The sequence below is a fragment of the Shinella sp. Sh6 genome (assembly GCF_055392685.1).
In genome coordinates this window covers 1,763,893-1,820,489 of the sequence record NZ_AP044005.1, presented here as the reverse complement: position 1 = coordinate 1,820,489, position 56,597 = coordinate 1,763,893, and the positions used below count along the sequence as shown (strand labels likewise).

Sequence of the window (56,597 nt, the reverse complement as noted above, 5' to 3'; positions counted from 1 at the left end):
ATTTTCGGGCTCGGCGCGATCCAGGTCGGCGGGCCATGGCGGCGCTGACGGGCATCGGCCTCGCCTTCGGCTTTCCGCTCGTTCCCTCCTTCGTCGCCGGCACCGGCTTCGTGCTGACCTCCACCGCCATCGTCATGCAGATGCTGCAGGAAAAGGGCACGCTTTCCACGCTCAAGGGCCAGCGCATCGTGGCGATCCTGCTCTTCGAGGACCTCGCCATCGTGCCGCTGCTCGCCGTCGTCACGCTGCTCGGCACGGGCGCGGCGGCGACGGATGCCTCCGGCCGCTGGCTTTCCATCGGCATTGCAGTCGGTGCCGTCGTGGCGCTGGTGCTGGCGGGGCGTTACCTCCTCAATCCGCTCTTCCGCATTCTCGCGGCCTCCGGCGCGCGCGAGGTGATGACGGCGGCGGCGCTTCTCGTGGTGCTCGGCTCGGCGCTCGCCATGCAGGTCTCGGGCCTTTCCATGGCGATGGGCGCCTTCCTTGCCGGCGTGCTCCTTTCCGAATCGGCCTTCCGCCACCAGCTCGAGGCCGATATCGAGCCGTTCCGCGGCATCCTGCTCGGTCTCTTCTTCCTCGGCGTCGGCATGGCGATCGACCTTTCGGTGATCGCCGCGGACTGGAAGCTCGTCGTGGCGGGCGTCATCGGCTACATGCTGGCGAAATCGCTCCTCATCTACATCGTCGCGCGCCTCGTCAGCACCTGCCACAGCGAGAGCCTGGAGCGCGCGGTGCTGATGGCGCAGGGCGGCGAATTCGCCTTCGTGCTCTACGCCGCCGCCGTTTCCGCCGGCATCCTCGACGGGCGGGAGAATGCCATCCTCACGGCGACGATCATCATCTCCATGGTGCTGACGCCGCTCTTCGTCATCCTGCACGACCGGCTCGTGCCGAAGCAGCCGCCGTCCACCGAGGGGCTGACGCTGCCGGAGAACGTCGAGGGCACGGTGCTGATGATCGGCTTCGGGCGCTTCGGCCAGATCGTCAGCCAGCCGCTCCTGGCGCGGGGCTACACGCTCTCGCTGATCGACAAGGACGCCGAGTTCGTGCGCGATGCCGCCGATTTCGGCTTCAAGGTCTATTACGGCGACGGCTCGCGCATCGACATCCTGCATGCCGCGGGCGCGGCGACCGCAAGGGCGATCCTCATCTGCCTCGACGACAGGCAGGCCGCGGTGAAGACCGCCGAGGTGGTGCGCGAGGAGTTCCCGCTCGTGCCGCTGCTGGCGCGCGCCTACGACCGCGGCCACGCCCTCGACCTCATCCATGCCGGCGTCGACTTCCAGATCCGCGAGACCTTCGAATCGGCGCTGGTCTTCAGCCGCGAGACGCTGAAGGCGCTCGGCGAGGACGAGGACCTTGCGGCCGACGTGGTGGAGGAGTTCCGCGATGTCGACCGGCGGCGGCTGGAGCTGGAAACGGTCGGCGGCATCTATGCCGGCCGGCAGCTCGTGCGCGGCAATGCCCAGCCCGCCGACATCGTCGCCGCCCGCACCGGCCGCCAGCGCGCGGCGGCCGAGGAGGAGCGCCAGCGCCAGGCGCATGAACAGGCGAATTGACGATCGGCAAGCGCCTGTGGCACCTCTGTCGATAGAGGCTATCGGGCAAGGGCGGGGCGCGCATGAACAAGGGACGGCTGGAAGCCTTCAGCGATGGCGTGATCGCCATCATCATCACCATCATGGTGCTGCAACTGACCGTGCCGAAGGAGCCCACCTTCGCGGCCCTTGTGCCGCTGGCGCCCGTCCTTCTCGGCTATCTCCTCAGCTTCGTCTACGTCGCGATCTACTGGAACAACCACCATCACCTCCTGACGGTGTGCGACAATGCCAGCGGCGGGGTGATGTGGGCGAACATGCACCTCCTGTTCTGGATGTCGCTCATTCCCTTCGTCACCGCCTGGATGGGCAACAATCCGGGCACGGCGATCCCCGCCGCGCTCTACGGCGTGGTGCTGCTTCTCTCGGCCATCGCCTACAAGATCCTCCAGGTCCTCGTCGTCGCCGCGCATCCCGACGGCGCGCGGCTGCGCGCGGCATTCGGCAGCGACCTGAAGGGCCGGCTGTCGCCGGTCCTCTACCTTGCCGCCATCGGCCTTGCCTTCGTCTCGCCGACGATCTCCTATGTCGTCTATGCCGCCGTCGCGCTCGTCTGGATCGTTCCGGACCGGCGGCTCGAGCGCCTCTAAGCGAAAGGACCCGCCATGACGGCGACGGACGACGACCGTTTCTCCACTTCCGCCTATCTGAGGGCGCGCGGCACGGCCAGCGAAGACAAGGTGGGCTTTGCCGAGCTCTTCTTCGACCTCGTCTTCGTGCTGACGATCGTCCAGCTCTCCCATACGCTGGCGGCGCATTATTCGCTGCTCGGCCTCGTCGAGGCCGCGCTGCTGATGCTGGCCGTCTGGTGGGTGTGGATCTACACGACCTGGGTGACGAACTGGCTGGACCCGGAAAAGGCGCCGGTGCGGCTGCTGCTCTTCGTGCTGATGTTCCTCGGCCTGATGCTCTCCATCGCCATTCCCACGGCCTTCGGCGCCGGTGGCCTCCTCTTCGCGCTCGCCTATGCCGCCATGCAGGTCGGCCGCTCGGCCTTCACCGCCTTCGCCATGCGGCGCGACTGGCCAGACAACAGCCGCAACTTCGTGCGGATCACCGCTTGGACGCTGCTGTCCGCCGCCTTCTGGCTGGCCGGCGCGTTCACCGGGCACGAGGCGCGGCTGGCGCTGTGGCTCGTCGCGCTCGGCATCGAATACGTTTCGCCGGCGCTCGGCTTCGTCGTGCCGGGGCTCGGCCGCTCGACGGTCAGCGACTGGGAGGTGTCGGGCGAGCACATGGCGGAGCGCTGCGCGCTGTTCGTCATCATCTGCCTCGGCGAGACGATCCTCGTCACCGGCCGCACCGTCGCGGCGATGGAACTGCTCGACGGCTTCACCGTCGTTCTCCTCGCGGTCGCCTTCGCGTCGACGGCGACCATGTGGTGGATCTATTTCCGCTTCGGTCACGGAGAAGCGGCGCACCTCATCGAGCATACGGCGACGCCGGGCCGCGTCGCGCGGCTCGCCTTCACCTATGCCCATATCCCCATCGTCGCCGGCATCGTGCTTTCGGCGGTCGCGGAGGAATTCACGCTCGCCCATCCGCACGGCCATGTCGATTTCAGGACGGCGAGCGCCATCCTCGGCGGGCCGGCCGTCTTCCTCCTCGGCAATATCTGGTTCAAGGCGGCGATCCGCGGGCGCGCGCCGCTCTCGCACCTCGTCGGCATCGGCGCGCTTGTCGCCCTGTCGGCGCTCGCTCCCGCGGTCGAGCCCTACCAGCTCTTCATGGCGGCCTCGGCGGTGCTCTTCGCGGTGGCGGTCTGGGAATTCCTGTCGCTGCGGTCGACGCGGGCCGATGCCGTGGCGAAGGCCTAGCCTTCGTCGTCTTCCATCGTCTGGAGGATGCCGATGATGTCCTCCATCGCTTCGGCGACCTGAAGGCAGCGATCCGCGGGGGTCTTCGACAGGGTGCGCTCGATGAGGCCGGTCTGGATGGCCATGGCCTTGGCGGTGAGCTCGCGGCCTGCCTCGGTGAGCGAGAGGCGCAGCACGCGCTTGTCCTTCGCGTCCGGCCTGCGCGCGATGAGGCCGCGCTTTTCCAGTTGCGGCAGCAGCATGCTCATGTTGGAGCGGCCGACGAGCAGCTTGCGGGCCAGCTCCTGCTGCGAGATGCCGTCGAAGCGGTAGAGGTTGATCAGGATGTCGAGATGCGGGGTCTTGATATCGAGGTCGGCAATCGCCCGCGTCATCGCCTGCTGCATGAGCTGGCAGGCCCGCGCCACGCCGATCCAGCTACGAAAGCGCGGATGATCCCACGGGAAGGCTTGATTTTCGTTCATCGTTGTACTTTATTGTTCAGCATTGAACATTTTTCCGGATTCCCACTATGGCACCCTTTGGCTTGAAGGTCATCCGGCTCGCGCTTGCCGGCCTGTCGACGATTTCCCCCTATGCGGCCGGGCGCGCCGCCTTCCGCCTCTTCGCGACGACGCCGCGCCGCCGGCCGGCCAGTGTGAAGGAGAGGGAGCTGCTTGCCCGCTCCGAAGGCTGGATGCATCAGGCCGAGCGCGTGCCGCTTTCCTTTGACGGCGGCACGGCCGTGGCGCACCGTTTTGCCGCGCGGCCCTGCGCGCCCTTCGCCGGCCGTGTGCTGGTGGTGCACGGCTGGGGCTCGCGGGCAGCCTATCTTTCGGCATTGACGGAAGAGCTGGTCGCCGCCGGCCATGAGGTCGTCGCGCTCGACCTGCCGGGCCACGGTGCCTCGCGCGGGCGCACCCTGACGCTGCCGATGGCGGTGAGGGCGATCGACGCGGCCTGGCAGCGCTTCGGCGGCTTCGACCATTTCTGCGGCCATTCCTTCGGCGGGGCCTCGCTCGCCTGCGCGGCGCTCGGGCTGGTGCCGGGCGTGCCGGCGCACCGGCCGCGCCGGCTCGTCACCATCGGCTCGCCGAGCGAGATGACCTGGCTCTTCCGGGACCTCGGGCGCCTGCTGCGCCTCGGGCCGAAGGCGCAAGGGGCGCTGGAAAACCATGTGGAGCGGATCGCCGGCGCGCCGCTTTCGGCCTTCGACGCGGCGAACGGGGCGGGGCAGCTCGCCATCCCCATGCTCGTCGTCCATGCGGAGGACGACAAGGAGGTGCCGGCCCTGCACGCGCGCCGCTATGCCGCTGCCGGGCCGAACGTGACGCTCGAATGGGCGAACGGCTTCGGCCATCGCCGCATCGTCTCCGCCGAGCCGGTGATCGACCGCATCGTCGCCTTCCTCGCCGAGGACGGCCGGCGCATCGCCGCCTGAGGAAAGGCGGCCAGTCCCGGCAGGCGGATTTCCTGTTGGCGCGCTAGAAGGGCTGGATCCAGACGAGGCTGCTCAGCATCAGGGCGGTGATGATCGTGAGTTCGAAAAATCCGGTTTGCATGGCACGTACCTCCGTGCCGCAAGAACGCGCGAGCCCTGCCACGGTTCCGCCCGATTGCACACTTTGCCGCCCCAAACGTAAACGGCGCCTCGCGGCGCCGTTCGAGGGGGCGGAGAAAGCCGGCCTATTTCCGGTAGATCAGCCAGCTCTTGGCGAAGTCCTTCTTCATGCCGTCCTCGAAGGCCATGGTGCGGTTGCGCCCGGCGTTCTTGGCGCAGTAGAGCGCGATGTCGGCCTTGGAGTAGAGTTCGCCCGGCCCTTCCGCCCAGGAGGCCATGCACAGGCCGAGCGAGATGGTGATCGGGCCGTAGTTCACGCCGGTCTTGGAATTCTTGAAGGGCGTGTGCTCCAGCGCGGTGCGGATGCGCTCGGCGAGCGCCATCGCCTCTTCCTCGGTATTGCCCTCCACGATCATCGCGAATTCCTCCCCGCCGGTGCGGGCGACGAGGATGTCCTTGCGCACGCTGGTGCGGATGAGGCTGCCGAGCGAGGCGAGGATCTTGTCGCCGACGGGATGGCCGTAGGTGTCGTTGATCTTCTTGAAATGGTCGATGTCGGCGAGGATCAGCGCCGTGACGCTACGCGAGAGCGTGGAATTGTAGATCGCCGAGAGCTTGTCGTCGAAGGCCCGCCGGTTGGAGAGCTGCGTCAGCGAATCGGTGTTGGCGATGCGCTTGTATTCGTCGAGCTCCTTGCGGACATTCTCCATCTCGATCGATTTCTGCGCGACGTTCTCCACCATCTCCTTGCCCTGGCTGATGGTGTCGCCCGTCGCTTCCGTCAGCACGCCGATGGCGCTCTTGATGATGTCGACGCTGTTGGCGCTCTTGCCGCTGATGCGCACGAAGGTCTCGTCGAGCAGCCTGTTGTAGCTTTCGAGCGAGGTCTGCTCCTGCTTTAAGAGGCGCAGCAGGCCTTCCAGCTCGCCGGCGATCTTGGTGTGCGCGCCGTCGATGGCGTTCGCCCCGTGATGATGGCCGAAATAGCGTGCGCCGATCTCGTCCAGCTCCTCCTGCGAGGCCTTGCTGCCAAGGGCGGCGAGGTCCCGCGTCAGCTTCGGGTTCGAGCCGATATAGGCCTCGTAGAACAGCTCGTAGTTCCGCGGAATGGGGGAAACGCCCATTATGCGCATGGCATAGGTCACCTGTGCCGCGATGTCCGGCACCTGAACCTTTTGCGCAACTGCCGTGTTCATGTCGGCTGCTCCTGATCTCGCGTATTCGCTCCCGACCCGTAAAATACGATGTAAATGCTTTGGGAATGATTAACGATTGCGGATGACGCAGCGGCAAGGCGAGAACAAAAAAGGCCGCAGATTCAATGATCTGCGGCCTTTCATCAGGAATGTCTGAAGAAAATCCCTCAACCCGGCATAATCATTTTTTCCGGGCGTACAACCGCGTCGAATTCCTCGTTGGTGACGTAGCCGCCGCCGACGGCCTCCTCACGCAGCGTCGTGCCGTTCTTGTGGGCGGTCTTGGCGATCTTGGCGGCGTTGTCGTAGCCGATCTTCGGGGCGAGCGCCGTCACCAGCATCAGCGAACGGTCGAGCGCCGCCTTGATGTTGTCCTCGCGGGCCTCGATGCCGGTGACGCAATTGTCGGTGAAGGAGATCGCGGCGTCCGAGAGGAGCTGGACGGACTGCAGGAAGTTGTAGGCCATCAGCGGGTTGAAGACGTTGAGCTCGAAATGGCCCTGGCTGCCGGCGAAGGTCAGCGAGGCATGGTTGCCGAAGACCTGGGCGCAGACCTGGGTGAGGGCTTCGCACTGGGTGGGGTTGACCTTGCCCGGCATGATCGAGGAGCCCGGCTCGTTTTCCGGCAGGGCGAGCTCGCCGAGGCCCGAGCGCGGGCCGGAGCCCAGGAAGCGGATGTCGTTGGCGATCTTGAAGAGCGCGGCGGCGGCCGCATTGATCGCGCCGTGCGAGAAGACCATGGAATCGTGCGCGGCAAGCGCCTCGAACTTGTTCGGCGCGGACTTGAAGGCGATGCCGGTGATCTTGGCGATCTGGTCGGCGACCTTTTCGGCAAAGCCGACCGGGGCGTTGAGGCCCGTGCCGACGGCGGTGCCGCCCTGGGCGAGCTCGCAAAGGCCCGGCAGCGTCAGTTCGATGCGCTTGATGGAGGAGGCGACCTGCGCGGCGTAGCCGGAAAATTCCTGGCCGAGCGTGAGCGGGGTGGCGTCCTGCGTGTGCGTGCGGCCGATCTTGATGATGTGGTCGAAGGCCTTGACCTTGGCTTCCAGCGCGGCGTGCAGGTGCTTGAGGGCCGGCAGGAGGTCATGGACGATCCGCTCGGCGCAGGCGATGTGCATGGCCGTCGGATAGGTGTCGTTCGACGACTGGCTCATGTTGACGTGGTCGTTCGGATGCACCGGCTTCTTGGAGCCCATGACGCCGCCGAGCATCTCGATCGCCCGGTTGGAGATGACCTCGTTGGCGTTCATGTTGGACTGGGTGCCCGAGCCCGTCTGCCAGACGACGAGGGGGAAGTGGTCGTTCAGCTTGCCGTCGATGACTTCCTGCGCGGCGGCGACGATCGCCTCGCCGAGCTTCGGGTCGAGGCGGCCGAGTTCCATGTTGGCGCGGGCGGCGGCCTGCTTGACGATGCCGAGGGCGCGCACGACGGCGAGCGGCTGCTTTTCCCAGCCGATCTTGAAATTGCCGAGCGAACGCTGCGCCTGCGCGCCCCAATAGCGGCTGTTGTCCACCTCGATGGGGCCGAATGTATCCGTTTCCGTGCGCGTCGATGTCATTGTGCTTCCCGCTTAAAGCCCATGCGCTTCGTCCTGACGCCGGCGATGCCGCCGCATGGGGCGCGGCAGGCCGGGCGGACGCGAAGCCTTCGGCCGCGCCCGCGCGAAATCGCGCAATTCTCTGGCCCATCTGCGCCGCCGTTGCAAGGGGCGGATGGCGCCTCGGCAACGAGACTTTCGGTTAAAATCGATTAGCCGGCGGATGACGGAAAAGAGCGGGCCCGGCGCCGCGCGCAGGCTGTGCTTTTTCCAACACAACCGGCGGCTCATTTTTTCCACCTTGCAAGGAGGAGGGCGGCGGGAAAAGCCTGTCCAATGTCAAAAATCCGTGACGGTTCAAATTTTTATCCCCTCCCGCCCGTCCTTTCCGGCAAGGCCCGCAATGACGGTTTCGTGAGCGCTGGGAGGGGATGCGGGAAGGGGCGTTTCCTTTTCATTCACCATCCTTTCCTATAACTTACCGGCCTGCTGGTTCGGGCGTCGCCAGAAGCCGCTTAGGGCGGTTTATTCGGGGAATGGATTACTGATGAGACTTACCAAGACTGCCGTGCTGGCCGCCGCGCTGGCTCTTTCCTGCGCTACGATCACGCTTGATGCCGCACCCGCAAACGCCCTGACCCTGATGGACATCATCCGCGGCGGCAAGAAGAAGGAGCCGAAGCGCGAGGCGCTTCCCGGCGTGGAAACCGGCACCGCGCTGCCCGGCGCGGAAGCCCGCCAGGAGGCCAAGCCCCTGCCGCGCGTCACCGGCCCGCGCTACTACACCTACAAGGCCGACGCGCTGAAGCGCATCGCCACCGACAAGCTGGCCGACCCGGTCGTGACCAGCTCGATCTCCGCCGACGTCGCGCCGGCCGGCGATGCGGGCATCCGCGCCGCCTTCGGCAATGTCAGTGCGCGGGCCACCCCGGACGCCGCCAAGGCCGTCGAGGCGTTCTACAGCGCCAATCGGAAGTTCCTCTGGGTCGAGGGCACGGGCATCAGCGAGAAGGCGAAGGCGGCGATGGCCGTGCTCGCCGACGCAGCCGCCGTCGGCCTCGATCCCGCCGACTACGCCGTGGCGCCGCCGGCCGAGACGTTCGACAGCGCCGACATGGCGAAGCGCTATGGCGAGCTTGCAAGCTTCGAGATTTCGCTTTCGGCTGCCGTCGCGACCTATATCGAGGACGCCGTGCGCGGGCGCGTCGACCCCAACCGCATCTCCGGCTACCACGATTTCAAGCGCAAGGACGTCAACCTCCTTGCCGCGCTGAAGAACGTCGCGCTCAGCGGCAACGTGAAGGCCTATCTGGAAAGCCGCTCGCCGGCCAATGCCGATTTCGAAGCGCTGAAGGCCGAGCTTGCGAAACTGAGGGCCGAGACGGCGGCGGAAGACCGGGTGGTCATCGCCGAGGGCACGCTGCTAAAACCCGGCCAGAGCAATCCGGAACTGGCGAATGTCGTCAAGGGCATCGTCAAGCACGGCTCGGATGCGCTGAAGAGCGAGCATGCGGCAACGCTTGCCGCCTATCAGGGTACGCCCGAATATACGCCCGAGCTCGTCACCCTCGTCGAGGCGTTCCAGAAGGAGAAGGGGCTGAAGCCCGACGGCATCGTCGGCAATGCCTCGATCCGCAAGCTGACGGGCGGCGATTCGGTCGAGGACAGGATCGCCAAGCTCGACGTGGCGCTGGAGCAGGCGCGCTGGCTGCCGGCCGATCTCGGCCAGCGCCACGTCTTCATCAACCAGCCGGCCTTCATGGTCTATTACTACGAGGACGGCGCGGAAAAGTTCTCGATGCGCACGGTAGTCGGCTCCAAGGCGCACCAGACCTATTTCTTCGAGGACAAGATCCAGACCGTCGAGGTCAATCCCTATTGGGGCGTGCCGCAGTCGATCATCATCAACGAGATGCTGCCGAAGCTTAGGAGCGATCCGTCCTATCTCGACCGGATGGGCTATGAAGTGGCCGTCGGCGGCCGCGCCGTGCCCTCGTCCTCGGTCAACTGGTACGGCTCGACGGCGGGCGTTTCCGTACGCCAGCCGCCGAGCGGCGACAATGCGCTCGGCGAATTGAAGATCCTCTTCCCGAACAGCCATGCCATCTACATGCACGACACGCCCTCGAAGAGCTTCTTCAAGCGGGACATGCGCGCGCTCAGCCACGGCTGCGTGCGCCTTGCCGAGCCGCGCAAGATGGCGGCCGCCGTCCTTGGCGTCAGCGAGGCGGACGTCGGCAAGGAGATCGCCTCCGGCCGCAACAAGGCCATCGGCGTCAAGGCCGATATCCCGATCTACGTCACCTATTTCACGGCCTGGCCGGACAAGGACGGCAAGGTCCAGTATTTCGACGACGTCTATGGCCGCGACGACTACACGCGCAAGGCCTTCGCCGCGACCAGCGCGGCGCGTGGGGTCGAGGGCTGATCGGGCGCCGGCAGGCGGGTGAGGGGCTTTCGCCCCGCCGTCACCGGGCGAGCAATTCTTCCACCAGGGCCGGCGTCAACTCGTCGAAATGGGCGATGACGTGGCTCGGGTCGAGGTCGGCGACCGGGACGTCCGAATAGCCGAAGGGCACGCCGATGGAGGGCACGCCTGCGTTGCGGGCGACGAGCATGTCGTTGAGGCTGTCGCCGATCATCACGGTGCGCTTCGGGTCGGCTCCGGCAAGGCGCACCGTGCCGAGGAGGTGTTCGGCGTCGGGCTTGCGCACGGCGAAGGTGTCGCCGCCGGTGATCGCGGCAAAGCGCGGCGTAAGCGCGAGGCCTTCGAGGAGCCGCCGGGCGAGGCCTTCCGTCTTGTTGGTGCAGACGGCAAGCCGGTGACCGGCGCCGGCAAGCCGGTCCATGGCTTCGGCAAGGCCGGGGAAGGGCGTCGAGACGCCCGGCATCGCCTCGGCATAGTGGTCGACGAAGGCGGTGAGCATTTCTGCCAGTTCGCCGTCGGAAATCTCGCGTCCGCGCATCGCAAAGGCGCGCTTGATCATCACCTGGCCGCCATGGCCGACGAGATAGGTGAGGTCGCCGTAGGTCACCGGCTCGAGGCCGGCGAGGCCGATCGTGTGGTTGAGGCTCGCCACGAGATCGTGCGCCGTGTCGATGAGCGTACCGTCGAGATCGAAGACAACGAGGGGGGAATTCATGGGCAGTACCTTGCGGGAAGGAGGAGGGAGGCTTCCGGCCTAAGCGATGGCGCGGGCTTTTGCAATCGGCTTCGGCCCGCTGGGGACGCGCCGATTTTGGCTTTCGTTTGCCATTCAGGGCGTGTAAGTGTCTCACCGGAATTTCGGCGGCCCATGTGCGCCGGCTGGCACCGTTGGGGGAGTTTGGGCATGGACGCCCGGGAAATGAAGATCAAGGCGGCCGAAGCCGCGCTTGCCCATGTGGAAGACGGCATGCGCCTCGGCATCGGCACCGGCTCGACGGCGGAAGAGTTCGTGCGCCTGCTTGCCGAGAAGGTCGCCGGCGGCCTTCGGGTCGAAGGCGTGCCGACTTCCGAGCGCACGGCGCGGCTGTGCCTCGAACTCGGCGTGCCGCTGAAATCGCTCGACGAGCTGCCCGAGCTCGACCTTGCCATCGACGGCGCCGACGAGGTGGACGGCCGCCTCAACCTCATCAAGGGCGGTGGCGGCGCGCTCCTGCGCGAGAAGATCGTCGCGGCCGCCTCGCAGCGCATGATCGTGATTGCCGACGAGAGCAAGGTGGTGGAAACGCTCGGCGCCTTCAAGCTGCCGATCGAGGTCAATCCCTTCGGCCTTGTCTCCACCCGCATCGCCATCGAGAAGACGGCCGACCGGCTCGGCCTTTCGGGACCGATTTCGCTGCGCGCCTCCGGCGACGGTACCTTCACCACGGATGGCGGGCACTACATTCTCGACGCATCTTTTGGCCGCATTCCTGATGCAGATGCGCTCGCAAGCCGCCTCAATGACATACCGGGCGTCGTCGAACACGGCCTCTTCATCAACATGGCGTCGCTGGCCATCATCGCGGGACCCGCGGGTGCGCGCACGCTGACGGCAAAAGACTAGACAGGAGCACAGACCGACATGATCAAATTTGCTGGTTTCGGCCGGACCCTCGCGGCGACCCTCATCGTTTCGGCAAGCCTCGCCGGCGCCGTCAGGGCGCAGGACGTGACGGACGAGCAGATCAAGGCCGCGCGCACGGCCATCGACGCCATCGGCGCGACGAGCCGCTTCGACAATATCCTGCCCGGCCTTGCCGCCCGCGTGAAGTCGACGCTCATCCAGGCTTCGCCGAACCACGAATCGGAGATCAACGCTGTCGTCGACGAGCAGGCGCTCGCGCTTGCCTCGCGCCGCGCCGACCTCGAGAAGGAAGCCGCGACCATCTACGCCAAGACCTTCACGCAGGACGAGCTGAAGGCCATCGCCGACTTCTACAATTCGCCTGTCGGCAAGAAGCTCCTGTCGGACGGCCCGATCGCCACGCGCGAAGTCATGAAGGCCGCCGAGATCTGGGCGAACGGCGTCGACCGGGACCTTCGTGCCGAGAGCGGCAAGAAGCTCGATGCGATGATCGGCACGACGACCCCGGCCGAAGGCGGCGAAGCGCAGACGCAGCAGCAGTAATCACCGGAAAGGCGGCCTCAAGGCCGCCTTTTTCCTTTCGGGCCGTTCCTTTCGGGAGCGGCCTTTTCCTTTTCAGTCCGCACTCCCTATATTCGGCGGGCCCCAAGGCGGATTCGCCCGCGGGCGTTTCGTCCAGGCCCGCCCGCAGGAGATCATCACATGACGGCATTCGACTACGACCTCTTCGTCATCGGCGGGGGCTCGGGCGGCGTGCGCAGCGCGCGTCTTGCGGCCGGCATGGGCAAGAAGGTGGGTATTGCCGAGGAATTCCGCTTCGGCGGCACCTGCGTCATCCGCGGCTGCGTGCCGAAGAAGCTCTATGTCTACGCCTCCCAGTTCCACGAGCATTTCGAGGATGCGGCGGGCTTCGGCTGGACGGTCGGCGAGACGCGCTTCGACTGGAAGGCGCTGGTCGCCGCCAAGGAGGCCGAGATCACGCGGCTCGAGGGCCTTTACCGCAAGGGCCTCGACAATGCCGGCGCGACGATCCTCCAGACCCGCGCCGTGCTGGTCGGGCCGAACACGGTGCGCCTGACGGCGACCGACGAACTGGTGACGGCCGAGCGCATCGTGATCGCCGTCGGCGGCCATCCTACGCCGCATTTCGACCTGCCCGGCCACGATCTCTGCATCACCTCCAACGAGGCCTTCGACCTTGCCGAACTGCCGAAGTCCATCCTGATCTCCGGCGGCGGTTATATCGCCGTCGAATTCGCCAACATCTTCCACGGGCTCGGCGTCGAGACGACGCTGATCTACCGCGGCAAGCAGATCCTCTCGCGCTTCGACCAGGACATGCGCGCAGGCCTGCAGGCGGCGATGATCGCCAAGGGCATCCGCATCGTCTGCGAGGACATCATCACCCATGTCGCCGAAGGCGAGGGCGGCCGGCGCACCGTGACGACCAAGGCGGGTGAAATGCTCGTCGTCGACCAGGTGATGCTGGCGCTCGGCCGCGTACCGAACACGGGGTACCTCGGGCTGGAGACGGCGGGCGTCAGGACGAACGAGAAGGGCGCCATCGTCGTGGACGACTATTCGCGCACCAACGTTCCGGGCATCTTCGCGCTCGGCGACGTGACCGACCGCGTGCAGCTCACCCCCGTCGCGATCCACGAGGCCATGTGCTTCATCGAGACGGAGTTCCGCGGCAATCCCGTCTCGCCGGACCTCGACCTCATTGCCACCGCCGTCTTCTCCCAGCCGGAGATCGGCACGGTCGGGCTCAGCGAGGAGGAGGCCGCGAAGAAGTTCGACGACCTTGAGGTCTACCGCGCCGAATTCCGCCCGATGAAGGCGACGCTCTCCGGCCGGCAGGAGAAGACGATCATGAAGCTCATCGTCAATGCCGGCGACCGCAAGGTCGTCGGCGCGCATATCCTCGGCCACGAGGCGGGCGAGATGGCGCAGCTCCTCGGCATCTCGCTGAAGGCCGGCGTCACCAAGGACGATTTCGACCGCACCATGGCCGTGCACCCGACGGCGACGGAGGAACTGGTGACGATGTACCAGCCGAGCTATCGCGTGCGGAGCGGCCAGCGGGTCTGAGACGAAGGCGTATCGCGACGGCCACAGGACGCAAACGGAGCGATGCCGGCTGGAAAGCCGGCTATGCAAGAACCATCTAACGGTCTATAAGCCCGCATCTTCTAAATGAGTGGCGTCTTCCGGCTCCGGCAGGCGCTTAGGACAGGTGAGTATCATGGCACAGAATTGGACGCCGAGCAGCTGGCGGGACAAGCCCATCAGCCAAGTTCCGGAATATCCCGATCTCGCCGCATTGGCGGCGACCGAAGAGCGCCTCGCGAAGTTTCCGCCGCTCGTCTTCGCCGGCGAAGCGCGCCGCCTCAAGGCTTCGCTCGCCAACGTCGCCGAAGGCAAGGGCTTCCTGCTTCAGGGCGGCGACTGCGCCGAGAGCTTCGCCGAGCACGGCGCCGATACGATCCGCGACTTCTTCCGTGCCTTCCTGCAGATGGCCGTGGTGCTGACCTTCGGCGCCCAGCAGCCCGTCGTGAAGGTCGGCCGCATCGCCGGCCAGTTCGCCAAGCCGCGCTCCTCGGGCTTCGAGAAGCAGGGCGACGTGACGCTGCCCTCCTACCGCGGCGACATCATCAACGGCATCGAGTTCACGGAAGAGGCCCGCGTGCCGAATCCGGAGCGCCAGATCATGGCCTACCGCCAGTCGGCCGCGACGCTCAACTTGCTCCGCGCCTTCGCCATGGGCGGCTATGCCAACCTGGAAAACGTCAACCAGTGGATGCTCGGCTTCGTCAAGGATTCGCCGCAGGCCGAGCGCTACCGCAAGCTCGCCGACCGGATCTCCGAGACGATGGACTTCATGAAGGCTATCGGCATCACCTCGGAGAACCACGCGAACCTGCGCGAGACGGATTTCTTCACCAGCCATGAAGCGCTGCTGCTCGGCTACGAGCAGGCGCTGACGCGCGTGGATTCGACCTCGGGCGACTGGTATGCGACCTCCGGCCACATGATCTGGATCGGCGACCGCACGCGCCAGCTCGACCATGCCCATGTCGAATACTGCCGCGGTATCAAGAACCCGCTCGGCCTCAAATGCGGCCCGTCGCTCCAGCCCGACAACCTGATCGAGCTGATCGATGCACTGAACCCGGCCAACGAGGCCGGCCGCCTGACGCTGATCTGCCGCTTCGGCCACGACAAGGTCGCGGAAAACCTGCCGCGCCTCATCCGCGCCGTGGAGCGGGAAGGCAAGAAGGTCATCTGGTCGTGCGATCCGATGCATGGCAACACGATCACGCTCAATAACTACAAGACCCGCCCGTTCGAGCGGATCCTGTCGGAGGTCGAGAGCTTCTTCCAGATCCATCGGTCGGAAGGCACGCATCCGGGCGGCATCCATATCGAGATGACCGGCAACGACGTCACGGAATGCACGGGCGGCGCCCGCGCGCTTTCCGGCGACGACCTTGCCGACCGCTACCACACCCATTGCGACCCGCGCCTCAACGCCGACCAGGCGCTGGAACTCGCCTTCCTCCTTGCCGAGCGCATGAAGGGCGGCCGCGACGAAAAGCGCATGGTGGTGAACGGCTGATCGCGTTTCGTTCACGCTTCGGTTCCGTAAATTAGCGGAGCTGATGCAAGCATTCAGGAATGTGAAATTGACAGGACCGGGCCGGCTGGCAAAGCTGGCCCGGTTTTCGTTTGGGAGGAAGAATGAGCGAGGAACATACCGGCCATTGCCTGTGCGGGGCGGTGCGCTTTCGCACCGTCGGCCCGTTGCGCGACGTTATCGCCTGCCATTGCAGCCAGTGCCGGCGGCAGACCGGCCATCACTACGCCGCCACCAATGTCGGGGACGACCGGCTGACGGTGGAGGGCGGCGAGAACGTCACCTGGTACAGGGCGAGCGACACGGCCAGCCGCGGCTTCTGCCGCACCTGCGGCTCGGCGCTGTTCTGGAAGGGCGACGGCTCGGACTATACCTCGATCATGGCCGGCGCCTTCGACCGGCCGACGGGGTTGAAGATCGGCGTCCATATCTTCTGCGCGGACAAGGGCGACTATTACGAGATCGACGACGGCGTGCCGCAATTCCCGCAGGCCCGCTAGGCTCATTGCACGAGGGCGGGCCGCTGGCAGCGCACGCCCGTCACCGTGACGTCGGCCTCGCCGATCCTGACCCCGGCCACCAGCAGCAGGTTGTAGAGAAGCTCGTCGATGGCGGGCGTCACGGCCGTCAGCGTCGAGGCGAGCGCCTTGGTGACCAGCGAGGTGTTGAGCGCAAGGTTCAGGAGCTTGATGTCGACTTCCACGTCCATGTCGCCGATCAGGGTCTTGACGGCGGAGGTGAGCGTGTCGCGCGTCGATACGGTCTTCGTCGTCTTCGCGGCGATCTCGGTCGGTGAATAGGTGAGGCGGGTCTTGCCGAGGTTCTTCACCTCGCCATGCGCCAGCGCATTGATGGCAAGCAGCGCGGAATCGACGATGCGGGCCTTTTCGACGCGCGGCTCGTCGGAAAAATCCGAAAGGACGGAAGGATCGACCTTGCCGATCGCGATCTCCGCGACGCCCGGCACGGTATCCACCGCCACCTCGGCATTTTCCGGCGTACCGCCGAGGCAGCGGATGTCGGCGAGCTTCGCCTCCGACGCGGCGACCTCCACGTAGAGCGGCAGTTTCACGCGCAGGCCCGCAAGGGCGGCAAGGCCGTCGACGCTCACCTCGACGGCAAGCCGGGTCTGGGCGCTGCGCACGGCGCTGCCGGGTGCGCCGAGCCGGTGGGCGGGCGTTTCGACCGGCGGTTCGCCGATGGCGAGCTTCACGCTGACGCCGGCAAGGCCGGGAAGGGCGGCGCCGGCGTCGAGCGCCACCTGCTTGCCGCCATTGGCGAGCCCCGCGGCGGCGGATATCATCTGCAGCGCATTGACGGACATCGCCCAGTCGCCGCCGGTCGCGACGGCAAGGCCCTTCTTCGGATCGAGGTTGAGGATGCGCGAGAGCGGCAGCTTGACCTTGCTGCCGGCCGTCGCCTGCTCGATGAGGCGCAGCGCCGAACGCACGGGGCCGGAAAGCCCGTCCACGGCGCCCATCGCGGCGAGAAGCTCGGGCATGGTGAGGCCGGCATTCAGCACGTCCTCGTAGGTCGCCGCCGTCAGGTCGAGGCGGGTCGCGACGGCCTTGAGGAAGGGCTGGACGGAAATATCGGCATCGACGAGCGCCCGGTAATCCATCGCCTTCAGGGAGAGGGTCGTGCCGAGAAGCTGGCCGAGCAGGGCATTGAGGATGCCGTCGTTGAGGCTGGCAAGGCGTGTGCCGAGCGAGAAGGCCGCGATCTTCGAGCGCGAGGCCGTGCCCGTCGCGGAAAGGAGCGGCGGCTTTGGCAGGAACATCGCCGACACGAAGAGATCGGCGGGCCGGCTGAGGGTGACGCGCGCGGCGTCGGCATCCGCGCCGGCAGGCTTGAAGCGCGCCTCGGGTGCGATATCGGGATCGGCGACATAGCGGCCGCGCTCGACATGGGCGGCCGCAAGGGGCATGCCGTCCCTTGCGAGCGCGATTGCCGGGGGAATGGTGAGTCCGTCCCTGCCCGTGACGGTGACGGGCAGCTTGTTGAGCGCGAAATAGGCCGCGGCCGACTTCTCCGCCTCACCGACGCTCGAAGCGGCGGCGATGGCGGCAAGGTCCACTGAAGCCTGCAACTGGCGCCGCTGCACGGTGAAATAGCCGTAGTCGACGCCGAGGGCGAGCGAGAAGATCATCAGCGGCAGGCTGAGGGCGGCGAGCGTGCCGATATTGCCGGAGCGGTCGGCAAGGAGGCGGGACGGCTGCATCCTACAGCCCTCCCACGCGCACCGTGGCATAACGCTCGATCTTCTCCTGCGGCAGGGCGAAGGTGAAGAGCTTCCAGATCGGCAGGTCGCTGGAATCGTAGGTGATCGTCACGGTGAACTGGTCGGCATTGCCGGGATCGTCGCTGACCTCGACATGCATCTTCGCCCGGTTGATGAAGGAATAGTCGAGGCGCGAGGCGTCGAGATAGCGGTTGACCAGCGTGACGCGCTCGGCCGGGTTGAGGCCGGCCACCGCCGTGCGTGCCGCATCCGCCGCGATCTGCTGCACGGAATGGGTGACGGAAAGGTAGATGCCGTAGGCGATCAGCGTGAAGAGCGTGAGAAAGAAAAGCGGCGCGATGATCGCGAATTCCAGCGCCGAGGTGCCGGCGCGATCCTTCGACAGGCGGGTAAGGGCGTGCATGACATCTCCTCCTTGGGATTGTCTGGCGACGTGGCATTCCCGCATCCGGAAGGCGGATGCACGCATATCGTGCTCCGCGAATCTTAATTTCTCCTATAGATTGATTTTGTGAGATTTATGGGTATTTCAGGTTGTGGGGACGTGTCATTCCTGCTGCCGCAACGCCTCGCGCAGGCGCAGGATTTCCAGCTTGAGGGCGGCGATCTCGTCGAGAAGATAGGTGTCGATCTTGTGATGCAGCGCGATCAGCTCGATTTCGGCCTTCAGGTTGACCTCGTAGTCCTTGGAGGCCTCGAAGCGGTCGCGGGCGGCCTGCCGGTTCTGCGACATCATGATGATCGGCGCCTGCAGCGCCGCGAGCATGGAAAGCACGAGGTTGAGGAAGATGAAGGGATAGGGGTCGAAGGCATCCCGCGACAGCAGGACGGTGTTGGCGAGCGTCCAGACGACGAGGAAGAGGAGGAAGCCGATGATGAAGGTCCACGATCCGCCGACCCGGGCGATGGCGTCGGCCACCCGATCGCCGAGCGATTGCCGCGCCTCATAGGCGACGTTGCGGTCTTCCGAGAGGATGCGCCCCTCGCGGGAATGCAGCAATACCTCCCGCTCCGTCTCGTCGAGCTGGTCGGCGGACTTGCCGAAGAGGATTTGTGCGGCGTCGTCGAAAGGTCTCATAGCGAGGCTCCGGAGGGAATCAGAACCGTTAGCCTAGAGTTTGTCAGGGAAAAGTGGAAACCGGTTTTCCCGAAAAGACAAACGAAAACAAACAATCCCGGAGTCTGTCCGGTTCAGAATGAGTCGGACAGACTCTGGCGCCGTTCCGATGAAAATCAGTAGCCCGCCGACATCAGTTCCGCATGGGAATCGAAGAAGCGTTCAAGGCCGTACTGCTTGCCGAACATGATGTCGTGCTGGAGGAAGCGGTAGTCGCGCACCAGCGGGTCGACGGTCTTCTGGCGGGCCCAGTCGGGCGTCGCGTTGCCCTTGGCGTCGATCAGCATGTAGCGGTCGATGACGCGAAGCCTGTCGTGTACGGCGCCGAGGAAGCCGGTGTAGTAAGGATGCTCGAAGCCCGCCTCCTTGAGGAGGTAATAGGAGAGGAAGGCCGGGCTGACCGTGCCGATCTCCTTGTCGACGCCGGTCTTGTTCGACCAGATGACGAGCGGGGTCTCGTGCTCCTTCTTCATCTGCTCGGGCGTGCCCTTGCGCGAGGCGGTGATGCCCTGCATGTAGCCGGAGTTCTTGTAGACCGTGTTGAGCGGCGGCAGGTGGTCGCCGAAGATGACGATGATCGTCTCGCGGTCGCGTTCCTTCGCCCAGTCCATCAGCATCTTCAGGCTGCCGTCGGCCTCCTTCACGCCCTGCGCGTAGCTTGCGAGCATGCGCGTGTCGCGGGCGTCGAGCCGGCCGTCGACCTTGATGTCGGTCCTGGCGTAGCGGCCGTCGTCATAGGGGCCATGGCCCTGCAGCGTGACGGCGAAGAAGAAGAACGGATCCTCCTGGCTGTCCGCCTGGCGGATGATCTCCTTGGTCAGCGCCTCGTCCGAGGTGAAGTTGCCGCGCTTTGCCAGCGGCGGCATCTTGTCGACATCCTTGAAGGTCTCGAAGCCGAAGGCCTTGTAGACGCTCGTGCGGTTCCAGAACCAGCCGGAGAACGGGTGGATGGCGCGCGCCGTATAGCCTTCCGCGCGGAAGAACGTGGCGAGCGAGGGGATCGGCTTGCGCACATACTGCTGGTAGGGAATGCTGCCCGTCGGCAGGAACGCGTTGGAGAAGCCCGTCAGCGCCTCGAATTCGATATTGGCGGTGAGGCCGCCGAATTCCGGCGAGAAGACGGAGCCGCTGCGGTTCTTGCGGATCACCGGCATCGGGTCTTCCGAGAGCTTGACCGTGTCGAGACGCGTCGGATCCCACAGGGACTCGCTCATCAGCACGATGACGTCCGGCTTGGAGCGGTGCGTCGTGCCGGCGGGCATGGGCTTCGACGGGATCTTGTCGATGGCGTCGATCATGTAGCCGGCCGGCGCCTTGACGTTGGCCATCGGCAGGTTGATCGCGAACGCCATGACGAAGCCGTTATGGCGATAGTTCTCCGCCTGGTCCCACATGATCGGGAAGACCTTCAGCCGGTCGCGGACCCAGGAGAAGTCGTTGTAGTCCATGATCGAGACGAAGCCGGCGAGAAGCGGCAGCGCAAGCGCGAGGCGCGTCAGGCGCTCCTTGCCCGTCAGCGGCCGGAAGCGGCGCCAGGCGAAGACAAGAAGGCTGACGAGGCCGACGACGGCAACGACGAGCGCGACCGCAAGGCCGGCGGCCGTCCACGGCCGGTCCTTCACGAGGACCGGCATCAGTTCGAGGATCTGGCGGCCGAAGAGCAGGTCCGTCGGATAGAGCGGGTCGGTCAGGAAGACCTGCTTCTGCTGCGAGATGAAGCCCATCAGCACGGCGAGCGGGAAGACGATCAGCACGGCCTTGTGCTGGCGGCCGATCAGCGCGTCGACGGTGAGGAAGAGCAGGAAGAAGACGCCGACCGTCGTCCAGCCCGGCTGCTGCGGATTGGTCAGGAACGTCCAAGTCTGGGCGAGCGAGCCGCGCGTGATGAGCTCGATGGCGGCGACGGTGAGAAGGGCGAGAAGCGCGGAGACGGCAAGCGAGCGCAGCACGGCGAGCGCCCTGGCATGGCGCGTGAGGAAGCCTGCCTTGCCGGCACGCTCTTCGGTGGTTTCGATCGCCACGGCTGCGGATGTAAAGATAGCCAAGGCCGTCTCCAGATTTCATAAAAGTTTCGCGTATCTGTCATACGGATGTCATCTTGAACAGGGGATGAACGGTTTCTGCAACGTTCTCGCGGTGGATTGGTTCCCCCTGTTGCGGGGCCGCCATGAGCGCCGGAAGCATTGAAAAACGAGGACTTGCAGGCGAAGGATGCGTAATCGGCGCCGCGCTTCATTCCCAAAACGCCCCCGATGCTCTAAAGAGCTTGTCGACCGTTCGAGATGCGACAACCGCGTGCGGCCGCAGGATCGGACACCATGAGGAGACGGGTCCGCAGACATGACTTCCGAGACTGAAAAGACGACCCTGCGCATCGCCGTCGCGCAGCTCAACCCGACCGTCGGCGACGTCGCCGGCAACCTTGCCAGGGCGCGCGCCGCCCGCGAGGATGCCGCCCGGCAGGGCGCCGACCTCCTGCTCCTGACGGAACTCTTCATTTCCGGCTATCCGCCGGAGGACCTCGTGCTGAAGCCGGCCTTCCTGAAGGCCTGCCGCCGGGCGATCGACGATTTTGCCGCCGACACGGCGGATGGCGGGCCGGGCGTCGTCATCGGCTTTCCCCGGCAGGACGAGACGGGGCGCTACAACGCCGTCGCCGTGCTCGACGGCGGCAAGGTGATCGCCGTCCGCGACAAGGTGGACCTGCCGAACTACGGTGAGTTCGACGAGAAGCGCGTCTTCGACCAGGGCGCCATGCCCGGGCCGGTGAACTTCCGCGGCGTGCGCCTCGGCATCCCGATCTGCGAGGACATCTGGGGCGAGCTCGGCGTGTGCGAGACGCTGGCCGAGAGCGGCGCGGAAATCCTCCTGTCGCCGAACGGCTCGCCCTATTATCGCGGTAAGGTGGACGTGCGCCACCAGGTCGCCCTCAGGCAGGTCATCGAGACCGGCCTGCCGCTCGTCTATGCCAACCAGCTCGGCGGACAGGACGAACTGGTCTTCGACGGTGCGAGCTTCGCCTTCAACGCCGACAAGATGCTCGCCTTCCAGATGAGCGAGTTCGAGGAGGCGATCGCGCTCACCACCTGGAAGCGGCAGGGCGGCGGCTGGGTGTGCGACGCCGGCCCGATGTCGCGCATTCCCGAAAGCGAGGAGGCGGACTACCGCGCCTGCCTGCTGGGCTTCCGCGACTACGTCAACAAGAACGGCTTCAAGAATGTGGTGCTCGGCCTTTCGGGCGGCATCGACTCGGCCATCTGCGCGGCCATCGCCGTCGATGCGCTCGGCGAGGAGCGCGTGCGCTGCGTGATGCTGCCCTACCGCTACACCTCGAAGGATTCGCTGAAGGACGCGGCCGATTGCGCCAAGGCCCTCGGCTGCCGCTACGACATCGTGCCCATCGAGGCGCCGGTGACGGGCTTCCTCTCCTCGCTCGCCGAGCTCTTCGAGGGTACGGAAGAGGGGATCACGGAAGAAAACCTGCAGAGCCGCGCGCGCGGCACCATCCTCATGGCGATCTCCAACAAGTTCGGCTCGATGGTCGTCACCACCGGCAACAAGTCGGAAATGTCGGTCGGCTACGCCACGCTCTACGGCGACATGAACGGGGGCTTCAACCCGATCAAGGACCTCTACAAGATGCAGGTCTACGCCCTGTCGCGCTGGCGCAACGCCCATGTGCCGCCGGGCGCGCTCGGGCCTTCCGGCGAGGTCATCCCGGCCAACATCATCGACAAGGCGCCCTCGGCGGAGCTGCGCCCCAACCAGACCGACCAGGATTCGCTGCCGCCCTATCCGGTGCTCGACGATATCCTCGAATGCCTCGTCGAGAAGGAGATGGGCACCGACGAGATCGTCGCGCGCGGCCACGACGAGGCGACGGTTCACCGCATCGAGCACCTGCTCTACATCGCCGAATACAAGCGCCGCCAGTCCGCCCCCGGCGTCAAGATCACCAAGAAGAACTTCGGCCGCGACCGCCGCTATCCCATTACCAACCGCTTCCGCGACCGGGGGTAGGATGTATTAACCCTGGCTGAAGAAGGGCGGCACGGCAGGATTGTGGCCAAGCCGGCGTTTGTTACTCTCCCCGTCTGCCTGGGAGGATGATGGCCAATGTCTGAGCGGAATGTCGCGCTGTTCATCGACGCGGAGAATATGCCGCCATCGCTTGCGGATGCCATCCTCGTCGAGGCGGAACGGCATGGAACGTTGTCCCACCGCCGCGTGTACGGCGATTTTTCCCAAGGTCTGGCCTCGTGGCTGGACGTGGTGCCACGTCATGCATTGACGGCCTGCCAGACGGTTGCCGGCGCAGCGGGAAAGAATGGCGCCGACATCGCCCTTGTCATCGATGCCCTCGACCTGTTCCATACGACCGACGCGGATGTGTTCTGCCTTGCCACCTGCGACGGCGACTTTACGCAACTGGCGATGCGGATACGGCAAGGCGGGCAAACATTTGTCGGCATGGGGATGCCGCATGCCTCTGCTCGCTTTCGTGCGGCCTGCGATGTCTTCAAGATGTTCGATACTCCGAAAGCGCAGGCGATGTCGGCAACCGCGGTCGACAAGCAGGTAGGCGCTCCCGCTCCGTGCCGTGCATTGAAGGCGGATATTCTGAAAAGAGCCTTCCTTGCTGCACCACCGCTCGATGGCGGATGGATCGGGCTGCATGACGTCATGAAGGCACTTAAAACCTTTCAGCCGGATTTCGAGGTGAAGGCTTATGGACACAGCCAGCTCAGCAAGTTGCTGGCTTTCTCCGGTGTCGAACTGGCAGACAACAACAGGAAGGCGCGGTTGAAAGCACCGGTTTTGAAGAAGGTGGTCGATAACGGCTAGACGATCCTCATCGCCATGGGTGAAGACATAGATGCGAAGCTCCGTCGAAATCCACAATATCGTGACCGGCGAGACCCGTGTCGTCTGGCAGACGGAGCGGCTGGTGGAGGCGCCGAATTTTTCGCGCGACGGGTCGTTCCTCATCGTCAATGGCGACGGGCTGCTCTATCGCCTGCCGCTCGATGGCGGCAGGCCCGTGAAAATCGATACGGGCTTTGCCACCCGCTGCAACAACGACCACGGGATTTCGCCGGACGGTGCGCTGATCGCGATCAGCGACAAGGTGGAGTTCGGCAAGTCGGCGATCTACCTGCTGCCGTCGGAAGGCGGCACGCCGCGGCTTGCCACGCCCAACCTGCCGTCCTACTGGCACGGCTGGTCGCCGGACGGCGGGACGCTCGTCTATTGCGGCATTCGCGGCGACCTCTTCGACATCTACACGATCCCGGTCACGGGCGGCGAGGAGCGGCGGCTTACCTTCGGGGAAGGGCGCAACGACGGGCCGGATTATTCCGCCGACGGCGAATGGATCTACTTCAACTCCAGCCGCACCGGACGCATGCAGATCTGGCGGGTGCGGCCGGACGGCGGCGAGGTGACACGCATTACCGACAGCCCCTACGGCGACTGGTTCCCGCATCCTTCGCCGGACGGCCGGCACCTGCTGGTGCTTTCCTATGACGGCGACGTGTTCGACCATCCGCGCGACCTCACAGTCCGGCTGCGGCTGATGGATGTCGACGGCGGCAATGCGCGCGTGCTCTTCGAGCTTTTCGGCGGGCAGGGCACGATGAACGTGCCGAACTGGTCGCCGGACGGCACGGAATTCGCCTTCGTGCGCTATGCGCCGGCGCGTTAAGCTTTCGCTCACCAGCCCGCTTAAACGAATCTTGCCGTCTGCCGGCTAGTCTTGCCGCAACGATGTCCGGGAAATCCGGCGGGGGACAGGCAGGGAAAGATGGCGGGCAGCATGGGCGATGGGCGTGGGATACGCCGGCGCAGATTGGGGATGGCGATCCGGGCGGCGGCGGTGATGATCGTCGGCCTGTTCGTGGCCGCCAACTATTTCGTGCTGGAATATTCGATCGAACGGGCCGACAGCTTCGTCGCCGAGACCGAGCGCACGCTGGTGCGCAACGAGTTCAGCCACCAGATCGACCAGGTCGTCCAGTACCAGAGCCAGATTTCCTTCTGGGACAAGACCTTCCAGGAGCTGCAAGACGGCATGCCGGGCCACGCCTTCATCCGCGACCAGATCCGCGACTGGATGTGGGCCGACTTCGGCTTTTCCTGGATGATCTTCACCTCGCCGGACGGCGAGAAGATCCTCGGCGTGCACAATGGAAAGGCGGTTTCCGAGCGCAAGGCGCGCGAGAAGCTTTACTGGGTGAGCGACCTGACGCGCCGGGCCGAACAGGCCTACCGCGCCGCGCTTTCGCCCGACCGCGGCGGCTGGCAGGTCGCCCGCGCCAGGCGCGACCCCGATCTCCTGACACCGGCGCTGCCGAATATCCATGTCACCGGCATGCGCCTCATCGACCGCGTCATGAGCATCGTCGTGGTGCAGGCGGTCATTCCCAAGACCCTCTACATTCCCGCGAGCCGCCGCGAGCCGATCCTGCTCGTCACCGTCAAGCCGGTCTCCGGCAAGATGCTGGCGAACACGGCAAGCCGCCTCGGCGTGCACGATCTCGGCTTCACGCCCATCGTGACGGAGGAGCCGGGCCTGCTGATGACGCCGGTCGGCGGCGACGGCTACAATCCCATGGTCGCCTCCTGGCGCCCGAACATGCCGGGCTCCTTCGTCTGGCAGTCGGCGGTGCCGCAGATCGCGATCTTCGTTGTCGCCTTCGCGGCGGTCATGCTCTTCGTCGCCGTGCGCTTCTCCTCCCTCGTCAAGGCGCTCCAGCGCAGCGAGGCGAAGAACGCCTTCCTCGCGCGGCACGACCCGCTGACGGGCCTCAAGAACCGTAGCGGCTTCGACGAGGAGGTCTCGCGGGCCGTGCGCAAGGGAGAGGACAAGCCCTTCGCGATCCTCGCGCTCGACCTCGACAAGTTCAAGGCCGTCAACGACCGGCACGGCCATGCGGCCGGCGACACGGTGCTGCAGGCCGTCGCCCGGCGCTTTTCCGACAGGATCGGCCCGCGCGGCACGGTCGCCCGGCTCGGCGGCGACGAGTTCTGCGTGCTGCTTGCGGGCGAATACGCCCGCGCCGACCTTGTGGCGCTCGCGGAGGATCTGGTGCGCGACACGCAGGTGCCCGTCGCCTATGACGGCCAGTTGCTCCTCATCGGCGGCAGCGCCGGCATCGCCCAGTTCCCCGAGCACGGCGGCTCGGTCCACGACGTCATGGTGATGGCCGACGCCGCGCTCTACGCGGCCAAGAACGGCGGGCGCAACCGCGCCGTCCATGCCGGCGATATCGGCAGCGAGGCGGTCGCCGAGGCTGCCGCGGCGCGCGCCGCCTGACGCGGGGGCTTGATCGGGCGCGGGAGGCGTGCGCATATCCTTCCCGTCAGGTGCCCGCTTCGGCGGGAGAATCGGGAATCCGGTGCGGAAGCGCTCCAAGACCGGAACGTGCCCAACGCTGTGACGGGGATGGCTGGACCTTGAAAGCCTGAGTCGATTCAGGCTTTTGCCACTGGTTTTTCAACCGGGAAGGCAGGTGCGGCCAGGCGAACCGGAGTCAGAAGACCGGCCTGGCAAGATAGACCGCACCCGCGCGGACGGCGGAAGGTTGCACGCATTGTTGGGGAGATGACGATGCGAACCGAACCCCTGGATCCTCTGGTCCGGGCGGGCGCCTTTTCTTGCGAGGAGAGGCAGGCCGTCTACCGTGCCATCGAAACGCGCCGCGACGTGCGCGACCAGTTCCTGCCCGAGCCCCTGCCGGACGATCTCGTCGGCCGCCTGCTGCAGGCGGCCCACAGCGCGCCGTCGGTCGGCTTCATGCAGCCGTGGAACTTCCTTCTGGTGCGCAGCGAGGCGACGCGGCGGGCGGTGCATGCCGCCTTCCTGAAGGCCAATGCCGAGGCGGCCGAAATGTTTGCCGGCGAGCGGCAGGCCGCGTACCGCGCGCTGAAGCTCGAAGGCATCCTGAAGGCGCCGCTCTCCATCTGCGTGACCTGCGATCCGACGCGGGGCGGCACCGTGGTGCTCGGGCGCACGCACAATCCGCGCATGGACGTCTATTCCACCGTCTGCGCGGTGCAGAACCTGTGGCTCGCCGCGCGGGCGGAGGGCGTCGGTGTCGGCTGGGTCAGCATCTTCCACGACAGCGATATCCGGCAGGCGCTCGCCATTCCCGAGCATGTCGAGATTGTCGCCTGGCTCTGCGTCGGCTATATCGACCAGCTCTATGGCGAGCCGGAGCTTGCGGTGAAAGGCTGGCGCCAGCGCCTGCCGCTGGAAGATCTGGTGTTCGAGGAGCGGTGGCCGGAGGGGGCGGGCGTCAGTTGACGCCGGCATCGGCCGGGCGACCGAGGTCTATGGCGGATTCGCTCGACGGCAGGAAGACCGGCCCGACCGTGCGGACCTTGTGCTTTGCCGGATCGTAGTCGCGCTCCTCGACCGTCACGGGCTTTTTCGCCACGGTGGCCTTGGGCAGGGTGCGGATATCGGTGACGGAGCCTTCCGCCGGCTCGTCCGTCTCGCCCCTGGCGACCTTCTCGCGCTTGATCATGTCCTGGTAGTAGGCCGAGAGGTTGCAGCCGCAGCTTCCCGGCTTGGAGAGATCGCGCGTGCGGTAGGAGAAGGCGTTCTGCAGCTCGACATAGGGCCGGCCGGTGACGGTGGACGTCATCTGCTCCGTCTCCTGCCCCTCGGCCATCGACTGGTAGAAGAGCTCGGTTTCCGTCTGCGGGCACATCATCGCGCAGACCTGCTGGTCGCGGCGGAAATCCATCGGCGAGGCGTTGGAGGAGATCGGGAAGAAGCCGCCGTCGCAGGTGCGCACGCAGACCGTGCGCAGGTTGCCGTGGCCCGAGCCGCCGAGCCGGCGCAGTTGCAGCCGCTCGCTGCCCTCCGGCGCCGTGCCGAGCGGCAAGGTGCGCGTCTCGTCGAGCGTACGCAGCGTTTCCCTCGCGGCGATGGGCATGACCTCGGCATTGTCGTTGCAGCCGTTCTTCTCCAGCGCCGCGAGAAGGCGCCCGCGCTCGCCCCTCGATGAGGTGCCGCCGGCAAATTCGCGGCGCTTCTTGTCGAGGATATCGAGGTTGCGCTCCATCCTGTCGATGACGGTGGAGAGCGTCGCGCAGGCGTCGGCGTTCGCCCCGCCGATCACGATGATGCTGCCGCTGGAGCAGCCGAGGCGGCGCTGGTCGCTTTTCGCCTTGCGGAGCTGGATGTTCTGCCGGGTGATGGCGCCGGCATATTTGCGCACGCTGGCGGTATCGACGATCACCGTCGGCAGGTTGGCGATGTCCCTCTGGATGCGCTCGCACACGCCCGCTATCGCGCCGCCGGAAAGGAAAAGCGGCACGCCGGCGGCGATGACGGACAGGAGGCGGATGCAGCCCCTCATGTTCTCTACCCCTCGGCAAGCGTGGCAAGACAGGGCCTTATCATAGGCGAGAGCGGGGCTCATGCAACGCACTCCCGCATTTGTGATTAACGGCACGGCGCCCCTCAGCCTTGCAAGAGGGGCCTTCGGACCCTAGATTGGCGCCATCGCAGCACCGACCGGATGGTACGTCATGGATTTCAACCCGACCGCAAACCGACTTCGTTTTGTCATCGGGGAAAACCGTATCCATGCCGCACTCCATCACGCTTTCCAAAATCACCTGGTCGACGCCTGAGGGGCGCACGCTCCTTTCCGATCTCGACCTGACCTTCGGCGCCGAACGCGCCGGCCTTGTCGGCCGCAACGGCGTCGGCAAGACGACGCTGCTGAAGCTTGCCGCGGGCGAACTCTTGCCGCAGGCGGGCTCTGTCGCGGTGGACGGTACGCTCGGCGTCCTGCGCCAGAGCGTGCAGGTGGCCCCGCGGGAAACCATTGCCAGCCTCTTCGGCATTGCCGATGCGCTCTCCCTTCTCGCCCGCGCCGAGCGGGGCGAGGCGGATGCCGCCGCGCTTGCCGAAGCCGATTGGACGCTGGAGGCGCGCCTTGCCGCGGCGCTCGCCCGCGTCGGGCTGGAGGCCGAGCCCGAAACGCCGCTCGCCGCGCTTTCCGGCGGGCAGCGCACCCGGGCGGGGCTTGCCGCACTCCTCTTCGGCGAGCCGGATTTCCTGCTGCTCGACGAGCCCACCAACAATCTCGACCGGGAGGGGCGGCGCGCCGTCATCGACATGCTGGCCGGCTGGCGGGCCGGCGCCGTCGTCGTCAGCCACGACCGCGAGCTTCTGGAAACCATGGACGCCATCGTCGAGCTGACGAGCCTCGGCGCCACGCGCTACGGCGGCAACTGGAGCGCCTACCGGGCGCGCAAGGCGCTGGAGCTCGCCGCCGCCCACCGCGACCTCGCCGACGCGGAGAAGGAGGCCGCCGATATCGCCCACACCATGCAGGCGCTTGCCGAGCGCAAGGCGCGCAAGGACAGCGCCGGCCGGCGCAAGAAGGCGCGCGGCGACCTTCCGCGCATCGTGCTCGGCGGGATGAAGGAGCGTGCGGAGCTGACGGGCGGAGCCAATGCGCGCCTTGCCGAAAGCCGGCAGGGGCAGGCGGCGGAGGCCGTGGCCTCGGCGCGCGAGCGCATCGAAATCCTCCAGCCGCTGACCGTCACCGTGCCGTCGACGCAGCTTCCGGCCAGCAGGACGGTTCTGCGCATGGAGGGGGTGACGGCGGGCTATGCGCCGGAGCGGCCGGTGATCCGCGACCTCTCCTTCGCCATGACGGGGCCGGAGCGGGTGGCGGTGACGGGGCCGAACGGGGCGGGCAAGACGACGCTGCTTTCGCTGGTCACGGGCCGGCTCGCGCCCTTTGCCGGCAGCGTGCGGCTCTTCACCGAGGCCGCCATGCTCGACCAGCGCGTCAGCCTGCTCGATCCGGCGCTGTCGATCCGCGACAATTTCCTGAGGATCAACCCGGATGCGGACGAGAATGCCTGCCGGGCGGCGCTGGCGCGCTTCATGTTCCGGGCGGATGCCGCCCTGCAGGTCGCCGGCAGCCTCAGCGGCGGCCAGCTCCTGCGCGCCGGCCTTGCCGCGGTGCTCGGCGGCGGACGGCCGCCGGCGCTGCTCATCCTCGACGAGCCGACGAACCATCTCGACATCGAGGCCATCGAGGCGGTGGAAGCGGGCCTGCGGGCCTATGACGGCGCACTCCTCGTCGTCAGCCACGACGAGGCGTTCCTGGAGGCGATCGGCATCACGCGGCGGCTGGAGCTTGCGGGGGCGTGAGTGGACAAGCGTCTTCCACCCTGCTTTCCGTCATGCTCGGGCTTGTCCCGGGCATCCATGCCACAAGCGGCGGCGTGCCGTGGGACGTGGATCCTCGGGTCAAGCCCGAGGATGACGGAGGGGAGGAGAAGACCCACAAGTTGCTCGGCGGCCGTCGGGCTACCGGGCGGTGATTCCCCCGCTCGTCACGACGACGGGTTGGAGGCTTCCACCACGGCAAGGGCGGCCATGTTGACGACGCCGCGGGAGGTGACCGACGGCGAGAGGATGTGGGCGGGCATGGCGGCGCCGAGGAGGATGGGGCCGACATGCAGGCTGTCCGTCGTCATCTTCACCACGCCGAGCGTGATGTGGGCGGCGTCGAGGTTCGGGAAGACGAGGAGGTTGGCTTCGCCCGTCAGCGCCGAATCCGGCATGACGCGCTGGCGCAGCGCCTCGGAGATGGCGGCATCGCCATGCATTTCGCCGTCCGCCTCCAGCGTCGGGTCCATCTTGCGCACGAGCTCCATGGCCCGGCGCATCTTGAAGGCGCTCTCCGAATCGCGCGAGCCGAAGTTGGAGTGCGAGACGAGGGCGGCGCGCGGCGTGATGCCGAAGCGGCGGATTTCGTGCGCGGCCATCACCGTCATCTGCGCGACGGCCTCGGCCGTCGGCTCGCAGGTCACGTAGGTGTCGGTGAGGAACATGGCGCCGCGCTGGGAGATCAGCAGGCTGAGCGCCGAGAAATCGAGCGCGCCGTCCTTCTTGCCGATGATCTGGCTGACGTCGCGCAGGTGCCGGGCATAGCGGCCCTCGACGCCGCAGATCAGCGCATCGGCCTCGCCGCGCTTGACGGCGAGCGCGCCGATGACCGTCTGGTTCGTGCGCACGATGGTGCGCGCGGCTTCCGGGGTGATGCCCTTGCGGCCGACGATGCGGAAATAGTCGTCGACATAATCGCGGTAGCGCGGATCGTCCTCGGGGTTCACCACCTCGAAGTCGGTGTGCGGGCGGATGCGCAGGCCGTAGCGCTTGAGGCGCGTCTCGATGATATGCGGGCGGCCGATGAGGATGGGCCGGGCGATCTCCTCCTCCAGCAGCACCTGGGCGGCGCGCAGCACGCGCTCGTCCTCGCCCTCGGCGAAGATCACGCGCTTCTTCTCGGCCTTCTTCGCCGCGGCGAAGATCGGTTTCATGATGAAGCCGGAGCGCCAGACGAAGCGGTTGAGCTGGTCGAGATAGGCGTCGAAATCGCTGATCGGGCGGGAGGCGACGCCGGTCTCGGCGGCCGCGCGCGCCACGGCCGGCGCGATGCGCAGGATGAGCCGCGGGTCGAAGGGCGAGGGGATGAGGTAGTTCGGGCCGAAGCTCGGCGTATCGCCGGAATAGGCGCGGGCGGCGACGTCCGACACTTCCTCGCGGGCGAGCGCGGCGATGGCGCGCACCGCCGCCATCTTCATCTCCTCGTTGATCGTGCGCGCGCCGCAATCGAGCGCGCCGCGGAAGATGTAGGGGAAGCAGATGACGTTGTTGACCTGGTTGGGGAAGTCCGAGCGGCCGGTGCAGATCATCGCGTCGGGGCGGGCGGCGCGCGCCTCTTCCGGCATGATTTCCGGCGTTGGATTGGCGAGCGCCATGATGAGCGGCTTTTCGGCCATGCGCTGGAGGAGTTCCTGCTTCAGCACGCCGGCGGCCGAAAGGCCGAGGAAGACGTCCGCCCCGTCGATGCTCTCGGAAAGGGCGCGCTTGTCGGTCTCCTGCGCGTAGACGGCCTTCCACTGGTCCATCAGCGCCTCGCGGCCCTTGTAGACGAGGCCCTCGATGTCGTGGACCCAGATGTTCTCCACCTTCGCGCCGAGGGCGACGAGCTGGTTGAGGCAGGCGAGCGCCGCCGCGCCGGCGCCGGAGGCGACGATCTTGGCCTCGTGCAGCGACTTTCCGGCGAGCTCCAGCCCGTTCAGCACCGCGGCGGCGACGATGATGGCGGTGCCGTGCTGGTCGTCGTGGAAGACGGGAATGTCCATCTTCTCGCGAAGCTGGCGCTCCACCTCGAAGCATTCCGGCGCCTTGATATCCTCGAGGTTGATACCGCCGAAGGTCGGCTCCAGCGCGGAGATGACCTCGACCATCTTGTCGACGGTCGGCGCGTCGATCTCGATGTCGAAGACGTCGACGCCGGCGAATTTCTTGAAGAGGACGGCCTTGCCCTCCATCACGGGCTTGGAGGCGAGCGGGCCGATATTGCCGAGGCCGAGCACGGCCGTGCCGTTGGAGACGACGGCGACGAGGTTGGAGCGGGCCGTGTAGTCGGCGGCGGTATCCGGATCGTCGCGGATGGCAAGGCAGGGCGCAGCGACGCCCGGCGAATAGGCGAGCGCCAGGTCCCGCTGGTTGCCGAGCGGCTTGGTGGGCGTGATCTCCAGCTTGCCCGGGCGGGGGTGACGGTGGAAGAAGAGGGCCTGCTGGTCGATGTCGCCGCTCGCTGGGCCGTTCTGCGTCCTCGATTTGTCACCCGTGCTCATGTCGTCCTGCCCTGTATCGTTTTTCCTGCGACCTTTCCGGACATGGAAACGCCGCGACGTGAAGTTTTACGAGTCTTCCATAAAGCCGCAATCGGCGCCCCGTGCAATGGCTATTTGTCGATCGAAATTGCATAGGTGTGTCATCAATCTGAAACAGGAGTCTGGTTTTCAACGGGATGAAAGCCGCCCCCTCGGACGACGATCGCGGCGGCCGGCCACCCGGAGACACAAGCATGACCGTGACCCCCGCCAATCCCGACGTCCGCCACTTCCGCACGCTCTTCATCTCGGACGTGCATCTCGGCTCAAAAGCGGCCAAGGCGGATTTCCTGATCGATTTCCTGCGCCACCACGAGGCCGAGACCATCGTGCTCGTCGGCGATATCGTCGACGGCTGGCGGCTGAAGCGCAACTGGTACTGGCCGCAGGCCTTCAACGACGTGACGCAGAAGTTCCTGCGCAAGGCCCGCAAGGGCACCCGCATCATCTACATTCCCGGCAACCACGACGAGTTCCTGCGCGAATTCCCCGGCACGCATTTCGGCGGGGTGGAGGTTGCCGACCGCATCATCCACGAGGCGGCCGACGGGCGGCGCTATCTCGTGCTGCACGGCGACGAGTTCGACGTGGTGGTGCGCCATGCCCGCGTCGTCGCCTATCTCGGCGACTGGGCCTATGACGCGGCGATCGCGATCAACGTCGTCTTCGCCGCCGTCCGCCGCCGGCTCGGCCTGCCGTACTGGTCCTTCTCCTCCTGGGCCAAGCAGCAGGTGAAGACGGCGGTGAACTTCATCGGCGAGTTCCAGAAGGTGGTGGTCGAGGAGGCGCGGCGCGCCGATGCCGACGGCGTCATCTGCGGCCATATCCACCATGCCGTCATCACCGAGATCGACGGCATCCGCTACATCAACAGCGGCGACTGGGTGGAAAGCTGCACGGCCATCGCCGAGCACCATGACGGCGGGATGGAGCTGATCACCTGGCAGAAGGTGGCAAGCCGTCCCGCCGAGGTGGTGCCGGTCTCGCGCGACATGCCGGCGCTGGCCGCGCCCGAGGCCGCCTAGCGCCGGGCGGGCTTGGTAGAAATAGCGGATTGGCGGGCATGGGCCGGCGTGCTAGAGCCGGCAGCGTTCCAACGCAGGTTCCCCGCCAATGACGTCCCCTTCCGGGTTTTCCCCGACCGCCGGCGCGCCGCCGTTCTTCGCCGTGCGCATCGCGCTCGTCTTCTGCGCGCCGATGATGGTCAACGGCATCGCGCTGCCGTATTTTCCGGTCTGGCTCGAAACGCTCTCGATGAACGATTTCGAGATCGGCATCGTGCTGGCGGTGCCGCTCTTCATCCGTGTCTTCACCGCGCCGGTCGCCGGCGTCATCGCCGACCGGCTGGGCGAGCGCTCCATCGTGCTGTTGTGGTCGGGCGTGCTGTCGCTCTCCACCGCGCTTGCGCTGTTTGCGGCGGGCGGCTTCTGGCCGGTCCTTCTCCTCTACACCCTGCAGGGCGCGGTCTATTCGCCCTATGTGCCGATCACCGACGCCATCGCGCTTTCCGGCGTCAGACGCTGGAATTTCGACTATGCGCGGATGCGGCTGTGGGGCTCGCTCGCCTTCATCTTCGCCACCATGGCCGGCGGCTGGCTCGCCGGGCTCTACGGCGGGGGAATGGTGCTTCCGGCCATGGCCGCCGCGTTCGTGCTGACGGTCTTCGGCGCGCTGATCGTGCCGAAGATCGGCAAGCCGCGCCGGCCGTCGCCGATTGCCGCCATCGCCTCGGTGCCGGCGGGCGGCACGCTCCGCCAGCGCGACGTGCAGCTGATGCTGATCGGCGTCTCGCTGGTCAATGCCAGCCATGCCATGCTCTACGCCTTCTCGGTGATCTACTGGCGCAAGCTCGGCTTCAGCGGCACGGATATCGGCATCCTGTGGAGCGTCGGGGTCCTGGCCGAGGTGATCCTCTTCCTCTTCGCGGTGCGCCTGCGTCGCCGTTTCAGCCTGTGGTCGATGATGATCTTCGGCGCGATGATGGCGGTGGGCCGCTGGCTCGTCTTCCCGCTCGACATGGGCTTTGCCGGTTATTTCGCGCTGCAATGCGCGCACGCTTTCACCTTCGCGATCCTGCATGCGAGCGTGCAGAGCCGTCTCGTGGAGCGGGTGGCGGAAGAGCAGGAGGCGGCCGCGCAGGGCCTCTATTTCTTCTACACAGGCATCTTCATGGCGCTCGCCACCTTCGTCTCGGGCTATGCCTACAACTGGTACGGCGTGCACGGCTTCTACCTGATGTCGGCGATTGCCGCGGTGGGGCTCGCCTTCGTCGTCGCCGGGCGCGTTGCCGCGCTTGCGGCCGGCGATCAGCCCCAGAGGGCGGCTTCCGGCGGATAGACGTCGGAGCCGTCATAGTGGAGGCCCGGCACCCTGTCCTCCGCGAGCAGCAGCGGGCCGTCGAGGTCGACGAAATCGGCGTCCTGCGCCAAAAGCACGGCCGGCGCCATGCCGAGCGAGGTGCCGACCATGCAGCCGACCATCACCTTGAGGCCGTGCGCGCGCGCCGCCGCGCGCAGCGCCAGCGCTTCCGTCAGCCCGCCGGCCTTGTCGAGCTTGATGTTGATCGCGTCGTAGCGGTCGGCAAGGCCCGCCACGTCCTGCGTGCGGTGCACGCTCTCGTCGGCACAGACCGGGACCGGGCGCGCATGCCCGCGCAGCGCCGCGTCGTCGCCGGCCGGAAGCGGCTGCTCGACGAGGGCGACGCGCGTCTCCGCGCACAGCGCGAAATGATGGGCGAGGTTTTCCGGCCGCCAGCCCTCGTTGGCATCGACGATGATCGCGCTTTGCGGCGCCCCGGCGCGCACGGCCCTGAGGCGCGCAGCATCGTCCGGCGTGCCGACCTTGATCTTCAGGAGCGGCCGCCATGCCTCCGTGGCGGCCTGCCGCTCCATCGCCTCCGGCTCGCCGAGCGAGAGCGTGTAGGCGGTGACGAGCTTGTGCGGCGCCGCGGAGCCGAGCACCTGCCATGTCGGCACGCCCGATAGCTTGGCCTCGAGGTCCCAGAGCGCGCAATCGACGGCGTTGCGTGCGGCGCCCGCCGGCATGAGGTCGAGAAGGTCCTCCCGGCCGATACCGTCCTCGATCGCGCCGCGCATCGCCTCGATGAAGGCGAGCACGCCCTCGACCGATTCGCCGTAGCGGGCATAGGGCACGCATTCGCCGCGGCCGACGACGCCGGAGGCGCCGATGGTGCAGGTCACCACCTCGGCCTTCGTCTTGGCCCCGCGCGAAATGGTGAAGGTCCCGGCGATCGGGAAGGTTTCCGGGATGGCGAGAAGGCTTCGGCGCATGGGATCATCCTGACAGACCTCAAAAAAATCGAGGCGGGAAGGGAGCTTTTGCCGGTTCGTTCGGTGACAGACGGCCGGCGAGCCGGTAAGACAGGCGCATGTTGTCCCAAGCACGGGAAGATGCAAGAGACTTGACCGCCGCCGCCTCACCCGAGATCACGAGCGAGAGCCTGCCGGACAGGGACGGGGAGATCTGGCGTCTCTCCGGCCCCTGGATCAACACGACCGCCGTCGCCGCCGCCAAGCGCCTCGCGGACATGACGAAGGGCAACAAGGGCAAGGGCCCGCTCGAGATCGATCTTGCCGGCGTCAGCGAGATGGACACGTCCGGCGCCTGGCTCCTGCGCCGCGCCATCACCGAGCGGCAGGCCGGCGGGGCCGAGGTGAACGTCACCGACCGCCAGGGCGCACGCTATGCCGACCTCGTCGGCGCGCTGCCGGCCGAGCTTGCCGAACCGAACAGGGACAAGGCGAAGCGCGGCACGCTCTTCGAACGCCTCTTCACGCCGGTCGGCCGCATCATGGTCGACGTGTGGAACGACGCGGTCGCGGCCATGTTCATCCTCGGCTCGGCGGTGCGCGGGGCGCAGCTGAAGCTCGGCCGCAGGAGCGGCGTTTCTCCTGCCGCCATCGTGCACCAGATCGACCATATGGGCGTGCGCGCCGTGCCGATCATCCTGCTGATGTCCTTCCTCATCGGCGCGATCATCGCCCAGCAGGGCGCCTTCCAGCTCCGCTATTTCGGGGCGGAGGTCTTCGTCGTCGACCTCGTCGGCATCCTCCAGCTTCGCGAGGTGGGCGTGCTGCTCACCGCCATCATGATCGCCGGCCGCTCGGGCAGCGCGATCACCGCCGAGATCGGCTCGATGAAGATGCGTGAGGAGATCGACGCGCTGAAGGTGATGGGCCTCAGCCCCATCGGCGTCCTCGTCTTCCCGCGCCTCGTGGCGCTGACGGTGGCCCTGCCGCTCCTGACGATCCTCGCCAATTTCGCCGCGCTCGGCGGCGCGGCCTTCGTCGCCTGGTCCTATTCCGGCATCACCTTCGACACGTTCCAGTCGCGCCTTCGCGAGGCCATCGACCTTTCGACCGTGGTCTCGGGCATGATCAAGGCGCCCTTCATGGCGCTGATCATCGGCATCGTCGCCTCCGTGGAGGGCCTGAAGGTGGGCGGCAGCGCCGAATCGCTCGGCCGCCACGTCACGGCCGCCGTGGTGAAGGCGATCTTCGTCGTCATCCTCGTCGACGGCCTCTTCGCCATGTTCTACGCCGCCATCGATTTCTAGGGACGCATATGGATCCGGCTTTGGCAAAACAGGACGAGGTGGTGCTGTCGGTCAAGGACCTGACGGTGGGCTTCGGCAGCCATATCGTCCTCGACAGGCTCAACCTCGACATCTACCGCGGCGAGATCCTCGGCTTTGTCGGCGCCTCGGGCACGGGCAAGTCCGTGCTGATGCGCACGGTGCTGCGCCTCCTGCCGCGCCGCTCCGGCACGATCCGCATCTTCGGCACGGATTTCGACAAGGCGAGCGATGCCGAGCGCATGGCGCTGGACATGAAGCTCGGTGTCCTCTTCCAGCAGGGCGCGCTCTTCTCCTCGCTGACGGTGAAGGAGAATATCCAGGTGCCGATGCGCGAATATCTCGACCTGCCGCAGGCGATGATGGATGACCTCGCGCGGCTGAAGATCGAGCTGGTGGGCCTTGCGCCGGAGGCCGCGGACAAGTTCCCCTCCGAGCTTTCCGGCGGCATGATCAAGCGCGCGGCGCTTGCCCGGGCGCTGGCGCTCGACCCGGCGCTGGTCTTCCTCGACGAGCCGACCTCCGGCCTCGACCCGATCGGCGCTGCCGAATTCGACGAGCTGATCGCCAAACTGCGCGACACCCTCGGCCTCACCGTGTATATGGTGACTCACGATCTCGACAGCCTGTTTTCGGTGTGCGACCGCATCGCCGTGCTCGGGCAGAAGAAGGTTCTGGTCGAAGGCACGATCGAGGACATGCTGGCCTTCGACGATCCGTGGGTGCAGTCCTATTTCCAGGGCAAGCGCGCGCGATCGATCGTGCGAAAGACGTGAAGGACGAGCCGGGACCCGTTCGGCCCCGGCGAATGGAGCTGCGAGTACCGATATGGAAACGAAAGCCAACTACGCCCTCGTCGGCTTCTTCACCGTGCTGGTCATCGCGGCCGCCTTCTTCTTCGTCTACTGGATGTCGCAGTATGGGCGGGGCGGGGAGATGGCGCAGCTCGCCATCCGCATCCCGGGCTCGGCCAACGGCCTTTCCGTCGGCTCGCCGGTGCGCTTCAACGGCATCCCGGTCGGCTCCGTGCGCAGCCTTGCCATCGACAAGGACGACCCGCGCTTCTCCATCGCCATGACGGAGGTCTCCACCAGCGCGCCGGTCAAGAAATCCACCTCCGCCGTGCTGGAAGTGCAGGGGCTCACGGGCGCGGCCTATGTCGAGCTTTCCGGCGGAAAGGCGGACGATCCGAACATCCTGCGCCAGGCCTTCGACACCGACACGGCGGCCGTGCTGGACGCCGAGCAGTCGAGCGTGACGAACATCCTGTCCACCGCCGACAAGATCCTCAAGCGCGCCGATGCGGCGATCACCGATATCCAGGGCTTCGTCGCCGATGCGCGCGGGCCGCTGACCACGACGATCAGGAACGCCGAGCAGTTCTCCGGCTCGCTCGCCCGCAACGGCGAGAATATCGACCAGTTCCTGCAGAGTGTCGGCGGGCTTTCCGACACGTTCAAGAACCTTTCCGGCCGGCTCGACACGGTGCTCGCCTCGGTCGATTCGCTCGTCAAGGCGGTCGATCCGGAGAAGGTCGAGGATTTCGTCGGCAATGTCGACAAGGTCAGCAAGGACATCGCCGCCGCGTCCGGCGACGTGAAGACCACCATGGAGGGCTTCCGCAAGACCGCCGAGACCTTCAAGGCCTTCGGCGAGCGTGCGACGGCGACGCTTGACAAGGTGGACGGCCTCGTGGCCGCCGTCGACCAGCAGAAGGTCAGCGGCGCCATCGACAACATCTCCGTCGCCACCGCCGATGCGCGCAAGGCCATCGCCTCCGTCACGGGCGTTGCCAACAGCATCGGCGAGCGCCGGGAGGATATCGACCAGATCATCACCGACGCCAAGCAGATGGCCAACAAGCTGAACGCGGCCTCCTCGCGCGTCGACGGCGTGCTCGCCAAGCTCGACGGCTTCCTGGGCGAGGGCGATTCCGAAACGCTCTTCGCCGAGGCCAAGGCGACGCTGCAGTCCATCAAGCAGGCGGCCGACACGCTGAACGGGCGGATCGGCCCCATTGCCGACGGCCTGCAGCGCTTCTCGGGCTCGGGCCTTCGCGACGTCGAGGCGCTGGTGCTTGACACGCGCCGCACCATCCAGAACCTCGACAGCGCCATTTCCGGCTTCGAGCGCAACCCGCAGCGCCTGCTCTTCGGCGGCGAGACGGTCAAGCAGTACGACGGGCGCACCCGGCGCTGAGCCGCAAAGTGTGGCGCTATCCCCACAACGGGAAAGAGGCCGCCGACGCACGCGCATTTGTCCGCCCGGTGAGCGGTGACAGGCTGGCGTGCCGCTGCTACACAAGTGGCCTCAGGGTTCGAGGGATGACATGACGGTAACGGGTTTGGAGTTGTTGCGGAACGGGACGGCGGCGCGTGCCGCCCTCATCGCCGTTCTGGCGGCGACCCTTGCGGCCTGCGGCAGCGCGCCGGCGAAGAACGACACGTTCAATCTCTCCGCTGTTCCCGCCGTCGAGGGACCTTCGGCGAAGAACCGGCAGATCCTCGTGCCCCAGCCCTCGGCGCTCAAGGCGCTCGACGGCGACCAGATCGTCATCCGCCCGTCGCCCTCGGAAATCCAGTATCTCGCCAAGTCGCAGTGGAGCGACAGCCTCTCCAAGATGGTGCAGGCCAAGCTGGTGCAGGCCTTCGAGAATACCGGCCGCGTCGGCGGCGTCGGCATGCCGGGCCAGGGACTGGCGATCGACTACCAGATCGTGACGGATATCCGCGCCTTCGAGGTGCAGACCTCGGGCGCCGACACGGCCGTGGTGGAGATTTCCGCCAAGCTGCTCAACGACCGCAACGGCACCGTGCGGGCGCAAAAGGTCTTCCGCGCCGCCGTGCCGGTCCACGGCACCGGCAGCGTCGCCTTCGTGAAGGGGCTGGATGCGGCCTTCGCGACCGTCACCGCCGATATCGTCGGTTGGACGCTGAAGTCGATCTGACGGGTTCGAAGACTGCCCCTCATCCCGCTGCCGCGACCTTCTCCCCGCAAGCGGGGCGAAGGGAGTATGCCGTAATGGTTTCCCCAAAAATCGATGTCGATTTAGAGCAGGGCTTTGCATCTTGCCTCCTTCTCCCCGCTTGCGGGGAGAAGGTGCCGGCAGGCGGATGAGGGGCTATTCTCCGCGCACGCCCTGAATGGCCGAGACCTTCCAGTCGCCGCCGCCCTGGCGCACGAAGGTCCAGATTTCGACCGCTTCCGTGAGCCTGTCCGGATCGCCCGAGACGACGCGGCCGCTGTCACGCTCGCGCATCACGTCGATGCTCTCGTAGCGCATGGCGACGGTGGCGTAGTCGTCCGCGCCCTCCCGCCAGGCTTCCGCGACGTCACCCTGTACGAGATGGATGTCACGCACCTCGTTGCGCAGGCCCCTGGTGGCGTTGTCGCCGATCTCCTCGGCAAGGTAGGACATCGCCTCCGGCGTGGTGATCTGGCGCAGCGTGCGGAAATCCTCCGCCGCATAGGCTGCCTGCAATTCCTTCAGCAGGCTCTCGAACCGGTCGAGGTCGGCCTGCTTGATGCCGATCTCGTCGCCCGACTGCGGCTGCGATGCCGCCTGCCGCTGGCCGTCGCCGATGCGCGGGATCTCGAAATCGGAGCTGCCGTTCTGGTAGGGGCTGCGGGCGTTGCTTCGGGCATAGGCCGGCGCGCTCCGCTGGGCGAAGAGACGGCGCAGGAAGACGAAGAGGCCGGCGATGATCGCCACCTGCAGGATGAGCCCGAGGAAGCCGGCGCCGCCGCCGAAGCCATGGCCGAGCAGCATGCCGAAGAGGCCGCCGAACATCAGCCCGCCGAGGAGCGAGCCGCCGAAGCCGCCGAAAAGGCCCGGCCGCCCGCTGCCGAAGGGCGTGTTGCGGCCGGCCGAAGGCTGCGCGGACTGCTGGCGCGTCATCGTGCGGTCGATGGGCAAGGCCTCCGTCGGCGCCGTGCGCGTCGTGGACGGCATGGAGAAGGTGCGGCTGCCGCGGCTGCCGAAACCGCCGCCGGCGCGGCGGGCATCGGCGACATCCACCGTCGTCGCCACCGTCATCAGCGCTATCGCGAGCACCGCCATCACGCGCCCGAAACCATGTCTTCCCATCATGCCTGTCTCTCTTTCTCTGCCGCCCCGCGGGCGTGTCGAAAGGCATATAGAGGGCGGGGATGGGAATTTTAAGGTTTCGCATACGCGAAAGACGGCAGAGAGGGCGGTGGTAGAGATGCGGAGAGGGCGAAAAACAGAACGGCCGCCTCGAGGGGCGGCCGTCTTTGCCTCGGGGGCGGGCCTGCTCAGTTGAAGCGGCCGGCGGCGTGGGCGAGCATGGTGTAGACCTTGCCCGTGTCGGAGGTGAGGTAGGTCTGCGTCATCACCTTGTCGCGGTCGTTGCGGGCGACGTCGGCGAGCAGCTTCTCGAAGTCCGAGATGTAGCGGTCGACCGCGGTGCGGAACTCCGGCTCGCGCTCGTACTTGCGCTTGATCTCGTCGAAGGTCTGCTGGCCCTTCAGCGTGTAGAGGCGGCGCGTGAAGACGTCGCGCTCGCCGCGCTGGTAGCGGCGCCACAGGTCGACCGAAGCGTCGTGGTCGATGGCGCGGGCGATGTCGACCGACAGCGAGTTCAGCGATTCGACGACATGGCGCGGGTTGCGGGCGTCCGTTTGGCGGGCCGCCTGGGCTTCGCCGCGCGGCTGGCCGAAGTGGGCTTCCTCGCGCGAGACGGCGCCGCGCAGGAGATCGCGCATCCAGCCGCCTTCGCCGGCCGCCTTGGCGTCGGCCTCGGCGGGCAGGGGCTGCGCGCGCTGCGGCACGGTGGCCGTCGCCGCGCGCTCGATGCCGAGGCTGCCGCGCAGGGCCGGCTGCTCCTCGCGGCGCTGCTCGACGCGGGGCTGCTGCTGCACCGGCTGCTGGACGGCGGCAGCCGCGTGAGCGGCCGGCCGCGAGACTTCCAGCGCCGAGGACGACTTGCCGATGATGCCGGAAAGGTCCTGCAGGGCCTTGATCTGCTCGGAGACGGCGCGGCGCATCTGGGCCGCGTTCTCCTTGGCTTCCTCCGGCAGGTCGAAGGCGCCGCGCTTGAGTTCGCCGCGGGTCTGGTCGAGTTCCTTGCGGATCTCGCTCGCCGCGCGGCGGATTTCCTCGGTGGCGCCGGAGAACTTGCCGATGGCTTCTTCCACGGCCTCGCGCATCGCATCGCGCATGACGGCCGTGGCGGTCTCGGCCTTCTTGCCGGATTCGCCGAGCAGGCGGTCGACATCCGACAGCGAGGCGCCGACGCTGCCGCGCAGGCGGTTCGCCACTTCCTTCGTCCGCTCCTCGGCGCGCACGAAGGCGCCCTCGACGGACTGGCCCGCTTCCTCGCCGGCCTTGACCAGCGAATCCCGCAGCGTGCTGGCGGCGGCCTCGGCGCGCTTCTCGGTCTCGCCGAGGATGCGGCCGACTTCGGCGAACGAGCTCTGGATGCCGCCGCGCAGGTTGCCGGCGATCTGGTTCGAGCGTTCCTCGGCGCGGCTGAAGGCGCCTTCCACCATGCCTTCGAGCGACTGCATCGTCTTCTCGATCTCTTCCGAACGCTGGACGAGGCCGATGGAGAGCGAGCGCAGTGCGTCCTGGCGCTCCTCGAGCGTCGAGACGAGGTTGGACTGGGCGGCCGCGAGCAAGTCGGAGGCCTGCGACAGGATCTTCGAGTGATCCTCGAAGCGCCCGACGATGCCGCCGATCTGCGAGAGCGTGCCGGCGGAGATGTCGGAGAGGCGGTCGACCTTGCCTTCGAGCAGGCGCGAGGTGGTTGCGACCATGTCGGAGGCGCGCTCGGCCGAGTTGGTGAAGCGCTCGGCGGTGTTGGTCAGGCGGCCGTCGATGGCGCCGAGCGTCTGGCTGGCGGCGTCGACGATGCCGGCGATGGCGCCGTTGCTTTCCGAAAGGCGCTCGATCAGGCTTTCGACATTCGCCTGGAGGCCGCTTTCGATGGCGCGCATGGCGCCGGCGGCTTCTTCCGTGCGGCTGGTGATGGCGGCGAGCGTGTCGGCCGTGCGGGCGGAGATCGCGTTGATGAGCGCGGCGTTCTCGTTTCGCAGCCGGTCCGCGCTCTCGCGGGCGACACCGCTGATGCGCTCGGCGGCTTCGCGGCCGACGGCGGCATAGTCGTCGATGACCGGGCGGGCTTCCTCGTTGATGAGGCGCGAGAGTTCTTCCGTGCGGCTTGCCAGCATGGAGTTGAGCTCGCGCGTGCGCTCGTCGAGCGTCGAGCGGATCGAGGCGCCGCGCGTTTCCAGCGCCTTCTCGACATCGCCGAGGCCGGAGCGCAGCGACTGGGCGTGGTTTGCCAGCCGGCCTTCCGTTTCCGCAAAGCGGGCGACGGCGGAGGTGGTGGTTTCCTCGATGGCGCGGGTGAAGGCCTCGTTGCGGGACGAAAGGTTCTCGGCGAACTCTTCGCCGGTCTTGGCGATGGTCTCCGCGACGCGCTGGGCTTCCACGCCCATGTCCTGCGCCGCGCGCGAGACCGCGCCACGCAGCGAGGAGGAGAGGCTGGCGAATTCCTCGCCGGTCTTGGCGAGCGACTGGGCCGAACGGATCGCTTCGGCATCCATGTCCTGCGCGGCCTGCGAAACGGCTTCGCGCAGGGTCAGGGCGAGGCCGGCGGCCTTGCCGTCGATGGTGCGGTTGACGCTGTCGAGGCCGATGGTGAGGGCCTTGTCCATCGTGCCGAGGCGTTCCTCGATACGGCCGGTCTTCTCGTCGATGGTGGCGGCGATGCGCTCGGCGGCTTCGCCGGAGACGCGCTCGATGTCGCCGACGCGGCTGGCGAGCGTGCCGTCGATGCGGGCCGCAGCCGCGCCGGCGATGCGTTCGATCTCGCCGGCGCGCTCGGTGAGCGTGCCTTCGATGCGTTCCGCGGCTTCCCCCGTCACGCGCTGGATTTCGCCGAGGCGGCCGGAAAGCGCGCCTTCGATGCGGCTTGCGGCATCCGTGCTGACGCGCTCGATGTCGCCCACGCGGCCGGCAAGCGCGGCGGCGATGCGCGCCGTCGTCTCGTCGCCGATGCGGTCGACTTCGGCAATCGGGCGGGAGAGGGCGTCGGAGACGCGCAGCGACACGTCGCCGCCGACCCGGTCGAGATCGGCGAGACGCTCGGCGAGCGTATCGGAAATGCGCGAGGCGGCGGTGTCGACGATGCCGGAGACATTCTCGACGCTGTGCTCGATGCGGGCTTCCAGCTTGCCGAGGTTTTCCTCGAGCCGGCTGCCGGTCGTGTCGAAGCGGTTCGCCACGCTGTCGACCGTCTGCTCCATGCGGGCGCTGAAGGCGTCGGCGGCCTCGGCGATCTTGGTGGAGGTCTCGCCGAGGCGTTCGGCAACGGCGCCGGCGCTTTCGCGCACGCGCTGGTCGAGCAGGGCGGCGCTGCCGTCGATGGTGCGGCGCAGGTTCTCCTCGTGCTGCTCCAGCGACATTTCCAGCATGCCGGCGCTGGTGGCGATCGACGTGCCGATGGAGGTCGCCTGGTCGTTCAGCGTCTCGGTGATCTGGCTGCGGCCTTCGGCAATCGCCACGTTGATGGCGTTGATGCGGTCGTCGAGCGTGGCGCGGATCTGCTCGTGGGTCGAGACGAGCGAGCCGGCAAGCTCGGATGCGCGGCCCGAAAGGGCTTCCGCGATCTCGGCGGCGCGGCCGGAGAAGGCGTCGGCGAATTCGGCGGCCTGGCCGTGCAGGACGCCGCCGAGCTCGCGGCTGCCTTCGGTGAGCACGCTTTCCACGCGGTCGGCGGCCGTGTCGATGGCCGACTGCATGGCGCCGGCGCTGTTGGAGAGCACGGAGGCAAGGTTCGCCGTGCGGCCGGTGATGACCTCGTCGATCTGGCGGGCGGCGCCCGTCAGCGCGGTCTCGACGCGGCTTGCGGCCGAGCCGACCGACTGTTCGAGCTGGCTGCCGGTGTCGTTCAGCATGGACGAGAGGGCGGCGGTGCGCTCGGTGAGCGCGCTGTCGAGGCGGTTGTGGCTGGCGGCGATGGTCGAGGTGATCTCGTCGGCGCGGGCGCCGAGCGCTTCTTCCATGCGGGCCTGGGCGGCCTGGATGTCGGTGGCGATCGCCGTGCCGCGGCTGTCGAGCGCATCCACCAGGCGGCGCTCGCTGCCGGAAATGCTTTCGGCGAGCGCATCCGCGCGGGCGCCGAAGCCGTTCTCGATGCGGTCCTGCACCTCGGCAAGGCCCCCGAGCAGGGCGGCGGATTTTTCCGAAAGGACCGCGCCCATGCGCTCATGCGCGCCGCCGACGGCGTTGGTGATGGCGTCGGCATGGCCGGATACCGCGCTTTCCAGCACTTCCTGGCTGGTGGCGAGCGTCGTCGCCAGCGCGAAGGACTGGTCGGTCAGCGTGCTGCCGAGGCGGTCGATGCTAGTGGTGAGGATGCCGTCGATCGCCTCGCGGCCGCTGGCGACCGTCTCGTTGATGCGGGCAAGGCTTTCCATCAGCTTGGAATCGAGCGAGCCGGCGCGCTGGTCGAAGGCGTTGGCGAATTCCTCGACGCGCTGGTCGAAGGCGCCGGCGATCTGGCCGATGGTCGTCTGCAGGCGTTCGTCGAAGAAGCCGGAGCGCAGGTCGAGGTCCATGACCGTGTCGTCGGCGGCGTTCTTGAGGCTCTGGCGGAACTGCGCGCCCTTTTCGTCGAGGGCGGCGTTCATCGACTGGAGCACATGGTCGAGGCCGCTGGTGACGGCGTGCTGGCCGATGGACAGGCTCTCGCTGATCTCGCGGGTACGGGCGATCAGCGTCTCGTTGAGCTGCTTTGCGCGCTCGTTGAGGGCGGCGTTCAGCTTTTCGGTGTTGATGTCGAGCGAGGTGGCGCGCGTCTCGAACTGCTGGAGCAGGTCGCGGCCGCGCGAATCGAGGCTCTGCGTCAGATGTTCGAGCCGGGTGTCGAACTCGTTGGCGAGCGCCACGCCCGAGGAGCTGAGGGTCGACAGCAGGCTGTCGGTGCGGGCCGAAAGCATGGCGCCGATGGTCTGCGTCGCGCTGTCGGACTTTTCCATCAGCATGGCGGCGCGGGTGTCGAGCATGGAGGCGAAGGCCTCGCCCGAGGTCGCAAGGCGCGCCGTGATGCTCTCGCCGGCGCTCGCCAGCTCGTCCTTGAGCTGCTCGTGGGCGCCGGAAATGGAGGAGCGGATGCGCTCGGCATGGCTGACGATGGCCTCGCGCTCGGTGCCCAGTTCCTGCACCAGCGTGCGCACGCGCATTTCATTGTCGGAATAGCTGCGCTCGAGCGCGTTGACTTCCGAATGGACGAGGGTTTCGAGCTCCGTCGCGCGGGCGATGGTGCGCTCGATGCCTTCGTTCATGGCGGAAACTTCGCGGCGCACGGCCTGGCCGACGGACATGATGCGGTCGGTGGCGACGGTCTCCGGCTCGGAGAGGCGAAGGGCGACTTCCGCCATGGAGCGGGCGGCGCTGCGCAGTTCGTGCGCACGGGCGATCATGATCGCGAAGGCGAAGAACAGCATGATCGGCATGACGATGGCGACGACCATGCCGATGGCGCCGGGAAGGGCGAGAAGATCGGCGACCGAGCGGATCTGCCAGATCTGCGGGGCATAGAGCAGGTTGGCGACGCCGAGGCCGCCGACGATCCACAGGACCGAGGCGAGGATCGCCATGCGGACGGGGCCGCGCGAGGAGCGCATGTCGAGCGACTTGAGGATTGCCGCCGGCGCCTTTCGCGAGCCGTCGTTGGCCGGCGTGAAGGCGGGCGCCTTCGGGGCCGGTTCGGGGGCGAGGGTGCGCGGGGTCTCGCCGGAGGCCGGCTTTTCCTGCGTCTTGTTGGAACGGCTTGCAGGTTCAGACACGCGGGCCTCCGAAGCGCTGTTCTTCGCGGGCGTGTCCTTGACGGGTGTGTCGGGCGCCAGATCGTCGAAATCGATCTTCAATGCTTCTTCAAGGGCCTGGAAGGCCTTGTCGTCGATCGACTCGGTGGGCTTGTTCGTCGCCATGCGGATACGCCTCGTTACCATGTCCGGGAACGGTCTTCCTGCGCGCCGCCGCTGCTCAGCCGCATTGGAACCGTCCGGTTGGCGGCCGGTCTTGCTGCAAACCCTCATGGCAAGCAGCGTCCGGACCGCCGTTCATTCCAAATTCGCTCGATAAACCGAAACGGTGAAACGGTGTATCTCCGCGCACGGTTTATCCACCGGGACTACCCGGTCGTATCGTAGTGACACATTAGCCTGTATCACACAATTCATTGCCATCTCCCTTCGCCCGAAACTTAACAGGAAGTTAAAATCCGGCGATTCCGTATCGCGATGGAATGCTTGCGAAAATGGCAATTTTTCAGCCGTTAACCATAGTTTGCGATTCATGCCCATTTTGCGCCGTCTTTTAAGCGGATAGGCGCGCCGGCCACGCACAATGGCCCACCCCGCAACCGAAGGCACGGCACGCCCGCCGCATGCCCCGCGCGGGGCCGGCCTGCGTCACAACGAAACAAGCGGTCTTCGCAACGACAAGGATTATTGGCAAATGGCAGCGCTCAACATCGCCTTCGAGGCGCCGGACAATGCAAGCGGGGCCGGTCTTTCCGCCGGCCGGCCGATCGATTTCGACCATCTTGCCCGCCAGACGATGGGCGACAAGGCGCTGGAGCTGGAGGTGCTGCAGATGTTCGCGCGCCAGGCCCGCGAGAGCATGAAGGAACTGGCGGGTACGGAAGGCGCGGCCCGCGCGGCCGTCGCGCACCGTCTCAAGGGCTCGGCCCGGGCGGTCGGCGCCGATGCCATCGCCGCGGCCGCCGGGAGGCTGGAAGACAAGCCCGCGGACGCCGCCGCGCTTGCGGGCGTCGCGGCCAGCGTGGTCGAGGCGGAAAACTTCATCCTCAAGCTCTGCCGCTGACCGTCGCGCCGGGAAAAGCCGGCGGCGCGCCCGGGCCTGCAAGGGCCGGGCGGGCGCGCGATGTTGACTGGGGAGGGGTTTTGTTGGAAACAACCGCCGGAAAACCGGCGGCCGGCCACGCCCCCGCCGGTCAGTCTACGCCCGCACGGGCAGCCTCTAGGATCCGGAAGCCATCATGAGCAAACTCACCATCGTCGCCTTCGACGGCACGCGCCACGACCTCGATGTGGCAAACGGCACCACGGTCATGGAAAACGCCGTGCGCAACTCGGTGCCCGGCATCGAGGCCGAATGCGGCGGGGCCTGTGCCTGCGCGACCTGTCACGTCTATGTCGACGACGCCTGGAGCGCGGTCGTCGGCCCGCCGGAGGCGATGGAGGAGGACATGCTGGACTTCGCCTACGACGTGCGCCCCACCTCGCGGCTCTCCTGTCAGATCAAGATGTCGGATGCGCTGGACGGCCTCGTCGTGCATGTGCCGGAACGCCAGGCCTGACATCGTCCAGCCTTTCGTGACGTGACCGGCCGTCGCCGCCAAGGCGGCGGGCCCGTCCGTGCGCCGGAAGAACAGAACGGCGCGCTGGAAGTCTTTCCCGAAGAATAGATGGACAAAAAAAGAGCCTCGCCGGTCGGTCAGGACGAGCGAGGCCAGGAGGGCGCATCGCGGCAGGAGAGGGAGGAGACACCTGCTGCTTCTATTGGGACGCGCCAGGAGAACCTGTTGCAAACCATTACTGCGACTTCGGGAAGGAACGAACATCTTCCCGTTCAGTGTTGAAATGAAAATACGGTGATTTGCGGAATTGCGCTATCGCTAGAATTCACCAGTCATTTCACGCATGCGCTCCCGCATCGCGCCCGATCCGGTCCATCTGCATTAAGGGGATTTCAAGAAATACATGCGCGGCCGCGCGGCCTTACTGCGGCTTGCTCTTGAGGCGGTGGGTGAGGAGCCGCATCATGCGGTCGTTGAAGTTCTTCGATTCCACCTTGTCGAAGCGGGCCTGGTCGGCGTCGTGCTTCGATACGGCGTCGGCGGTCGCGCGGTCGACGCGGGCCTGCATGCGCTCGCAGTCGGCCTCCGGCGGCAGGCGCTTCAAGGTGCGCTCCAGCTCGCGGGCGTGGTTGCGCGCGATTTCGGCGTGGCGTTCCTCGTGGCGCTTGATATCGGCGGAAAGCGTGTCCCAGATGAGGGCGAGCGAGGGCGTTGCGCGCTTGCGGTTCTTCCAGCGCGGCAGGATGATCTTCGTCGAGAGCGTGACCTTCGCGTCGCCCACGGCGCAGCGGTTGCCGCGCTTCACATAGGTGACCGAGCCGCCCCACTTGATCTTGGTGGCGCCGGGATGGCGCGAGCCGTTGTGCATCATCACCGGGCCGCGCTTGCCCAGTTCCTCGTCGAGCTCGGCGGCCGTGTGCCCGCCGACGGAGAAATAGGCGAAGGACTTGGAGGTGATCGTCTCCGCGCGGGCGGACTGGAAAGCGAGGCAGGCGAGGGCACCCAGGGCACCAAGCGCCATCAGGCGGGCGACGGTCTTCATACGGGTCTGCATTCCTTTTGCCGCCGGGTCCTTGCGGCGGTGGGCCGGCGAGGAGGCCGGTTGAACTTCCGCCAACCTTGGGGCATAGGCTCGGCGAGCGCAACACCCTTTGCCGGGTGCTGGTTAACCGCCGAAGGAAACCGCCATGTTCTCGCCGTTCGATCCCTTTGACTGGAGGCTCGCCCATGGCCGGCATCTGGAGCTCGGCCCGCGCGGCCTCCTGATGGCCATCGTCAACGTCACGCCCGATTCCTTTTCCGACGGCGGACGGTTCGACAGTGCCGACCGGGCGGTCGCGCAGGCGATCCTCTGTCTGGAAGAGGGCGCCGCCATCGTCGATATCGGCGGGGAATCGACCCGGCCGGACGCCGCGCCCGTGACAGCCGCGGAGGAGCAGGACCGCATCCTTCCCGTCATCGAGGCGCTGGCCGGCACGACGGACGCCATCATCTCCGTCGACACCTACCGCGCCGAGACCGCGCGGCTTGCCGTTGCCGCCGGCGCGCACATCGTCAACGACGTGCACGGTCTCCAGCGCGAGCCCGGCATTGCGCGCGTCGCCGCCGAGACCGGCGCGGGGCTCTGCGTCATGCATACCGGCCGCGACCGCCGGAAGCTGCCCGACGTGGTGGAGGACCAGTATCTCTTCCTCGGCCGCTCGCTGGAGATCGCCCGCGAGGCGGGCGTTTCGCGAGAAGCCATGGTGCTCGATCCCGGCTTCGGCTTCGCCAAGGATACGGACGAGAATCTGGAGCTGATGGCGCGTTTCGGCGAGCTCTTCGGCTTCGGGCTGCCGCTTCTCGCCGGTACCTCGCGCAAGCGCTTCGTCGGGGCCGTCACCGGGCGCGATGCGGATGCGCGCGACGTGGGCACGGCCGCGACGACGGCGCTGCTTCGCGTTGCCGGCGCGGCGGTGTTCAGGGTGCACGATGTCGCAATCAACAGGGATGCGCTTGCCATGGCGGATGCTATGCTGGCGTCCGGGCGCAAGGTGAAGGCGCGCGAGACGCACGCCTGACGGCCAGCCAGACAGGACGAACCATGACCAACACCTATACGATCACGCTCAAGAACTGCGCCTTCTTCGCCCGCCACGGGCTGCACGACGCCGAGGAATTCCTCGGCCAGCGCTTCTTCGTCGATGCGGAACTCGACGTGCGCCCGGAGCGCCCGCTTTCCGACGACGATATCGAATCGACCGTCGACTACGGCGTCGCCTTCAAGGAGATCGAGAAGATCGTGCTCGGCCGGCGCCGCTACCTCATCGAGGCGGTGGCGCAGGAGATCGCCGTCGCGCTCTGCGCCCGCTTCCCGCAGATTTTTCGCGCACGGATTACGGTTCGCAAGCCGAGCGCGCCGGTTCCGGGCGTGCTCGACTATGTGCAGGTGACGGTCGACCATGCCGTCTGAGGTGTTTCGCCGGGCCGCGCTCGGCCTCGGCGGCAATATCGGCGATCCCGTCCGCGCCATGGCCGATGCCCTGCAGGCGCTCGACGGCCGGGCGGATTGCCGCGTCGCCGCCGTCTCGCGGCTCTATCGCACGCCGCCCTGGGGCAAGACGGACCAGGACTGGTTTTTCAACGCCTGCGCGCTGGTGGAGACGACACTTTCCCCCGAGGCGCTTCTGGATACCTGCCTCGGCATCGAGCGCGACATGAAGCGCGAGCGCAAGGAGCGCTGGGGACCGCGCACCATCGATATCGACGTCCTGACCTATGAGGGCGTGGCGCAGGCCGGCGGCCGGCTGGAGCTGCCGCATCCGCGCATGACCGGCCGCGGCTTCGTGCTGATGCCGCTCGCCGACATCGCGCCCCCGATGGAGGTCGAGGGACGCGCGGTGGCGGACTGGCTGAAGGAGGCGGATGTGGCGGGAATCGAGCCGGCGAGCGCCGGCCCGGAATGGTGGCGGGTTACTTGATCGAGCCGACCGCGATGTCGTCGAGATTGCGGTCGAGCGACAGGCCGATGACGGGAATCATCCGGCTTTCGACCTTCACCGAGATGGTGATGTTCATCTTGTTCTCGCTTTCGAGGCGAGCGATCATCGCGCCGTTGAGCTTCTGGCGGTTGATGCCGACGACGACCTTGTTGCCGGCGACCTGGCCGGAGGTGATGTCGAGGCCCTTGCCGGCCGCCCCGTCGAGGAACTTGCCCTTGTAGGTGCCGCCCGAGCGGGTGATCAGCGCGGACATCGGCTGCTTGAAGACGCCGACGCGGCAGAAGCCGTCGAGCTGGATGCCGGCATCCCTGGCGGCTGCCGGATCGCCCGTCAGGTTGCAGTTGAACTTGGTGCCCTTGTACTTGCCGGCGACGATCTCGCCGCTGCCCTGCCAGTTGCCGGCGACCTGATCGAAGAAGGCCTTGTCGCGCGAGCCCGCGGCGGCCGGAAGGGCGAAGGTAGTGGCTGCGAGGATGGCCGCTGCGGAAGCGCGGGCGATCAAAGAAGTGCGCGAATACATGAACGATCCTTGACGGGCGATGGCCATCTGGCCTGCTTTTCTGGCGAGAAGGTTTGCGCGAAAATGGTTAATGGACGGTTTCCCGCCGTGCCCGACCCGCAGGATTTGATATCGGCTCACGCCCGGAAAACCGGGGTGTTGCTGTGAGGTCACGCTTCGTCGCGCCGGCCGGCCGCCGAACCCGGCGCAAGGTCGCCGATGAAATCGCCGATGCCCGGCCGTTTCAGCGCGCGGAAGGGCATCGGCCGGCAGAGGTCCATGGCGGCGATGCCGATCCGCGCCGTCATCAGCCCGTTGATGACGCCTTCGCCGAGCCGCGCGGAGAGCTTTGAGGCAAGCCCGTGGCCGAGCACCTGCTGGACGAGGCTGTCGCCCATGGCGATCGACCCGGTGACGGCGAGATGGGCGATGACGTCGCGCATCAGCCGCAGCATGCCGATCTTGCCCGGATGTCCGCCGTAAAGCTCGGCCATGGCGCGCACCAGCCGGCTGCTTTCGAAGATCACGTAGCCGAGGTCGACGAGCGCGCGCGGGCTGACGGCGGTGACGATGGAGACGCGCTTGGCCGCGCCGAGGATGAGGGCGCGGGCCTCACGGTCGAGCGGGGCCATGAGCTCGCGTTCGGCGAGGTCGACGAGCTGGGCGGCGTCGATGATCTCGCCCTCCGTCTCGGCGAGCCGCGCCCGGCCGCGCGCCGTCTGCGGGCGGGCGGCGAGGAGGTGGACGAGGCGGGCGACGATGGCGCGGCCGACGGCCGGCGAGGGCGAGGCCGCCGCGTCCGCGATATCGCGCTTGAGGTCCTGCACGGCGGCAAGGCCGCGAAGGCCGGAAAGTTCGCGCACGACGAGGCCGAGGAGCGCCAGCACCGCGACGGCCGCGGCCGCCAGCGCCAGATAGCCGAGCCAGTCGTTGCGGCTGAAGAGGTCGCGGATCAGCGCATCCACCCACAGGCCGACGGCGAGCGAGACGAGGAGGCCGAGCGCGCCTGTCGCGATTCGCCCGAGCGTCAGGCGGCGCGGGCGGGGCGTCGCCACCGGCGGCACGAGGTCCGGCAGGCCGGCGGTCGTCGCGATGAACGGATCCTCCGCATCCGGCGTCAGCGTCACCGCGTCCTCGAAGGCGGCGGGGCGGCGGGGCTCTTTTTCAGGTGCGTCGGGGGAGAGCGAGAAGGCGGCGGGCCTGCGCGGACGGTCGGTCATGCGAGCCGGTCTCCGATGAGATATTGCAGCGCGCGGTCGAGGCGGATGTGCGGCACCGACAGCTTCAGGCCGCCGCCGGTCTCCTCGATATGCGGCGGGCGGAAGCGCACGAAGTTGAGGAGCGGCGGATCGCCTTCGGAATGCGATTCAAGTTCCTGAAAAAGCGAGTCCGGATTCTTCGGCAAGTCACCGGGAAATATGGCGGTTTTCCTCTCGCCGTCGAAGGTCTCGCCGTCGATCGTCTCGCCCGCCATCGGCGTTCCGACGATGACCGGCAGGTCCTCGCCGTCGTGCTTGACGGTCGCCTCGCGGGTGGCGCGCACGGAGGCGAGCGCCATCACCTCGATGCCCGCCCCGCTCATGCCGATGCGCTCGATGGCCCGCTCGACGAGCCGGCGCGTGACGGCCTCCAGCCGCGGATGGCTCTCGTGGTGCAGGTGGTCCGCCTTGGTGGCGGCGATCACGATGCGGTCGATGCGCCTGGTGACGAGTGAGGAGAGGAAGCCGTTGGTGCCGGCGCGGAAACAGTCGAGCACGTCGCCGAGCGCGCGTTCGAGGTCGTGCACGGCCTCCGCGCCGCGGTTGATCGCCTGGAGCGCGTCGATCAGCACGATCTGCCGGTCGAGGCGGGCGAAATGCTCGCGGAAGAAGGGGCGCACGACATGGGTCTTGTAGGCCTCGTAGCGGCGCTCCATCATCGCGTGCAGCGAGCCCCGGGCCGGTTTTCCCTCCGGCAGGCCCGGCAGCGGCGCGAAGGTGAGGGCGGGCGAGCCTTCGAGGTCGCCTGGCATCAGGAAGCGGCCGGGTGGCAGGGTGGAGAGCGAGCGTTCGTCGGACTTGCAGGCCTTGAGGTAGGCGGTGAAGCTCTCCGCAAGGGAACGCGCCGTCGCCTCCTCGGCCGCGGCGGCGGGATCGACGGTGGCGGAAAGGGCGAGCCAGTCGCGGGCAAGCTCGGCGCGGATGCCGGAGCCGGCGAGCGACACGGTGTTTTCGCTGAACGTGCGGAAATCCTGCCCGAGCAGCGGCAGGTCGAGCAGCCATTCGCCGGGATAGTCGACGATATCGATGGAAAGGCGCCCCGGCGAGAACATCCGGTTCCAGCCGGAGGCGCTTTCGTAGTCGAGCGTGATGCGCAACTGCGAGATGGCGCGGGTCGAATCCGGCCAGAGCCGGTCGGCGACGAGGGCGCGGATATGATCCTCGTACTGGAAGCGCGGCACGGCATCGTCCGGCTGCGGCTCCAGCCTGATCTTCGAGACGCGGCCCGAGCGCACCGCTTCGAGCAGCGGCAGGCGCCCGCCGTTGAGGAGATTGTGCACGAGGGAGGAGATGAAGACCGTCTTGCCGGCGCGCGAAAGGCCCGTCACGCCGAGGCGGATCGACGGGTTGACGAGGCCGGCGGCGCGCCCGGCGAGCGTATCGAGCGCCAGCAGGGCGTCGTCTGTGAGAGTGGTCAGGCTAGGCGGCACGGTCTCTTTCCAGCATCGAAGGCGATATAGGAAGCGCGGTCCGGCGAAAAAAGAGGCGCCGCCGTTTCGTTCAGGTGACCCGGTTCGGCGCCATGAAGCCGGCAAGGCAGGCGCCGCTGTAGTCCGCCTCCGTCGGGCGTTTGTCGAAATCGACGATGGCAAGGCCCGCGGTCGGATAGCCGAAGGGGGCGGCCGTCTCGGCCATCGCCTTGCCGACGAGGCGGAAGAAGAACTCCTCGATCATCGGATTGTGCCCGACGATCATCACGGCCTTTTCCTGCCGCTCGGCGAAGGCGAGCTCGGCATAGGTGTCGACCGTGCCGGAATAGAGCGAATCCACATAGGCGATGGGGAGCTCCTCGCTCATCGTGCGGTGGAAGGGTTCTGCCGTCTGGTGGCAGCGCACGGCGGTTGAGGAAAAGATGACGTCCGGGCGGTAGCCCTGGTCCGCCGCCTCCTCGGCGATCACCTCGGCCTCCGCGAAGCCCTCGTCGTCGAGCGCGCGGTCGAAATCGGACTGGCCGGGCTGCGTCCAGGCGGCGCGGGCGTGGCGGAGGATATAGAGCCGGAAAGCCGGCGTGCCGAGAGATGCCAAGTCGTGTCCTCCATCCGCCCGCGGCCGGTGATCGGCGGCGCTTTCCGATTTCATGTCTTCCCGCGCCGGAAAGATCAACCGCTTTTGAACGGACGACAGCTTCGCGAAAGCAAAACGCGCACTATCTATAGGAAGGATGCGCGTTCCTGCCCGTATGGCGGCGGGACGGGGCCGGAAAGGCAGTCCGGTCGCGGCCTCCGTCTTGCGGGAAAGGGCAAATGGTTTCGCCCTTCCATCGGCGGGTTTTGCCATCCCGTTGTAATCTTGATGAAATATTCGTCGGGCATGGACCGCATATCAAGGCAGGCGCGAAAACCGTGGGTAATTCCCGGCAGGCTTGAATCAGGAAACCCGTAGGGATATACAGCGCGCCTTGAGATGTTCTTCAGGAGAATCGCGTTGAGTGAGAAGATCGATCTTAGCAATTTCGTCCTCGACGAGGACGAGGAATTCATGAACGCAAACCAGCGGGCTTACTTTCGAGCGAAGCTGAACGCCTGGAAAAACGATATTCTGCGCGAAGCGCGCGAAACCCTCGATCATCTGGCGGAAGAAAGCGCCAACCACCCGGACCTCGCGGACCGGGCATCCTCGGAAACCGACCGGGCCATCGAACTTCGGGCACGCGATCGCCAGCGCAAGTTGATCTCCAAGATCGATGCGGCACTGCAGCGTCTCGACGAAGGCACCTACGGCTATTGCGAGGAAACGGGCGAACCGATCGGCCTCAAGCGTCTCGACGCCCGCCCGATCGCCACGCTCTCGATCGAGGCGCAGGAGCGCCATGAACGCAGGGAGAAGGTGTATCGCGACGAATAGGCGCGTCCCGCGGGCCCGAGGAGGCCCGCAGGCACCGCCTTGAAGGAACGACACCGGAATATCCGGTGCAGGCCGGCTTCGGGCTGTACCACCAATTGAAAGCCGCCGGAAACGCCCGTTTCCAGCGGCTTTTTCTTTGGGATGCCGTGGCTTCAGGATTTGCGGTTGGCCGCGATCTCGCCGAGCAGGCGCGCCATTTCCGCTTCGGTCTCTTCCCGGCTCTTGGCGGGCGGCTGCTGGCCCTGGCCGGTTGCGCCGAAGCCCTGCCCGGATGCGGCGACCGGCTGCACGGCGGCGCGCGCGGGCGCGGCGAGGGCCGCGTTGCTCGTCATTTCCGCTTCGAGGATCTTTTCGAATTCGCTGATCAGCGCCGGATTGTCGGCGGTTTTTTCCGCCGGCTTCGCATTCGCCGCCGTCACCGGGCGCTGCACGGCCTGGCCCTGGGCCGCGGTGGTGGTTGCCGCGACCTGCGGCGTCAGCACGCGCTGGCGGTTCTGTTCCAGAAGGTCTTCCACGCGCCGCTCCGGCGTGCGCTGCTGGGCCGCGGCCTGCACCTGATGGGCGGTTGCCGGCTGGGAAACCGGGCGGACCGGCACGGGGCGGG

Annotated in this window: 46 protein-coding genes, 1 pseudogene and 1 riboswitch (2 of these 48 only partly in view); of the genes and pseudogenes, 28 read left to right on the top strand and 19 right to left on the bottom strand. The window is 67.0% G+C overall.

The genetic code is table 11. The features are described 5' to 3' along the window. From ACZ5TO_RS08915 to ACZ5TO_RS08905, 3 genes and pseudogenes are all read left to right on the top strand, one after another. Positions 1–1,559 (top strand): annotated as a pseudogene (locus ACZ5TO_RS08915) (monovalent cation:proton antiporter-2 (CPA2) family protein) (it extends 267 nt beyond the left edge of the window). Positions 1,560–1,621: 62 nt separating this feature from the next. Next, positions 1,622–2,188 (top strand): TMEM175 family protein, encoded by a 567-nt coding sequence (locus tag ACZ5TO_RS08910; protein ID WP_464800252.1) that lies wholly within the window; start codon positions 1,622–1,624, stop codon positions 2,186–2,188. Positions 2,189–2,203: 15 nt separating this feature from the next. Then, positions 2,204–3,415, top strand: a complete 1,212-nt coding sequence (locus ACZ5TO_RS08905) for a low temperature requirement protein A (protein ID WP_464800251.1) — start codon at positions 2,204–2,206, stop codon at positions 3,413–3,415. Here the strand turns inward: ACZ5TO_RS08905 and ACZ5TO_RS08900 are convergent. Further along, on the bottom strand, positions 3,412–3,879 hold the full coding sequence (locus ACZ5TO_RS08900) for a MarR family winged helix-turn-helix transcriptional regulator (protein ID WP_464800250.1): 468 nt from the start codon (positions 3,877–3,879) through the stop codon (positions 3,412–3,414). The genes ACZ5TO_RS08905 and ACZ5TO_RS08900 overlap by 4 nt on opposite strands. 47 nt (positions 3,880–3,926) lie before the next feature. Here ACZ5TO_RS08900 and ACZ5TO_RS08895 point away from each other — a divergent pair, with 47 nt between their 5' ends. Beyond that, entirely contained in the window at positions 3,927–4,835 is a 909-nt protein-coding gene (locus ACZ5TO_RS08895) for an alpha/beta hydrolase (RefSeq protein WP_464800249.1), read from the top strand. Between the two features lie 245 nt (positions 4,836–5,080). Here the strand turns inward: ACZ5TO_RS08895 and ACZ5TO_RS08890 are convergent, their stop codons facing one another. Together ACZ5TO_RS08890 and fumC are read right to left on the bottom strand one after the other, a co-directional pair. Then, on the bottom strand, positions 5,081–6,151 hold the full coding sequence (locus ACZ5TO_RS08890) for a GGDEF domain-containing protein (RefSeq protein WP_184139616.1): 1,071 nt from the start codon (positions 6,149–6,151) through the stop codon (positions 5,081–5,083). 167 nt (positions 6,152–6,318) lie between these two features. Continuing rightward, positions 6,319–7,710, bottom strand: a complete 1,392-nt coding sequence (gene fumC / locus ACZ5TO_RS08885; RefSeq protein ID WP_464800248.1) for a class II fumarate hydratase — start codon at positions 7,708–7,710, stop codon at positions 6,319–6,321. A gap of 526 nt (positions 7,711–8,236) precedes the next feature. Between fumC and ACZ5TO_RS08880 the strand changes: the two genes are divergently transcribed. Then, entirely contained in the window at positions 8,237–10,117 is a 1,881-nt protein-coding gene (locus ACZ5TO_RS08880; RefSeq protein WP_464800247.1) for a L,D-transpeptidase family protein, read from the top strand. Positions 10,118–10,157: 40 nt separating this feature from the next. On the opposite strand, the gene ACZ5TO_RS08875 is transcribed toward ACZ5TO_RS08880, so the two are convergent. Next, positions 10,158–10,832, bottom strand: a complete 675-nt coding sequence (locus tag ACZ5TO_RS08875; protein WP_464800246.1) for an HAD family hydrolase — start codon at positions 10,830–10,832, stop codon at positions 10,158–10,160. A 189-nt stretch (positions 10,833–11,021) separates the two neighbouring features. Here ACZ5TO_RS08875 and rpiA point away from each other — a divergent pair, with 189 nt between their 5' ends. The 5 genes from rpiA (at position 11,022) to ACZ5TO_RS08850 (ending at position 15,878) form a co-directional block, all read left to right on the top strand. Then, positions 11,022–11,720, top strand: a complete 699-nt coding sequence (gene rpiA / locus ACZ5TO_RS08870) for a ribose-5-phosphate isomerase RpiA (RefSeq protein WP_184139608.1) — start codon at positions 11,022–11,024, stop codon at positions 11,718–11,720. A gap of 18 nt (positions 11,721–11,738) precedes the next feature. Beyond that, a complete protein-coding gene (locus ACZ5TO_RS08865) occupies positions 11,739–12,284 on the top strand; it encodes a DUF2059 domain-containing protein (RefSeq protein ID WP_464800245.1) in 546 nt (181 codons plus the stop codon). Between the two features lie 159 nt (positions 12,285–12,443). Next, the gene (gene gor / locus ACZ5TO_RS08860) at positions 12,444–13,832 is read left to right on the top strand and encodes a glutathione-disulfide reductase (RefSeq protein ID WP_464800244.1); all 1,389 of its coding nucleotides are present in this window, start codon (positions 12,444–12,446) and stop codon (positions 13,830–13,832) included. Positions 13,833–13,986: 154 nt separating this feature from the next. After that, entirely contained in the window at positions 13,987–15,360 is a 1,374-nt protein-coding gene (locus tag ACZ5TO_RS08855; RefSeq protein ID WP_184139602.1) for a class II 3-deoxy-7-phosphoheptulonate synthase, read from the top strand. A gap of 122 nt (positions 15,361–15,482) precedes the next feature. Further along, the gene (locus tag ACZ5TO_RS08850; protein ID WP_464800243.1) at positions 15,483–15,878 is read left to right on the top strand and encodes a GFA family protein; all 396 of its coding nucleotides are present in this window, start codon (positions 15,483–15,485) and stop codon (positions 15,876–15,878) included. A gap of 2 nt (positions 15,879–15,880) precedes the next feature. On the opposite strand, the gene ACZ5TO_RS08845 is transcribed toward ACZ5TO_RS08850, so the two are convergent. The 4 genes from ACZ5TO_RS08845 to ACZ5TO_RS08830 form a co-directional block, all read right to left on the bottom strand. Further along, on the bottom strand, positions 15,881–17,599 hold the full coding sequence (locus ACZ5TO_RS08845) for a pilus assembly protein TadG-related protein (protein WP_464800242.1): 1,719 nt from the start codon (positions 17,597–17,599) through the stop codon (positions 15,881–15,883). A 1-nt stretch (position 17,600) separates the two neighbouring features. Further along, positions 17,601–18,023 (bottom strand): TadE/TadG family type IV pilus assembly protein, encoded by a 423-nt coding sequence (locus ACZ5TO_RS08840; RefSeq protein WP_184139596.1) that lies wholly within the window; start codon positions 18,021–18,023, stop codon positions 17,601–17,603. A 144-nt stretch (positions 18,024–18,167) separates the two neighbouring features. Continuing rightward, a complete protein-coding gene (locus ACZ5TO_RS08835) occupies positions 18,168–18,698 on the bottom strand; it encodes a DUF1003 domain-containing protein (protein WP_184139594.1) in 531 nt (176 codons plus the stop codon). 155 nt (positions 18,699–18,853) lie between these two features. Beyond that, positions 18,854–20,782 carry an LTA synthase family protein gene (locus tag ACZ5TO_RS08830; RefSeq protein ID WP_464800241.1) on the bottom strand — a complete coding sequence of 643 codons (1,929 nt, stop codon included), beginning with the start codon at positions 20,780–20,782 and terminating at the stop codon, positions 18,854–18,856. A gap of 295 nt (positions 20,783–21,077) precedes the next feature. On the opposite strand from ACZ5TO_RS08830, the gene ACZ5TO_RS08825 reads away from it, so the two are divergent. The 5 genes from ACZ5TO_RS08825 to bluB all read left to right on the top strand — a co-directional run bounded on the left by ACZ5TO_RS08825 (position 21,078) and on the right by bluB (position 27,042). Continuing rightward, complete coding sequence (locus ACZ5TO_RS08825; RefSeq protein WP_464800240.1) at positions 21,078–22,757, top strand: NAD+ synthase; 1,680 nt, start codon at positions 21,078–21,080, stop codon at positions 22,755–22,757. A gap of 96 nt (positions 22,758–22,853) precedes the next feature. Further along, complete coding sequence (locus ACZ5TO_RS08820; RefSeq protein ID WP_464800239.1) at positions 22,854–23,582, top strand: NYN domain-containing protein; 729 nt, start codon at positions 22,854–22,856, stop codon at positions 23,580–23,582. Between the two features lie 31 nt (positions 23,583–23,613). Continuing rightward, entirely contained in the window at positions 23,614–24,441 is an 828-nt protein-coding gene (locus ACZ5TO_RS08815) for a TolB family protein (protein WP_464800238.1), read from the top strand. A 150-nt stretch (positions 24,442–24,591) separates the two neighbouring features. Then, positions 24,592–26,052: a diguanylate cyclase domain-containing protein gene (locus ACZ5TO_RS08810; protein WP_464800237.1), complete on the top strand. Its 1,461-nt coding sequence runs from the start codon at positions 24,592–24,594 to the stop codon at positions 26,050–26,052. Between the two features lie 31 nt (positions 26,053–26,083). Further along, positions 26,084–26,300, top strand: a riboswitch (cobalamin riboswitch). 46 nt (positions 26,301–26,346) lie between these two features. Continuing rightward, on the top strand, positions 26,347–27,042 hold the full coding sequence (gene bluB, locus ACZ5TO_RS08805; protein ID WP_464800236.1) for a 5,6-dimethylbenzimidazole synthase: 696 nt from the start codon (positions 26,347–26,349) through the stop codon (positions 27,040–27,042). Here bluB and ACZ5TO_RS08800 read toward each other — a convergent pair. Beyond that, positions 27,035–28,105, bottom strand: a complete 1,071-nt coding sequence (locus ACZ5TO_RS08800; protein WP_464800235.1) for a DUF2865 domain-containing protein — start codon at positions 28,103–28,105, stop codon at positions 27,035–27,037. The two genes, bluB and ACZ5TO_RS08800, sit on opposite strands and share 8 nt — an antisense overlap. Positions 28,106–28,335: 230 nt before the next feature. On the opposite strand from ACZ5TO_RS08800, the gene ACZ5TO_RS08795 reads away from it, so the two are divergent. Next, positions 28,336–29,922: an ABC-F family ATP-binding cassette domain-containing protein gene (locus ACZ5TO_RS08795; protein ID WP_464800234.1), complete on the top strand. Its 1,587-nt coding sequence runs from the start codon at positions 28,336–28,338 to the stop codon at positions 29,920–29,922. 185 nt (positions 29,923–30,107) lie between these two features. On the opposite strand, the gene ACZ5TO_RS08790 is transcribed toward ACZ5TO_RS08795, so the two are convergent. After that, on the bottom strand, positions 30,108–32,423 hold the full coding sequence (locus tag ACZ5TO_RS08790; RefSeq protein WP_184141352.1) for an NADP-dependent malic enzyme: 2,316 nt from the start codon (positions 32,421–32,423) through the stop codon (positions 30,108–30,110). Positions 32,424–32,656: 233 nt separating this feature from the next. On the opposite strand from ACZ5TO_RS08790, the gene ACZ5TO_RS08785 reads away from it, so the two are divergent. Both ACZ5TO_RS08785 and ACZ5TO_RS08780 read left to right on the top strand, forming a co-directional pair. Further along, on the top strand, positions 32,657–33,487 hold the full coding sequence (locus tag ACZ5TO_RS08785; RefSeq protein ID WP_464800233.1) for a UDP-2,3-diacylglucosamine diphosphatase: 831 nt from the start codon (positions 32,657–32,659) through the stop codon (positions 33,485–33,487). A gap of 88 nt (positions 33,488–33,575) precedes the next feature. Beyond that, a complete protein-coding gene (locus ACZ5TO_RS08780) occupies positions 33,576–34,799 on the top strand; it encodes an MFS transporter (protein ID WP_184141355.1) in 1,224 nt (407 codons plus the stop codon). Here the strand turns inward: ACZ5TO_RS08780 and dgcA are convergent. Beyond that, positions 34,769–35,752 carry an N-acetyl-D-Glu racemase DgcA gene (dgcA, locus tag ACZ5TO_RS08775; RefSeq protein ID WP_464800232.1) on the bottom strand — a complete coding sequence of 328 codons (984 nt, stop codon included), beginning with the start codon at positions 35,750–35,752 and terminating at the stop codon, positions 34,769–34,771. The two genes, ACZ5TO_RS08780 and dgcA, sit on opposite strands and share 31 nt — an antisense overlap. Positions 35,753–35,850: 98 nt before the next feature. On the opposite strand from dgcA, the gene ACZ5TO_RS08770 reads away from it, so the two are divergent. The 4 genes from ACZ5TO_RS08770 (at position 35,851) to ACZ5TO_RS08755 (ending at position 40,003) form a co-directional block, all read left to right on the top strand. Further along, complete coding sequence (locus ACZ5TO_RS08770; RefSeq protein ID WP_464800231.1) at positions 35,851–37,038, top strand: ABC transporter permease; 1,188 nt, start codon at positions 35,851–35,853, stop codon at positions 37,036–37,038. A 20-nt stretch (positions 37,039–37,058) separates the two neighbouring features. Beyond that, on the top strand, positions 37,059–37,832 hold the full coding sequence (locus tag ACZ5TO_RS08765; protein ID WP_464800230.1) for an ABC transporter ATP-binding protein: 774 nt from the start codon (positions 37,059–37,061) through the stop codon (positions 37,830–37,832). A gap of 52 nt (positions 37,833–37,884) precedes the next feature. Then, positions 37,885–39,255: an MlaD family protein gene (locus ACZ5TO_RS08760; RefSeq protein ID WP_464800229.1), complete on the top strand. Its 1,371-nt coding sequence runs from the start codon at positions 37,885–37,887 to the stop codon at positions 39,253–39,255. Between the two features lie 130 nt (positions 39,256–39,385). Continuing rightward, on the top strand, positions 39,386–40,003 hold the full coding sequence (locus ACZ5TO_RS08755) for an ABC-type transport auxiliary lipoprotein family protein (protein WP_464800228.1): 618 nt from the start codon (positions 39,386–39,388) through the stop codon (positions 40,001–40,003). A gap of 174 nt (positions 40,004–40,177) precedes the next feature. On the opposite strand, the gene ACZ5TO_RS08750 is transcribed toward ACZ5TO_RS08755, so the two are convergent. Both ACZ5TO_RS08750 and ACZ5TO_RS08745 read right to left on the bottom strand, forming a co-directional pair. Further along, complete coding sequence (locus tag ACZ5TO_RS08750; protein WP_464800359.1) at positions 40,178–41,143, bottom strand: Tim44 domain-containing protein; 966 nt, start codon at positions 41,141–41,143, stop codon at positions 40,178–40,180. 188 nt (positions 41,144–41,331) lie between these two features. Beyond that, positions 41,332–47,016, bottom strand: coding sequence for an apolipoprotein A-IV repeat region-like domain-containing protein (locus ACZ5TO_RS08745; protein ID WP_464800358.1), 5,685 nt, complete (start codon positions 47,014–47,016; stop codon positions 41,332–41,334). 529 nt (positions 47,017–47,545) lie between these two features. On the opposite strand from ACZ5TO_RS08745, the gene ACZ5TO_RS08740 reads away from it, so the two are divergent. Then, positions 47,546–47,914 (top strand): Hpt domain-containing protein, encoded by a 369-nt coding sequence (locus ACZ5TO_RS08740; protein WP_184141366.1) that lies wholly within the window; start codon positions 47,546–47,548, stop codon positions 47,912–47,914. 175 nt (positions 47,915–48,089) lie between these two features. Further along, positions 48,090–48,410, top strand: coding sequence for a 2Fe-2S iron-sulfur cluster-binding protein (locus tag ACZ5TO_RS08735; protein ID WP_464800227.1), 321 nt, complete (start codon positions 48,090–48,092; stop codon positions 48,408–48,410). 421 nt (positions 48,411–48,831) lie between these two features. On the opposite strand, the gene ACZ5TO_RS08730 is transcribed toward ACZ5TO_RS08735, so the two are convergent. Then, the gene (locus ACZ5TO_RS08730; RefSeq protein WP_464800226.1) at positions 48,832–49,464 is read right to left on the bottom strand and encodes a DUF922 domain-containing Zn-dependent protease; all 633 of its coding nucleotides are present in this window, start codon (positions 49,462–49,464) and stop codon (positions 48,832–48,834) included. A gap of 133 nt (positions 49,465–49,597) precedes the next feature. Here ACZ5TO_RS08730 and folP point away from each other — a divergent pair, with 133 nt between their 5' ends. From folP to folK, 3 genes are read left to right on the top strand one after another with little or no spacing between them, the layout of a single operon-like run. Continuing rightward, entirely contained in the window at positions 49,598–50,470 is an 873-nt protein-coding gene (gene folP, locus ACZ5TO_RS08725) for a dihydropteroate synthase (RefSeq protein ID WP_464800225.1), read from the top strand. Positions 50,471–50,493: 23 nt separating this feature from the next. Beyond that, positions 50,494–50,862 (top strand): dihydroneopterin aldolase, encoded by a 369-nt coding sequence (gene folB, locus ACZ5TO_RS08720; protein WP_464800224.1) that lies wholly within the window; start codon positions 50,494–50,496, stop codon positions 50,860–50,862. Beyond that, complete coding sequence (gene folK / locus ACZ5TO_RS08715; RefSeq protein WP_464800223.1) at positions 50,852–51,370, top strand: 2-amino-4-hydroxy-6-hydroxymethyldihydropteridine diphosphokinase; 519 nt, start codon at positions 50,852–50,854, stop codon at positions 51,368–51,370. Before folB ends, folK begins: the two co-directional genes overlap by 11 nt. Here the strand turns inward: folK and ACZ5TO_RS08710 are convergent. From ACZ5TO_RS08710 to ACZ5TO_RS08695, 4 genes are all read right to left on the bottom strand, one after another. After that, a complete protein-coding gene (locus tag ACZ5TO_RS08710; RefSeq protein WP_184141377.1) occupies positions 51,363–51,911 on the bottom strand; it encodes a hypothetical protein in 549 nt (182 codons plus the stop codon). The genes folK and ACZ5TO_RS08710 overlap by 8 nt on opposite strands. A 149-nt stretch (positions 51,912–52,060) precedes the next feature. Continuing rightward, positions 52,061–53,110: a YcjF family protein gene (locus ACZ5TO_RS08705; protein ID WP_464800222.1), complete on the bottom strand. Its 1,050-nt coding sequence runs from the start codon at positions 53,108–53,110 to the stop codon at positions 52,061–52,063. Further along, positions 53,107–54,579 (bottom strand): YcjX family GTP-binding protein, encoded by a 1,473-nt coding sequence (locus ACZ5TO_RS08700; protein ID WP_464800221.1) that lies wholly within the window; start codon positions 54,577–54,579, stop codon positions 53,107–53,109. Before ACZ5TO_RS08700 ends, ACZ5TO_RS08705 begins: the two co-directional genes overlap by 4 nt. A 70-nt stretch (positions 54,580–54,649) precedes the next feature. Beyond that, on the bottom strand, positions 54,650–55,174 hold the full coding sequence (locus tag ACZ5TO_RS08695; protein WP_464800220.1) for a SixA phosphatase family protein: 525 nt from the start codon (positions 55,172–55,174) through the stop codon (positions 54,650–54,652). A 399-nt stretch (positions 55,175–55,573) separates the two neighbouring features. On the opposite strand from ACZ5TO_RS08695, the gene dksA reads away from it, so the two are divergent. Beyond that, positions 55,574–55,993 carry an RNA polymerase-binding protein DksA gene (dksA, locus tag ACZ5TO_RS08690; RefSeq protein WP_184141385.1) on the top strand — a complete coding sequence of 140 codons (420 nt, stop codon included), beginning with the start codon at positions 55,574–55,576 and terminating at the stop codon, positions 55,991–55,993. Between the two features lie 152 nt (positions 55,994–56,145). Here dksA and ACZ5TO_RS08685 read toward each other — a convergent pair whose 3' ends face one another. Then, positions 56,146–56,597, bottom strand: the final stretch of a protein-coding gene (locus tag ACZ5TO_RS08685; RefSeq protein WP_464800219.1) for a flagellar biosynthetic protein FliO. It continues 511 nt past the right edge of the window; 452 of the gene's 963 nt are visible here — the last part of the coding sequence; its start codon lies beyond the right edge, outside the window; it ends in the stop codon at positions 56,146–56,148.

Bases quoted from the DNA above. Each gene is read 5' to 3' on its own strand.
- dgcA (WP_464800232.1), bottom strand. From the start codon at position 35,752: ATGCGCCGAAGCCTTCTCGCCATCCCGGAAACCTTCCCGATCGCCGGG.
- ACZ5TO_RS08740 (WP_184141366.1), top strand. From the start codon at position 47,546: ATGGCAGCGCTCAACATCGCCTTCGAGGCGCCGGACAATGCAAGCGGG.
- ACZ5TO_RS08905 (WP_464800251.1), top strand. From the start codon at position 2,204: ATGACGGCGACGGACGACGACCGTTTCTCCACTTCCGCCTATCTGAGG.
- ACZ5TO_RS08890 (WP_184139616.1), bottom strand. From the start codon at position 6,151: ATGAACACGGCAGTTGCGCAAAAGGTTCAGGTGCCGGACATCGCGGCA.
- ACZ5TO_RS08770 (WP_464800231.1), top strand. From the start codon at position 35,851: ATGTTGTCCCAAGCACGGGAAGATGCAAGAGACTTGACCGCCGCCGCC.
- ACZ5TO_RS08900 (WP_464800250.1), bottom strand. From the start codon at position 3,879: ATGAACGAAAATCAAGCCTTCCCGTGGGATCATCCGCGCTTTCGTAGC.
- bluB (WP_464800236.1), top strand. From the start codon at position 26,347: ATGCGAACCGAACCCCTGGATCCTCTGGTCCGGGCGGGCGCCTTTTCT.
- ACZ5TO_RS08825 (WP_464800240.1), top strand. From the start codon at position 21,078: ATGACTTCCGAGACTGAAAAGACGACCCTGCGCATCGCCGTCGCGCAG.
- folK (WP_464800223.1), top strand. From the start codon at position 50,852: ATGCCGTCTGAGGTGTTTCGCCGGGCCGCGCTCGGCCTCGGCGGCAAT.
- folP (WP_464800225.1), top strand. From the start codon at position 49,598: ATGTTCTCGCCGTTCGATCCCTTTGACTGGAGGCTCGCCCATGGCCGG.
- ACZ5TO_RS08780 (WP_184141355.1), top strand. From the start codon at position 33,576: ATGACGTCCCCTTCCGGGTTTTCCCCGACCGCCGGCGCGCCGCCGTTC.
- ACZ5TO_RS08850 (WP_464800243.1), top strand. From the start codon at position 15,483: ATGAGCGAGGAACATACCGGCCATTGCCTGTGCGGGGCGGTGCGCTTT.
- ACZ5TO_RS08800 (WP_464800235.1), bottom strand. From the start codon at position 28,105: ATGAGGGGCTGCATCCGCCTCCTGTCCGTCATCGCCGCCGGCGTGCCG.
- folB (WP_464800224.1), top strand. From the start codon at position 50,494: ATGACCAACACCTATACGATCACGCTCAAGAACTGCGCCTTCTTCGCC.
- ACZ5TO_RS08755 (WP_464800228.1), top strand. From the start codon at position 39,386: ATGACGGTAACGGGTTTGGAGTTGTTGCGGAACGGGACGGCGGCGCGT.
- ACZ5TO_RS08790 (WP_184141352.1), bottom strand. From the start codon at position 32,423: ATGAGCACGGGTGACAAATCGAGGACGCAGAACGGCCCAGCGAGCGGC.
- ACZ5TO_RS08730 (WP_464800226.1), bottom strand. From the start codon at position 49,464: ATGCAGACCCGTATGAAGACCGTCGCCCGCCTGATGGCGCTTGGTGCC.
- rpiA (WP_184139608.1), top strand. From the start codon at position 11,022: ATGGACGCCCGGGAAATGAAGATCAAGGCGGCCGAAGCCGCGCTTGCC.
- ACZ5TO_RS08710 (WP_184141377.1), bottom strand. From the start codon at position 51,911: ATGTATTCGCGCACTTCTTTGATCGCCCGCGCTTCCGCAGCGGCCATC.
- ACZ5TO_RS08760 (WP_464800229.1), top strand. From the start codon at position 37,885: ATGGAAACGAAAGCCAACTACGCCCTCGTCGGCTTCTTCACCGTGCTG.
- ACZ5TO_RS08785 (WP_464800233.1), top strand. From the start codon at position 32,657: ATGACCGTGACCCCCGCCAATCCCGACGTCCGCCACTTCCGCACGCTC.
- ACZ5TO_RS08745 (WP_464800358.1), bottom strand. From the start codon at position 47,016: ATGGCGACGAACAAGCCCACCGAGTCGATCGACGACAAGGCCTTCCAG.
- ACZ5TO_RS08835 (WP_184139594.1), bottom strand. From the start codon at position 18,698: ATGAGACCTTTCGACGACGCCGCACAAATCCTCTTCGGCAAGTCCGCC.
- ACZ5TO_RS08875 (WP_464800246.1), bottom strand. From the start codon at position 10,832: ATGAATTCCCCCCTCGTTGTCTTCGATCTCGACGGTACGCTCATCGAC.
- ACZ5TO_RS08845 (WP_464800242.1), bottom strand. From the start codon at position 17,599: ATGCAGCCGTCCCGCCTCCTTGCCGACCGCTCCGGCAATATCGGCACG.
- ACZ5TO_RS08880 (WP_464800247.1), top strand. From the start codon at position 8,237: ATGAGACTTACCAAGACTGCCGTGCTGGCCGCCGCGCTGGCTCTTTCC.
- ACZ5TO_RS08795 (WP_464800234.1), top strand. From the start codon at position 28,336: ATGCCGCACTCCATCACGCTTTCCAAAATCACCTGGTCGACGCCTGAG.
- gor (WP_464800244.1), top strand. From the start codon at position 12,444: ATGACGGCATTCGACTACGACCTCTTCGTCATCGGCGGGGGCTCGGGC.
- ACZ5TO_RS08810 (WP_464800237.1), top strand. From the start codon at position 24,592: ATGGCGATCCGGGCGGCGGCGGTGATGATCGTCGGCCTGTTCGTGGCC.
- ACZ5TO_RS08855 (WP_184139602.1), top strand. From the start codon at position 13,987: ATGGCACAGAATTGGACGCCGAGCAGCTGGCGGGACAAGCCCATCAGC.
- ACZ5TO_RS08820 (WP_464800239.1), top strand. From the start codon at position 22,854: ATGTCTGAGCGGAATGTCGCGCTGTTCATCGACGCGGAGAATATGCCG.
- ACZ5TO_RS08705 (WP_464800222.1), bottom strand. From the start codon at position 53,110: ATGACCGACCGTCCGCGCAGGCCCGCCGCCTTCTCGCTCTCCCCCGAC.
- ACZ5TO_RS08865 (WP_464800245.1), top strand. From the start codon at position 11,739: ATGATCAAATTTGCTGGTTTCGGCCGGACCCTCGCGGCGACCCTCATC.
- ACZ5TO_RS08735 (WP_464800227.1), top strand. From the start codon at position 48,090: ATGAGCAAACTCACCATCGTCGCCTTCGACGGCACGCGCCACGACCTC.
- ACZ5TO_RS08815 (WP_464800238.1), top strand. From the start codon at position 23,614: ATGCGAAGCTCCGTCGAAATCCACAATATCGTGACCGGCGAGACCCGT.
- ACZ5TO_RS08910 (WP_464800252.1), top strand. From the start codon at position 1,622: ATGAACAAGGGACGGCTGGAAGCCTTCAGCGATGGCGTGATCGCCATC.
- ACZ5TO_RS08895 (WP_464800249.1), top strand. From the start codon at position 3,927: ATGGCACCCTTTGGCTTGAAGGTCATCCGGCTCGCGCTTGCCGGCCTG.
- ACZ5TO_RS08840 (WP_184139596.1), bottom strand. From the start codon at position 18,023: ATGCACGCCCTTACCCGCCTGTCGAAGGATCGCGCCGGCACCTCGGCG.
- fumC (WP_464800248.1), bottom strand. From the start codon at position 7,710: ATGACATCGACGCGCACGGAAACGGATACATTCGGCCCCATCGAGGTG.
- ACZ5TO_RS08750 (WP_464800359.1), bottom strand. From the start codon at position 41,143: ATGGGAAGACATGGTTTCGGGCGCGTGATGGCGGTGCTCGCGATAGCG.